The following is a 57,671-nucleotide window of genomic DNA, read 5'->3' as shown; positions in this document are numbered from 1 at the left end:
CTGTATATGACCTTCTACGTGGTGTGGCTGTGCGTGATGATGGTGATGATGAGCTTCTCCGTGGTGTCCGGCAGCGTGCGCGGCGATGATGAGACCGTATTTACCACGGCCAAGGCGTCGGTTGCGGTGATCAACCGTGATACCAGCGACTCGGGCCGTGCGCTGTCCGAATCGCTGCGACGGTATTTCGCCGCGTCGGACACGGTGATCGAATTGGATGACCAGCCTGTTGTCTTGCAGAACGCCGTGGCCACCGATCATGTCGACCTCATCGCGATCGTGCCCAAGGGGTACGCCGCCGAATTCGGCAGGGCGTGCAGGCAAGGAGGTGCCGTGCCGAAGCTGAATACGGTGACAAGCTATTCGTCCAGTCTTGGCACCATGGCCCAGATGGAGATCGACGCCTTTCTCGACAACGTGCGCATCTCCGCCGCATCCGCAGTATCCGGTGACGGCGGCGGCAAGACCGATGACGATGGCGGTATGGTGGCCGCTGCCGCCGGACAGGTGGCCAAGGACAAGCGGAATGCCGTGGAATCCGGCAGCTGGGATGTACGGGTGATGGGCGGCGATGCGAGCGATGACGCCGCGTCGGAGGCCACCGGCTTCGCCTTCACCATCAAGATCATCTGCTACGCGGCCTTCGTCGCCATCACGGTGCTCGTCTCCGTGGCGACGGCCTCGTTCAGCGAGGCGAACCGTCGCCGCAGGCTGGCGGTCTGCGCCACACCGCAATTCGGCATCGGCCTGCAGCAGGTTCTGGTATGCGTCACCTTCTCGGCGGCGGTATGGGCGTTGTACATGCTGGTGTCGGTCGGCCTGATGGCGTTCTGCGGTGCGGATCTTGACGCCATACCCTTGGGCGGCTATGCCATGGCGGCGGCATCGGCGTTTGCGGTGATTCTGGTGGCGGCCTGCTTCGGCTATCTGCTGTCGGCGGCGGGTCTGAGTGAGATCGCGGTCAACGGTGCCGCGAACGTGATGGGTTTGATCATCATGTTCACCTCCGGCATGGCGTTCTCCCCGTCGATCATGCCGCGGTCCCTGATCGTGATCGGCAAGCTGCTGCCGGGATGGTGGTATTGCGTGTCCGTCGACAATGCGCTTGGCGTCGGCACCGCGCAACGTGTCGATGCGGCGGCCTGGGCGCAGTGCGTCGGTCTGGTCATGCTGTTCGGTGCCGCGTTCGTCTGCCTGGGATTGGCCCTGCGTCGCATACGCATGAGTGAGAAGGGGTAGCTGCCGGCAAAGGGCGGCTTATCGGCCGGGTACGAGAAGAGGCGGTCTCCTTGAGGGAGGCCGCCTCTTCTCTTATAGGCAGGGGCTGTATCAGTCCTTGTTCTGCTCGGCCGGAGCGCTCAGAAAGTGCTCTTCGCTGGGCAGAACCGCGTTGAGAATCACGGCGACCACGAAGGCCACGGCGATGCAGTTCGACGCGAAGATCGACTTGAACAGGTCGGGGAAGTTCACGAAGATGTCGCTCACTTGGGTGAAGCCGATGCCGATGGTCAGGGACAGCGCCGCGATGGTGATGTTGCGCTGGGTGTAGCCGGCCTCGGAGATCATCTGGAAGCCGGAGAGGATGATGTTGCCGAACATCATGATGGTGCAGCCGCCGAGCACCGCCTGCGGCAGGGAGTTGAACACCTCGGCGATGGCCGGCACGAAGCTGGCGACGATCAGGATGAGGCCGCCGGAGAGGATCACCTTGCGGTTGACCACCTTGGTCATGGCGACCAGGCCGATGTTCTGCGCGAAGCTGGTCAGCGGCAGGCATCCGAACAGGCCGGAGACCGAGGAGATCAGGCCGTCGCCCGCAATGGCGCCGGCGGTCTCGCGCTCGGTGGGCTGGCGGTTCAGACCGACCTTCGCCAGTGCCGCGGTATCGCCCAGCACCTCGACGGACGACACCACATACAGCAGCGCCAGGGAGATGATGGAGCCGGGGTCGAACACCGGCTTGAACGGCATGAACTGCGGCAGGGAAAGAATGGCCAGATGCTGGAAGCCGGAGAAGTCGACCTTCCCCATGCAGATGGCGACCACATAGCCGACCACCAGGCCGAACAGCACGGACAGCTGCTTGGCGGTGCCCTTCATCAGCAGTTGGAACGCCAGGCAGGCTACCAGGGAGATCAGGCCGAGCGTCAGATTCTGCCAGGAACCGAAATCCTTGGCGCCATCACCGCCGCCGAAGCTGGTGGCGCCGACGGTGAGCAGGGAGAAGCCGATGGAAGTGACGACGATCGCGGAGACGATGGGCGGCACGAAACGACGCCAGTACTTGGCGGTCAGGCCGAGCACAAGCTCCAGCAGACCACCCACGATCACCGCGCCGACGACGGCGCCATACCCCTTGGAGGAGCAGATGGCGCACGCGGCGGCCACATAGGTGAAGGAGATGCCGGTGACCATGGGCAGTCGGGAGCCGATGCGCCATGCGCCGTACAGCTGCAGGCAGGTGCCCAGACCGGCGACCAGCAGGCCGGCCTGGATCACCGCGGCGGACTGGTCGGAATTCATCTTCGCCGCGGACGTGACGATGAAGATCGGGGCGAGATTCGCCACGAACATCGCCATCACATGCTGCAGGCCGAACGGAATGCCTCTCCAGAACGATACCGGGGCATCCAAGGAGGTCAGCGCCTCCATGGAAATGCCGCTTTTTTCTTTCTTCTCAGCCAATGTTTCCCTCTCTTTTTTCGACTATGGCTTGCGAAAATCCTGTATTTGAATTGCGGCGTGTGCCGCATGTTCTCTCAGTGGCGGAAGGTGATCTCGCCGGTGGCGGGGTCCATGGCGTCCACGATGGCGAGCGAGTCGACATCGTAGCCTTCGGCACGCAGCGCGTCGCCGCCGCCCTGGAAGCCCTTCTCCACGGCGATGCCGATGCCGGTGACGGTCGCGCCGGCGTCCTCGCACAGGTTGATCAGACCGTGCAGTGCCTTGCCGTTCGCCAGGAAGTCGTCGATGAGCAGCACATGGTCGCCGGCATTCAGGTACTTCTTCGCCACGATGACGGGGAACTCCTTCTGTTTGGTGAAGGAGTAGACGGTGGTCACGTACTGGTCGCCGTCAAGGTTGATGGACTGGGCCTTCTTGGCGAACACGACCGGCACATCGCCGAAATGCCGTGCGGCGACGCAGGCGATGCCGATGCCCGAAGCCTCGATGGTCAGGATCTTGTCGATCTTCTTGCCCGCGAAATGCTGCGCCCAGGCCGCTCCCATGTGATCGAACAGACGAACGTCGCACTGATGGTTGAGGAACGCGTCCACCTTCAGCACGTTGCCTTCCTTGACCGTTCCCTCGCTCTGGATGCGTTCTTCGAGTTCCTGCATTGATGCCTCGTTTCTGATCCGTCGTGATCTGTGTATGATCCCGGTAGTGTGTACGCGCCGAAAGACGCCCAATATTTGCCAAAGCTTACGCTTCTGGAATGACCAATCGCGCGGCCATGACCGCGTGGTGTGCTAGTAAGGGTATGCGCATAGGACCAATCGAGCGGATGGGGAGAATTCAGCAGTGGAACAGGAACCGGAACTGATCGCGCGTACCGCCGACGAACTCGTGGGCGATCTGAACAAGCAGCAGGCCGAAGCGGTGCAGTACCGCGGTGCCGCGCTGCTCATCGGCGCAGGCGCGGGATCGGGCAAGACCCGGGTGCTGACGCGCAGGATCGCATGGATCCTGAGCCAGTTCGGCGCATGGCCGAGCCAGATCCTCGCCATCACCTTCACCAATAAGGCGGCCGCCGAGATGCGCGAGCGTCTTACCGCGCTGATCGGCCCGGTCGCACAGCGCATGTGGGTGTCCACGTTCCACTCCGCCTGCGTGCGCATCCTGCGCCGCGACGGCAAGGCCCTCGGTCTGAAGTCCGGATTCTCCATCTACGATTCCGCCGACTCCGAACGTCTGGTCAAGATCATCGCCACCGAATTCAATGTGGATATCAAGCGCTACACGCCGCGTTCCATCCTCGGCCGCATCTCCGACTACAAGAACCAGCTCATCGGCTGGAGAACGCAGCTTGCCGCCTATGCCCCGGATTTCAAGCCGGGAAGCAGAGGGTACAGAATCTCCAATTTCGATAACGTCGAGGAACTGTATGCCATCATCTATGCCGAATACGAGCATCGTCTCGCCATGGCGAACGCCGTCGATTTCGACGATCTGATCGTACGCACCGTGGAGCTGCTGCGCGACCACCCCGACGTGGCCGAGTACTACCGACACAAGTTCCGTTACATTCTGGTCGACGAATACCAGGACACCAATCATGCGCAGTATGTGCTGATCCGCGAGCTTGCGGGCGTGGACGCGGGGGAGTCGCCGGCGCCCACGGCGATGGCGGCCGGGCGTCAAGGGCCGGCCTGGATCACCGTGGTGGGCGATTCCGACCAGTCCATCTACGCGTTCCGTGGTGCGGACATCCGCAACATCCAGGATTTCGAAGAGGATTTCCCCGACGCAAAGACCATTCTGCTCGAACAGAACTACCGCTCCACACAGACCATCCTCGATGCCGCGAACGCGGTGATCTCCCACAACGAGGGACGCAAGCCGAAGAAGCTGTGGACCGCCGTGGGCAAGGGCGAGCCGATCGTCGGCTATGCCGCCGACAACGCGCAGCAGGAGGCGGTGTGGGTCGCATCCGAGATCGCCCGTCTGCATGCCGAGGAGAACATTCCGTATTCGGATATGGCCATCATGTACCGCGCCAACGCGCAATCACGTTCGCTGGAAGAGGCGCTGATCAACGCCGGACTGCCGTACCAGCTCATCGGCGGCACCAAGTTCTACGAGCGCAAGGAGATCAAGGACGCGCTTGCCTACCTGCAGGCCATCCTCAATCCGGCCGACGATGTGAACCTGCGGCGTATTCTGAACGTGCCCAAGCGCGGCCTGGGTGCCAGGGCCGAAAGCATCGTGCTGGACTATGCCCGTGAGCGCGGGACCAGCTTCTTCGACGCGCTCATGCATATGGAGCAGATCGAGGGCATGCCCACCCGCACGGCGAAGGGATTGAAGGCGTTCCGTGATCTGATGGCGTCGATGTCGGCCTTCGCCAGGGCCAATATCACCAAGCCGAGCGAGATCGTGGCCGAAGTGCTGTCCAAATCCGGGTTGTTGGAGGAACTGCAGAAGTCCGTCGACCCGCAGGACCAGTCCCGTGTGGAGAATCTGTCGCAGCTGCAATCCACCGCTGCCGAATACGAGCAGAACACGCCCGACGCCACCCTGGGCGGTTTCCTTGAAACCACCGCGCTGGTGGCGGATTCCGATCAGCTCCCCGACGAGAACGAGGACTCCGGCAAGGTCACCATGATGACCCTGCATACGGCCAAGGGCCTGGAATACCCGGTGGTGTTCCTCACCGGCCTTGAACAGGGCACGTTCCCGCATTCGCGTTCCCTGGAGGACACTTCGGAGCTTGCCGAGGAACGCCGTCTGGCCTACGTGGGCATCACGCGCGCCAAGCGCCGTCTGTACGTCACGCGTGCCGCGGTCAGGGCGCAATGGGGTCAGGCTAACGATATGTTGCCAAGCCAGTTCCTTGACGAGATCCCCGATGAGCTCATCGACTGGAAGCGCCGAGAAACCGGTTCGGAACGCATGCGCACCGGTTGGGGGAGCGAAAGCGACGAGTTCGGCGGCTGGGAGGATGACGATTTCTCCTCCGGCCCGACGTTCGGCGGTTCCCCATACGGCTCTTCGTACGGTTCTCGTTCCGGCTCGAACTCCGGCAGGTGGGGTTCCGCGGCCTCGCGTTCCGGTTCGTCGTCATACGGTTCCTCGTCCCGCTACGGCGCGCATTCCGGCGGCACCCGCGGCGGCAAGGTCAGCACGCGTCACGTCACCCCGAAGAACGGCGGAGCGAGCGGCGCAAAGAGCGTCGCTGTCTCGTCATTGCAGAAGGACAACGGGCTGAACATCGCCGATTTCACCATCGGCGACCTCGTCACCCACGACCAGTACGGGCTCGGCAAGGTCGTGGACACCCAGGACAGGGGACGCAACTCCGTGATCACCATCGATTTCGGCACCGAGGGCACCAAGCGTCTCATGCTTCGCGTCGCACCGATCGAGAAACTGTAGCCGTCTGTCGTCAGCCGTACGGCCCGCTCTTCTCAAGACCCACCCCGGCGGCCTCGCCCGGGAAACGCTGAACCGCCGGCATGTTGCCCTAGGCCTTTAGAATCATGCTGTTCGATTGAGTGGAGAAAGAGGAATGGGCTGCACATGTACGTTGACCCGAAACGAAACGCCGATGCCGGCAATCTGCGTTGGATACTGCCATACTGCAAGCCGGACCTGCCGCGCATCATCGGCTCGATCATATTGTTCTGCGTCAACGATGCGATGGCGCTCATCATCCCGCTGCTGTCCGGCGTCATCGTGGACCGCGTCATCATGCAGGGGCACGTCGACGAGCTGACACGCCTGTGCGTGATGATGATCGTGTTCACCATCGTGCGCGTCGGCTCGCGCTACGGCTACCAGATGTGGATGGAACGATTCGGCCAGAACTCCATCTACCGGCTCGTCAGCGACGAATACGAGAAGCTGCACGAACTCGACTTCACCTACTTCAACCACACCCGTACCGGCGACATCATGAGCCGCATGACCTCCGACACCGACGCCATCCGCCATGCGCTGAGCTGGGTGAGCTACCAGATGCTCGACTGCGTGGTCATGTTCGTCGGCGCGCTCATCATGATGTTCACCATCGATTGGCGGCTCGCCCTCGCCCTCGCCTGCGTCACGCCGTTCATCTTCATCCTCACGCACGGGCTCTCCACCCATGCCCGGCCGCTGTTCCTCGCCATCCGCAACTCGCTCGCCGCGCTGAACTCCATGGTCGAGGAGAACATCGAAGGCAACCGTGTGGTCAAGGCGTTCGTGCGCGAGCCATACGAGACGCGGAAGTTCGACGAGCGCAACGACGACTACATGCAGCGCAATATGGACCAGGCCTACAACAGCCGCAAGTACATGCCATGGCTCGACGGGCTGGGATTCTCCCTGCAGCTCATCACGCTCGGCCTCGGCGGGTTCCTGGTGATCAAGGGATACATGAGCCTTGGCGATCTGGTGGCCTTCAACTCGTACCTGTGGATGATCGACGGACCGGTGCGCCAGTCCGGCTGGCTCATCAACGACTGGCAGCGTTTCAACGCCTCCTGCGTCAAGATCCGCAAGCTGCTCACCGCGCAGTCGCGCATCCGGGAAAAGCCGGGCGTGCAGGGCGAAGGCAGGCGCGTCCGCGGCGACATCGAACTGCGTCATGTCGGCTTCGCCTTCCCCGACGACCCGTCCACGCCGATCCTGAAGGATATCAATGTGCACGTTCCGGCGGGATCGAAGCTCGGCATCCTGGGGGAGACCGGCTCCGGCAAGTCCACACTCGTCAGTCTCATCTCCCGCTTCTACGATCCGACCGAAGGCAGCGTGCTTATCGACGGCATCGACGCGCGTGACTGGCCGCTGGCCACGCTGCGTTCCCAGGTGTGCATCGTGGCCCAGGACACCTTCCTGTTCTCCGACACCATCGGCGGCAACATCGGTTTCGGTGCGGGCGAACAGCACGGGTACGACGAGCATTACGTGCGCCGCATGGCCTCCATCGCGGGTGCCGACGATTTCATCAGCGGCATGCCCGATGGATACGACACCATCGTCGGGGAACGCGGCGTCGGCTTGTCCGGCGGGCAGAAGCAGCGTCTGAGTCTCGCCCGCGCGTTGGCCGACGACCCGTCGATCCTCATCATGGACGACACCACCAGCGCCGTCGATATGGAGACCGAGGCGGAGATCCAGCGGCATCTGAGCGAGCTCGACGAGCAGAAGACGATCGTCACGATCGCCCACCGCATCTCGTCGGTCAAGGACGCTGACCTCATCCTCGTGCTTGAGCATGGCCGCATCGTGGAACGAGGCACGCATGACGAGCTTGTGGCGGCGCATGGCAGATATTGGGAGATCTACCGCAGGCAGCTTGGCCTGCAGGCCGGCGGATCGCACGGCTTCGAGACCAGCGGTCACGGTGAACGGACGGAGGAATAGGCAATGGCGCAACGCAACACATCCCGCCAGGACGAGGAGCTTGAGGAGCGGATCAACCTCCACGACATCCTTCGCATCGGCGTGTATCTCAAACCGTACAAGGCCAAGGTCGTGCGCATCCTGTGCGTGGTCGTGACGATGAGCTGCATCGCCGTGGTGGTGCCGTATCTGACCAAGATCATGATCGACAACGCCATACCGCACAAGGATCTCGGGCTGTTGGGCAGACTCGCCGGACTGATGGCCGTGCTGATCGTCATCTACGAGCTCGGCCTTCGCTATCGAACGGTAGCCATCACGCAGGTCGGCCAGCTTATGCTCAAGGACATGCGCCGCGACATCTTCACGCATATCCAGACCCTGCCGTTCAGCTACTTCGATTCGCGCCCGCACGGCAAGATCCTCATCCGCGTGGTCAACTACGTCAACACCTTGTCCGACACGTTGAGCTCCGGTCTGATCAACGTGATTTCCGACGTGTTCACCTTCCTCATCACATTGGTGGTGATGTTCGTCATTGACTGGCGTCTCGCCCTGTTCAGCCTTGCCTTGTTCCCGCTGCTCGTCGCGTGGGTGCTGGTGCTGCAGCATTTCCAGCGTCGCGCCTATCAGGTGCTCTCCAATAAGCAGAGCAATCTCAACGCATACATCCATGAGTCGATCGCCGGCGTGAAGACCACGCAGACCTTCGCGCAGGAGGCGGCGCAGTTCAGAAGTTTCCAGGAACAGCAGGGGCAGGTGCGCGACGCCTGGATGCGCGCCGTGCACATCCAGACCCTCATGTGGCCGGGCATCCAGACCATTTCCGTCATGACCATCGCCCTGATCTACTATGTGGGCGTCACCGGATTCGGCGCGGTGAACGTGACCACCGGTGTGCTCATCGCCTTCGTCGGGTATGCGAACAATTTCTGGAACCCGGTCATCAGCATCGGCAATTTCTACAACCAGCTCATCACCTGCTCGGCGTATCTCGAACGCATCTTCGAGACGCTTGACGTCAAGCCGGAGATCGAGAACGCACCGAATGCCGTCGACCTGCCCGCGATCGAGGGTCGCGTCGACTTCAACGACGTCGTGTTCCGCTACGAGCCGGACGGCCGCAATATCCTCAATCTGGTCGACCTGCATGTCAGGCCCGGCGAGACGGTTGCCCTGGTCGGTCCGACCGGTGCCGGCAAGACCACGATCGTCAGCCTGCTGTCGCGCTTCTACGATGTGACGGAGGGTTCCGTCACCATCGACGGGCATGATGTGCGCGACGTGACGCTCGAAAGCCTGCGACGCCAGATGGGCGTGATGCTGCAGGATACGTTCATCTTCTCGGGCAACGTGCGCGAGAACATCCGCTACGGCAGACTCGACGCCACCGACGAGGAGATCGAGGCCGCCGCCAAGGCCGTGCACGCGCACGAGTTCATCATGGACCTGCCCGACGGCTATGACACCGTGGTGGAGGAGCGGGGCGCCACGCTTTCCGCCGGTCAGCGTCAGCTCATCGCCTTCGCGCGCGTGCTGCTCGCCGATCCGCGCATCCTGATCCTCGACGAGGCTACCTCCAACATCGACACTCGCACCGAGCAGGCGTTGCAGGCCGGCCTGAACCACCTGCTCAAGGGGCGTACGAGCTTCATCATCGCGCATCGCCTGTCCACCATCGAGAATGCGGACGAGATCTGCTACATCGATCACGGGCAGATCGTCGAACAGGGTAATCACGCCGACCTGCTCGCCCGGAAGGGCGCGTACTACCGGCTGTACGAGTCGCAATACGCCATGATCAAGCCCGAGTGATGTAGGACCCGGTCGACTCCTGCCCTTCGACACGATACCGTCGCATGTTCCGATTGCCGTCCGTGTTCGGCCACGGTGGGAGGCGACTGGCAGGGCTGCCGATGAATGGCATCCGCATTCGGCCATGCTGGCGGCCATTCGGCGTGGCCATTTCAGGGCGTCCCCCATTTCCGGCCATGCTGAGCCGTCATCGGCATGGCCTTGTTCGTCGATCACCCGGGCATCGCCACGCTGGCTGATGACCAGTGCGGCGGTTCGCGTACGTCATCCGTGTCTGGGCGCGCTGAGACACCGCAGTCGTAGCCGGACACGGTTTCCGGAAGCGGCCATGCCGGTCGTTATCCCGCGGCTGTTTTGCAGACGACGGGGCTCATACCGCGCGGGAAGTCAAAAGTCAAGTCTTGTTTTTCGTGAATACGTTGCACATAATGGGGCGTTGTTGTGCCCGAGCCGTTCCGAGGTTCGGCAACCGATCAGAGAGAGTGCCATGAAGAAAACGATATTCGCCTCGGTCCCGTCCGTACTATTCGGTGCATTGATCGCCATCGCGCCGCAGACCTTCGCCCATGCATGTTCCGGCCATACCCCGTTCGGTGCATGCCATTACTCCCAGCAGATCGCCACCGGTATCGGCATTGTCATCGCCGTGCTCGGCATTATTTCCTTCTTCGTAGCGCGCCAGGTTCGTGTCGGCATCAATATCGCCGTGGCCGTCAACTCGCTGCTGCTGCTCGCCGTGCCGACCGTGCTCATCGGAGTCTGCAAGGGGCAGATGATGCATTGCCGTATGGTCATGCTTCCCACGCTCATCGTACTCGGCGTTCTCGCCCTGGTCTGCGCTATTGCCGCCGCGTGGGCCGAGTCGCGTGCGAAGACGGCGTGAGCATGGAATCGCATATCACGCTTCGTTCGCTGCCGCGGGAGAACCTGAAGGGCAAGCCGCTGCGTACCGCTGCGTTGACGATTGTGGTAACGCTCCTTAGCCTTGCCTTGTTCGCGGGGTCGATGCTGAGCATGAACCTTGATAACGGCATGCGCAGCATGGAGCGGCGTCTGGGAGCCGATCTCATGGTCGTGCCGCAGAACAGCGCCAGCCAGGCGGAGGCGTTGCTGACCAGCGGCTCGCCCGGCACGTTCTATTTCACCCGCGATGTCGCCTCCGCGATTTCCAAGGCGGACGGCGTCGCGCAATCCACCGAGCAGGTGTACATCTCGTCGCTGGCGGCCTCGTGCTGCTCGTCGAAGCTGCAGATCATCGGCTATGACCCAGCCACCGATTTCGTCATCCAGCCGTGGCTGTCGTCCCAGTTCGACGGTGACGTAAAGGACGGGCAGATCGTGGCGGGTGCCGGCGTGAACGTGTCCGCGGACGGCACCATCGAATTGTATGGACGCGACTGGCCCGTGGTAGCCCAGCTGGCCAGCACCGGAACCAGTCTCGATAACTCCGTGTTCGTCAACCGCGCGACGGTGCCGCAGATGGTCGAGGCCTCCGCACAGGTGTCGCATCGTGTCATGCCGGCCGAATATGCGCGCAAGGCCGTCTCCGCGGTGCTCATCAAGGTCGCCGACGGATACGATCCGCATATGGTGGCCAGGTCGATCACCAGGCTCGATTCCTCATACGGCAAGCTCGGTTTCGTCTATCCGGGAGGCATCACGGCCTCCACCAAGGTCTCGCTCGGCTCATTGGTGGGATATACGGCGATCGTCGTCGCGGTGCTGTGGGTCATGGGCGTCATCGTGCTGCTTGCGGTGTTCTTCTCGTCCGTCAACGAGCGCAAGCGTGAATTCGCGTCGCTGCGCATCATGGGCGCGACCCGGGGTATGCTGCGTGGGGTGATCGTCAGAGAGGCTCTGATCGTCTCGCTGGCCGGAAGCGTGATCGGCGTGGCGTTGGCGTCTCTGATCGTCTTCCCGTTCAGCACATTGATCGGCAGGCAGCTGCAGCTGCCGTATCTGCAGGCGGGTCCGCTGGTCGTCATCGGCATGATCGCGCTTGCGGTGGCGTGCTCGGTGGCCATCTGCGTGGCGGCGTCCATGCTGGCCATGCGCAGGCTCGCCAGGCCGGAGGCGTACATGACTCTTCGGGAAGGGCAGTGATATGGAACATGAGTCCGATTTCAGAGACCATCTGCTGGTCGTGAGCGATCTGACCAAACGGTTCCGCCGCCGCGGCAAGGAATTCGATGCCGTCAGCCATGTCGATCTTGACCTGGACGAAGGTGATTTCGTCGCCATCGTCGGTCGGTCCGGCAACGGCAAGAGCACGCTGATCACCATGATTGCCGGGCTGACACGCCCGACCTGCGGCACGGTGCGCGTGCAGGGGCGCGTCGTCGGCGAGATGACCGACATGGAGCTGTCAAGACTGCGCAACCGCACCATCGGATTCGTCATGCAAAGCCAGACGCTGCTGTCCAACCTCACCGTGCTCGACAATGTGGTGTTGCCGGCCGTATTGTTCGCCGAACGCCATTCGCAGCGACCCGCCGACCAGTCCGACCGGATCGGTCGGCCCGATGCCGACGGTATCGTCCCCGATCCGTTGAACGAGAAGGCCATGCAGCTGCTTGAGCGCCTTGGCGTCGCCGATCTTGCGGGCAGCTACCCGCGCGAGCTGTCCGGCGGCGAGATGCGGCGCGTCTCGATCGCGCGCGCACTGATGAACGATCCGCGTCTGCTGATCGCCGATGAGCCCACCGGCGACCTCGATCAGGAGAGCACGGATATCGTCATGACGTTGCTGCGGCAGCTGGCCGATGCGGGAACCGCCATTCTCATGGTCACCCATGATCCGGAGGCGCTGGGCTATGCCGACTACGCGCTTCGCATGGACGCCGGCGTGCTGTCCCGCCCCTGAGTGTATGCTGGTCGATTGGTGTCTGCCGAAAGCGGATGCCATCTGGAGTCTTAGCCCATCAACGGGTCGACGGTTCCTTTCGGAGCCGCTCGTGTTCGCACGACGAAGCGTTGGAGAGGCCTGGCTCAACGTCATGCTTTCGATCGAAGGCGATGACGTTCCGTTCAAATAACGACAGAAGGATTAATTACCATGACGAACGTTCAGCGTTCTCGCCGTCAGGTGCGTCTTTCCCGCGCCCTCGGCATTGCTCTGACCCCGAAGGCTCAGCGCATTTTCGAAAAGCGTCCGTACGCTCCCGGTGAGCACGGCCGCACCCGTCGCCGCACCGAGTCCGATTACGCGGTGCGTCTGCGCGAAAAGCAGCGTCTGCGCGCACAGTACGGTCTGTCCGAGAAGCAGCTCCGTGCAGTGTACGAGAAGGGCACCAAGACTTCCGGCCAGACCGGTAATGCCATGCTTCAGGATCTCGAGGTCCGCCTCGACAACCTGGTGCTGCGTGCTGGTTTCGCCCGTACCACCGCTCAGGCCCGCCAGTTCGTGGTGCACCGTCACATCCTCGTTGACGGCAACATCGTGAACCGCCCGTCCTACCGCGTCAAGCCCGGCCAGACCATCCAGGTCAAGGCCAAGAGCCAGACCATGGAGCCGTTCCAGGCTGCCGCCGAAGGTGTCCACCGCGACGTTCTGCCGCCGGTCCCGGGCTACCTCGACGTGAACCTGGCCTCCCTGAAGGCGACCCTGACCCGCAAGCCGGAAGCCGAAGAGGTGCCGGTGCAGGTCAACATCCAGTACGTGGTCGAATTCTACGCCCGCTGATCCGGGCCCACTTCTGTATTCAGTACAGTCAAGGACATACCGCTCGAACCCCGCGTCATACGACGCGGGGTTTCCGCGTTCTCAAGGGGTTTTCCGCGTTTTCCGCCGTGCCGCCGCGCATCGAGACGGACGGCATATGGGTAGCATGGAGGTATGATCCTTCATTTGCATCTGGTCCGCCACGGGCAGACATTCTTCAACCGATACAACAAGCTGCAGGGCTGGTCGAATTCGCCGCTGACCGAATCCGGTCTGGCCGACGCCGCCAAGGCGGGGGAGCGCCTTAAGGGCATGACCTTCGCCGCAGCCTACTGCTCCGACACCACGCGCGCCCAAATGACCGCCGAACGCATCCTCGACATCAACGAGCAGGCCGGCAACCCCCGTCCGACTCTGGTGTGCGACATGCATTTCCGCGAGCAGTTCTACGGATACTTCGAAGGCACCGACATGAGCCAGGCATGGTATGCGGCCGGTGGCCCGCACGGCGTGAAAAGCTACAACGAGATCGTGAGCAGGTACGGGCTTGCGGCCACACGCGATTGGCTGAAGGACGCCGATCCATTCCACGACGCCGAGTCCGACGCGGAATACTGGCAGCGCGTCGAGGGTGCATTCGCGCTGATCGCTTCCAACACCGATCTGAACGACGGCGACGACGTGCTGCAGATCAGCCACGGCAATACACTGCTCAGCCTTGGTCATCGCTTCGGCGGCCCCGATCTGGACCTGAGCGAACGGCCGGCAAACGGCTCCATCACCGACATCGATTTCGATACGACCAAGCCCTTCGATCAGGCGCTGACCATCGTCTCGTACGGCAAATAGCCGTCGAGATGGCATCCGCACAGGGCGGAAGATCGGCGCGCCTGACATCACGGTGTGAGGCGCGTCTTCGCCAAAGCGACACGTAGTGCTACTCTTGAGCGGGTAACTGATTAATAGGAGGCGCTCTATGGGTGTTGGAGAGATCGCAGGGCTCATTGCCGCGATTGCATTCGCCGTGCTGGCCGGGTTCATGATCTACCCGTTGATTCGTCTGGGCAAGCTGTTCGATCAGATTGCCGTCACGGTCAAGGAATCCGGCGATCATGCCATTCCAGCGCTCGATGAGGGCGTCACGACCGTACGCCAGATCAACAAGTCGCTGGAGGACGTCAACAAGATCTCCGCCGCGGCTTCGACCACCGCCACCAACGTGAGCGCCCTGGCCGATCTGTACGGCTCGTTCCTCGGCAAGCCGGTCATCAAGGCCGCATCCGCCGTCTACGCCGCGAAGTCCACCGTCCAGTCGTTCCTCAACAAGCAGGGCAAGTCCGAAGCCAAGGGGGAGTGATGTTCAAACGACTGTTCTGGATGTCCGCCGGATTCTGCGCCGGCGTGTTCACCGTGATGAAGGCGCAGGCCTATGTGAAGGCCAATACGCCTGCTCCGGCACGCCAGTTCCTGCTCGGGCCCGATATCGATAACGTCGGCCTGCGCACGGCACAGGCCATGCTCCGTGAATTCAACGAAACGCGCAAGGCCCGCGAGAGCGAGCTCAACAAGAAGTACGCCGATCGGCGGCACTGAGCGGTCGGCCGCATAACCATACGTCCATCCCAATTCACCAAGAGGGTGCACTGTGCCCTCGCACCAACCACAAGGAGTCCATTCGCCAATGCGAACCTCAGAAATAGCGAAGCGCTATCTCGACTATTTTGCCGCGCATGACCATCTGGTCGTTCCCTCGGCATCGCTGATCTCACCGAACCCGACCACCCTGTTCACCATTGCAGGCATGGTCCCGTTCATTCCGTACCTGATGGGCGAGCAGACCGCCCCGCATCCGCGTATGGCCTCCAATCAGAAGTGCGTGCGCACCCTGGATATCGACGAGGTCGGCAAGACCACCCGTCATGGCACGTTCTTCCAGATGCTGGGCAACTTCTCCTTCGGCGACTACTTCAAGGAAGAAGCCATCCATTATGCGTACGAACTGCTGACCACCCCGCAGGACAAGGGCGGCTACGGCTTCGACCCGGAGAAGCTGTGGATGACCACCTTCACCGACGACGAGGAAGCGCGTTCCCTGTGGAAGAACGAGGGCGTGGACCCCGAGCATATCCAGATCATGGGCATGGAAGACAACTTCTGGACCACCGGCGGCCCCGGCCCCGGCGGCCCCTGCTCCGAGATCTACGTGGATCGCGGCCCCGAATTCGGTGTCGAAGGCGGCCCGATCGCCGACGAGAACCGTTACATCGAGATCTGGGATCTCGTGTTCGAGAACTACGAGGTCGACAACGTCAAGTCCAAGACCGACCTGCATATCGTGGGTGAGCTTGAGAACAAGAACATCGATACCGGTGCCGGTCTGGAACGTCTTGCATACCTGATGCAGGGCAAGAACAACATCTACGAGACCGACGAGGTCTACCCGGTCATCGAGGCCGCCGAGCGTCTGTCCGGCCACAAGTACGGCGAGAACGAGGCCTTCGACGTCAAGTTCCGTGTCGTGGCCGACCACGTGCGCTCCGCTTTGATGATCATGTCTGACGGCGTGCGTCCGAGCAACACCGGCCGCGGCTACGTGCTGCGCCGCCTGCTGCGCCGTACCGTCAAGGCCATGCGCGCCCTGGGCGTCCAGGAAGCCGTCATGCCCACCCTGTTCCCGACTTCCAAGGCGGCCATGGAGGCCTCCTACCCGGAGCTCAACAAGACCTTCCACGACGTGAGCGAAGCCGCGTACGGCGAAGAGGACGCGTTCCTGCGCACCCTTGAGGCCGGTACCGAGATCTTCGACATGGCCGTGAGCAAGGCCAAGGAATCCGGCAAGGACACCGTCTCCGGCGCCGACGCCTTCAAGCTGCACGACACCTACGGCTTCCCGATCGAGCTCACGCTCGAAATGGCCGAGGAACAGGGCGTGAAGGTCGACGAGAACAAGTTCCGCGAGCTCATGGCCGAGCAGAAGAGCCGTGCGCGTGCCGACGCCCTGAAGAAGCGTCATAACGTGGATCTGTCCGTGTACGACGACTTCAAGAAGACCCTCGCCAAGCCGATCGACTTCCTCGGCTACACCGACTTCTCCGCCCGCGCCACTGTGCTGGGCATCATGCAGGAGGGCAAGGGCTCCGTGCCGGCCGTCACCGGCCCGGCGAACATCGAGGTCATCCTCGACCGCACCCCGTTCTATGCGGAGGCCGGCGGCCAGCTCGCCGATCAGGGCCAGATCCTGTCCGACGACGGCGCGGTGCTTGAGGTCGACGATGTGCAGAAGCCGATCAAGGACCTCATCGTCCATCAGTGCCGCCTGACCGAAGGCACCCTGGTGGTGGGCACCCAGGTGAACGCCAACATCGACCTGAACCGTCGTGGCGCCATCGCACGCTCCCACACTGCCACGCACATGGTGCACAAGGCGCTGCGCGAGGAGCTCGGCCCGCAGGCCACCCAGCGTGGTTCCGAGGACGCCCCGAACCGTCTGCGTTTCGACTTCCAGTGGTCCAGCGCCCCGAGCAAGGACGTGATGAACACCGTCGAGGCCCGCGTCAACGAGAAGCTGCGCGAGAACCTTGCCGTCACCACCCAGGAGATGAAGTTCGACGACGCCATCGCGCTTGGGGCCATGCACCTGTTCGGTGAGAAGTACGGCGACATCGTGCGCGTCGTCTCCATCGGCGAGGACGGCTGGAGCCGTGAGCTGTGCGGTGGTACCCATATCGACCATGTCGGCAAGATCGGCGCCATCAACATCATGTCCGAGGCATCCGTCGGTTCCGGCGTCCGCCGTGTGGACGCGGTCGTCGGTGCCGGCGCCTACGAGTTCAACGCCCGCGAGCATGCGCTGGTCTCCCAGCTGAGCGACAAGCTCAATGCCCGTCCCGACGAGCTTGCCGAGCGCGTGAACACCCTGCTCGCCAAGCTGAAGGAATCCGATCGCCGTCTGGCCGCCATGTACGAGGGCCAGCTGTCCGCCGCTGTGCCGCAGCTGGTGAAGGACGCCAACGAATCCGCCGCCTCCGTGAAGGTCGCGGCCAAGAACGTCGGCCACTTCGGTTCCTTCGACGCACTGCGCAAGACCGTGATGGACGTTCGCTCCCGCCTTGGCGAGGATGCGCCTGTGGTGGTGGCTCTGGCCGGTGTCAGCGCCGAGGACAAGCCCATGGTCGCGGTCGCCACCAATGCCGCGGCACGTGATCTGGGCATCAAGGCCGGCGACCTGGTTCGTGGCGCCTCCAAGATGCTCGGCGGCGGTGGCGGCGGCAAGCCGGACTTCGCCCAGGGCGGCGGCGCCGATGCCTCGAAGATCGACGCGGCGCTCGAAGCGCTCAAGGCCCAGGCAGTGAAGGGCTGAACCCACAGGCATGACCTGGTTGGGAATTGATCTGGGTGATGCTCGGGTCGGACTTGCATTGTCCGACCCCGAGCTCACCTTTGCACATCCGATTGGTAACATCCAAGCCTATGGCGACTCGTTTCGCGCCATAGATGACGTGATCTATACCATCGAAGACGAAAACGTGGACCATGTGGTCATTGGCCTGCCGCTGCTGCTCAGCGGCGAAGAAGGAAAAAGCGCCAAGAAGGCCCGTAGGTGGGCCAATAATCTCGCCAAGCGGATCGGTTTGTATATGGAGTCCGGCGAGACCACTCTGGAACGGGTGCCCGAGATAGAATTGATGGACGAACGGCTGACAACGGTAAGCGCGCATCGTCAGCTCAGTCAGGCGAATATTGCACAACGAGGGCACAGACCCGTAGTCGATCAGCAGTCCGCTGTCGTGATATTGCAGTCCGCGTTGGATAGAGGAAATAGCAGGGAGAAGTAATGGCCGATTCTTTCAACGATTACTTCGAAGAGAATACGCAATGGGTGGAAGGCAATTCGGCGGCTCCCGTCGTCGAACCGCCGAAACCGCCGAAATCGCGCAGGGAGATGCGCAAGCGTCGTAAGAAGAAGCAGCGCAAGCGTTGGCTGATCGCCATCGCCGTCATCGTCGTACTTGGTCTGGTGGGTTCCGCCGCGTATTTCGGAGTGCGACGCATCAATGCGGTCCGTGCGCAGAACGAGATGAACGAACGGCTTTCCGAGGATTACGAAGGTCCGGGAAGCGGCAAGGTGTCCTTCACCATCGAATCCGGTGAGGACGCGCTTGCCATCGGCAGGCGTCTGGTCAAGGCAGGGGTTGTCAAATCCGCCGAATCGTTCGCCAATGTGGTGAGCGCGAACAGTGTCAACCTGTATCCGGGCACGTTCGAGTTGAAGAAGCACATGAGCAACGCCGATGCGATGAAGATCCTCTCCGACACCAGTCAGGCGAAGGGATTCTTCGACGTGCGCGCCGGCGAACGCGTCAGCGATGTCATCAAGGGCGCGGCCGAGATGAGCGGCATCGCCGAATCCGAATTCACCTCCATCGTGGACGGCGACGATTCGGGCATCCTGCCGTCCGAGGCGGACGGCCACTTCGAAGGTTGGCTTGAGCCCGGGCAGTACGACATCAAGTCGAAGTCCTCCGCCAAGGAGATCCTGAAGATGATGGTCGACCGCCGTATCAAGAAGCTGGACGACCTGGGCGTGCCCACCGGCAGCGAACGCGAGAAGATCCTCAACATGGCTTCCATCGCCGAGGCCGAGGTCAACCGGAAGGACGATTACGGCAAGGTCATTCGCGTGATCCTGAATCGTCTCGACAAGGGCATGACGCTCGGCATGGACTCCACCGTGGCCTACGGCAACAACGTCAAGTCCTCGCAGATCACGCAGAAGATGCTGGATGACAGCTCCAATAAGTTCAACACGCGTATCCACAAGGGGCTCCCACCCACGCCGATCTCGAACCCCGGGGACGCGGCCATCCAGGCTGCCCTCGATCCGCCGCAGGGCGACTGGCTGTATTTCGTCACCACCGATCTGGCCTCGGGCGAGACCGAGTTCACGGACAACGCCGACGATTTCGACAAGCTGGTGCAGAAGTACAAGGCGAACAACAAGAACGCCAACTAGTACCGGCAATAGAAAACGGTGCCGACCCTCAACAGGGGGCCGGCGCCGTTTTCGCAATATGCCGAACGATCACATGCCGTACAACGTGGTCGCGGCCACCGCGCAGATCGCGGCCACGACGATTACCGGAACGAACGGCACATCGCCGCGATAGGGCGTGCCGCGCTGCGGGTCGAAGCGCTTCCAGCAGGCCGTGAACGCCAGGCCAAACGCCAGCATGAGCAGCCACCAGACGATGATTGCCGGCAATGCGCACATGCCTACGGCCAAACCGATTGGAAACATCGCCGTGATCTCGTTGCGTCCCAATCCGCCCGATCGCACCAGTGCGAGCAGCGCCATCACGCCGGTGCACAGCAGCGCGAACAGTATGGATTGCAACACGGTGAAGAAGGAATTGCCCAGTGCGGCCACGACGATATTGGAAACGAGTTGCGCCACGGAGCCGATCAACGCCCATAGGACGGGAACACGGCGGTGTCGCGCGTCCTCGACGCTGATTGCGAGCCCACATAGCAAACTCGGCAGGTAGAACAGGTATGCCATGCCTTAACATTAACCCAGTTATTTGCGAGTGAAAGGGAAACGTATGTTGCGTTGGCAGACGGCAGGCGAATCGCATGGCGAGGCATTGGTGGCGATGATCGAGGGTCTGCCCTCCGGCGTCCGCGTCGTGAGCGACGACGTGGTAGGCGCCTTGGCGCGTCGCCGACTCGGCTATGGCCGCGGTGCGCGTATGAAGTTCGAGCAGGACAAGGTGCGTCTGCTGACGGGTGTGCGTCATGGGCGCACGCTCGGCACGCCGATTGCCGTGGAGATCGCCAACACCGAATGGCCCAAGTGGACCGAGGTCATGAGCGCCGACCCGCTCGACCACGAGCTTGCCCGCGAGGGCCGCAATGCGCCGTTGAGCCGCCCCCGTCCGGGGCATGCCGATCTGACCGGCATGCGCAAGTACGCGTTCGATGACGCCCGCCCGGTGCTGGAACGTTCCTCTGCCCGCGAAACGGCATCCCGCGTGGCGCTCGGCGCCATCGCCGCGGACTTCCTTGAGCAGGCGTTCGGTATCCGCACCGTTTCCCATGTGCTGTCCATCGGCGGCGCGGGCGTGGAGGATCAGGCCACCGCCAAGCGCCCGACCCCCGATGATCTTGAGGCGCTGGACGCCTCTCCGGTGCGTACGCTCGACAAAGATGCCGAGGCGCGCATGATTGCCCGCATCGACGAGGCCAAGGCGAATGCCGATACGCTCGGCGGTGTGATCGAGGTCATCGCCTATGGCGTGCCCGCAGGCATCGGCACCTATGTGGAATCCGATCGTCGTCTGGATGCGGCGCTGGCCAGCGCCGTCATGGGTGTGCAGGCCATCAAGGGCGTGGAGATCGGCGACGGCTTCCTGGAGGCGATGCGACCGGGCTCCGAGGCACATGACGAGATGGTCATGAAGGATGGCCACATCGTGCGTGTGAGCAATCGCGCCGGTGGTATCGAGGGCGGCATGTCGAACGGGCAGCCGATCGTCGTGCGTGCCGCGATGAAGCCGATTCCGTCCATTCCCAAGGCGCTGCGCACGGTGGATGTGCTCACCGGCGAGGCCGCGCAGGCCATCAACCAGCGTTCCGACTCCACCGCGGTCCCCGCGGCGGCCGTGGTCGCCGAGGCCATGGTACGTCTGACCATCGCGCAGTATGCGCTTGAGAAGTTCGGCGGCGACAGCATCGAGGAGACGCGCCGCAATTGCGAGTCCTACCTCGCTTCCTGGCCGGAGCACATGCGGTGAGCGGCGTACGGACCATGCCGGTCGCCGTCATCATCGGCATGATGGGTGCAGGAAAGACCCGTGTGGGCAAGGAGGTCGCCCACATCATGGATCTGCCGTTCGCCGATGCCGACGTGGAGATCGAGCACGAGGTGGGCATGGGCATCCCCGAGTTCTTCGAACGTAGGGGAGAGCAGGCGTTCCGCAAGGTGGAGGCCGATCTCATCGCCGATATGCTTGAGGATTTCGATGGCATCTTCTCGCTGGGCGGCGGTGCCCCCATGACCCCGTCCACGCAGCGTGCCCTTGCCGACTACATCGCCAGGGGCGGTCGCGTGGTGTATCTGGACGCCGATCCGGCCGAAGCCATGGAACGGGCCAACCGCGGCGGCGGCAGGCCCATGCTGAACGGGGATGCCGACGCCCGTTGGAAGAAGCTGTACAAGGAACGCGACCCGGTGTTCCGCAAGGTCGCTAACGTACGCGTGCATACACGCGGTCAGACGCCGCAGATGGCGGCGAGGAAGGTGATGGATATGATTCGTGAGCGTATCGTGCACGTTACCGGCACGGGGATCGAGCCATATGACGTGTGCATCGGCGAGGGTACGATGAATCATCTTCCCGACGTGCTTGGCGAGGGCGTCGTGCGTGTGGCCCTGATCCATACCCAGCCGGTGCAGCGGCACAGCGACCACGCGCGCACCCTGCTGCGTCAGGCCGGGTACACGGTATCCGACATCGTGGTGCCGGACGCCGAGGCAGGCAAGACCGTGGACGTCGCCAACGGTGTATGGCGCAGGCTGGGCGACGAGGGATTCACCCGTTCCGATGCGATCGTCGGTCTTGGCGGGGGAGCGGCCACCGATCTTGCCGGCTTCATCGCTGCCACGTGGATGCGTGGCATCCGGTACGTGAACTGCCCGACGTCGCTGCTGGCCATGGTCGACGCGTCCACCGGCGGCAAGACCGGTATCAACACCGAGGCGGGCAAGAACCTGGTCGGTTCGTTCTACACCCCTGCCGGTGTGCTTGCGGATATGCGCACGCTTGCCACGCTGCCGAACGACATCTTCATCGAGGGTTTGGGCGAAGTGGCGAAGTCGGGCTTCATCATGGATCCGGAGATTCTGCGGATCCTCGAGGATCATGCCAGCGAATTGCGTTCGTTCGACGGCGCGATGTTCCTGGACTCCGGGCTTAAGGATGTGGTGGCTGAACTCATCGAGCATACCGTGGGAGTGAAAGCCTACCATGTGTCCGCCGATCTCAAGGAAGCCGGTCTGCGTGAGTTTCTGAACTATGGCCATACGCTCGGCCATGCCATCGAGAAGCTGGAGCATTTCCGCTGGCGTCATGGCAATGCGGTTGCCGTCGGTTGCGTGTATGCGGCCGAACTGTCGCATCTGCTCGGCTATATCGATCAGGATCTGGTCGATTACCACCGTTCGCTGCTCGGCTCGCTCGGATTGCCGACGTCGTGGAACAACGGCAGCTGGAGCGATGTGCTGGCGCTGATGCACCGAGACAAGAAGGCGCGTGGCAACAAGCTGCGTTTCGTGGTGCTCGAATCGGTGGGGCACCCCATCCATCTCGAGGATCCGCCGGCGGACGCTGTCGAAGAGGCGTTCCGACGCATCCAGCAGTAGGGTATACATCGCAAGAACGAACACAGAAGGAAGCGATATGACGAAAGTAGTGGTGGTCAACGGGCCGAATCTGGGTCGTTTGGGTGTACGCCAGCCCGACGTGTACGGCAAGCAGGATCTTGATACTCTGCGCAGGCTGTGCACCGAATGGGGCGAGGCTCTTGGCCTTGAGGTTGAAGTCCGTCAGAGCGACGACGAAGCCGAGATGATCCGCTGGATGCATCAGGCTGCGGACGAAAAGACTCCGATCGTGATGAATCCCGCCGCCTTCACCCATTATTCCTATGGGCTTGCCGATGCCGCCCATATGGTGATCGATGAGGGTCTGCCGCTGATGGAGGTGCATATCTCCAATCCATCCGCGCGCGACGAATTCCGCAAGCGTTCCGTGATCTCGCCGGTTGCCACCGGTACCATTACCGGCATGGGATTCTATGGGTACAAGCTTGCGCTTGAGGCCGTTGCGCATCTGATTGCCGGATGACGCGCGATGACAGGCGTCTGAACCGCAGCATTCCGCTGCTTGTGTTCCGATAGGGCGGGTGCCGTCGAATGACGGCACCCGCCCTTGCTGTCGCAAACGTTCGACACGCAGTGCTGGTTATGCTTTGTAGGTTCTGTGAAATACGATAGAACCTGATTGATAACGTATGCATCATCGATAATGAGAGATGCGGCCAAGGGCGGTCAGAATCCGTAATGGCGGCAATGCTTGCGTTATCAATCAACCTGTCGCATGGTGCGACAGGGGATACTCTCGATGACGAGGAAAGGGAAGCATGATCGCTCAACGGTCGTTCAGACGAATGCTGGCGGCAAGTGTTGTCGCCGCGATGTCGTGTGCGTCGCTGATCGCGGTTCCTGGCGTCGCTCAGGCCGAGGAAACCACATCCTCCGGCAAGAAGGACGTTCAGGTGATCGCGTTCCAGCAGACATGGAACACCATCGCCAAGGAATGCACCAATACCTATGGTCCGGAAGGCGTCGCCTATGTGGAGGTCTCGCCTCCGCAGGAATCCATCCAGGGCACGCAGTGGTGGACCAGCTACCAGCCCGTGAGCTACAAGCTCGACTCCAAGCTGGGCACGGAAGCCGAATTCAAGAACATGGTCAAGCAGTGCTCCGCGGCAGGCGTGGGCATCATCGCCGATGTGGTGCTCAACCAGACCACCGGCTTCGACGTGGCCGCGGGGGACCAGAAGGGCGTGGCCGGCAGTGACTACAACGGTTCCACCGAAACCTACCCAGGCTTTGCCACCAAGCAGTATCCGGAAGGCATCACCGCCTCCGATTTCCATAGCTGCAAGCAGAACATCTCCGATTACACCAATCAGAAGGAAGTTCAGGAGTGCCGCCTGAGATCCATGTGGGACTTCGATTCCGAAAGCGAGAAGGTACAGGACATCCAGTCCGACTATCTCGTCTCGCTGTGGAACGCCGGCGTGCGTGCCTTCCGCATGGATGCCGTCAAGCACATCCACACCGATTCCATGAAGGCGATCAAGGAGAAGTTCGCCAAGAAGATCGGCAAGAACGCCAGCGACATCTACTGGATTCAGGAAGTCATCGGCAACTCCTCCGAAGCCGCGGGCATCCAGCCGAGCAACTACGTGCAGAACGGCACCGTGACAGAATTCGGCTTCAAGTCCGAAATGAACCAGACCTTCAAGGATAAGATCGCCAACCTCAAGGGCCTGAGCGACCGCCTGAGCAAGGATCTGTCGTCCGAGGACGCCAACGTGTTCGTCACCAACTGGGACACCGCCCGCAACGAGGGCGCGCTGACCTACAAGGATGGTGCCAAGTACCAGCTGGCCAACGCCTTCATGCTGGCCTATGACTACGGCACCCCGCGTCTGCTCTCCGACTACAAGTGGGATGTCAACGACGATGGCGCGCCCAACGCCACCGCGACTTCCGTGCCCGATGTGGATATGGACAAGGCCTGCGCCACCAACGATTCCGATTGGAACTGCGAGCAGCGTTGGACCTCCACCCGCGGTATGATCGCCTTCCGCAACTACGTCAACGGCACCAAGGTCACCGATTGGCAGGATGACGGCGGCGACAACATCGCCTTCTCCCGTGGGGACAAGGGTTTCATCGCCATCAACAACGGCAAGAAGGACAAGGACGCCTCGTACACAACGTCTCTGGCCGACGGCGAATACTGCAACGTGTACGCCACCATGGACTGCTCCAAGACCGTGACCGTCAAGGGCGGCAAGGTCGAGACCACCGTTCCGGCACACTCCGCCATCGCCCTGTATGCCGGTGCCACCAAGGCCGATCATCCGGCCGCATCCACGGCCACCGACCCGTCCGATCCGGACGTGAATCAGGAGGATGACGAGGTCCTGCCCGACGACAAGAGCATCACCATCTACTACAAGCCCAACGATTCCAGCTGGAAGACCCCAAAGGTCCACTACGGCCTCGGCGACGACTGGAATCAGCCGGAAGCCGACATGACGCTCGATGCGCAGGGCTACTACACCGCCACCATCGGCACCAAGGGCAAGAAGATCGACTTCGTGTTCCATGATGCCGGCACCGACCAGTGGGAGAACCCGAAGGGCGGCGGCAACTACCATGCCAATGCCGGTATCACGCACGTGGGTGTCGCCGACCAGTCCGCGACCGTGGGCAACCCCGAATCCATTGGTGGCCAGACTCGACTCGTCGTGCACTACAAGCCCTCCAGCGCCTCGGACAACCGTGGCGTGTACGTGTGGGGCAAGGACACCGGCGGTACGGACATCAACGCCGAGAACCATGCCTTCACCGGCACCGATTGCTGGGGCAAGGTCGCCACGCTGACCTTCGACGGCAAGTTCGAGAACTTCGGCTTCATCATCACCAGCAGCGATTGGAACAAGTACGGCGGTGACCGCAGCGCCACAGTGAACGCCGACGGCACCGCGGAAGTGTGGATCGACGGCACCAAGTACCCGGATCAGGGCGAATCGACCACCGTTGAAACGCTCGATGCCGCACCGGCCGACTACAAGTGCACGGCCGCCACCGTCAAGGTGAAGGTCCACTACAACCGTGACGACGGCCTGTACTTCAACTCCGAGGACACCTCGACCACCGTCCCGCAGTGGGATATCTGGACCTGGTCCTCCAACTGGAACGGCGGGGCCGCCGCCTTCACCTCCCATGACGATTGGGGCGAAGTAGCGGAATACTCCTTCACCAACTACGCCTACTACAACAACGAGGGTGCCTCCGACATCGGCATGCTGCGTCGTTACGGCAAGGATGCGTGGAAAGCCAAGGATCCGGACGACGGCGATCACAAGATCCCGTCGAGTGCCCTGGCATTCGACGGCGCCGATGGCAATGCCACCGCCACCGCCGAAGTGTGGATGCTCAACGGCGATGCGACGGTGTACACCGCACGTCCGGCCCTCGGCGCTTCCATGAAGTCCGCCGAGATCTCCAACACCAACCAGCTGACGGCCAAGCTCTCCAAGAAGGTCTCCGCCGACGACATCAAGGACGACGTGACTGTCAAGGATGCCGATGGCAAGACCGTGGCCGTCAAGAGCGTCAAGGCCGATGGCGCCAAGGTGATCATCACCACCGACAAGGATCTCGACGTGCGCGGCAAGTACACCGTCGAGGTCAAGGGCTTCGGCTCGCAGGACGCCGTCGCAGGCTCCGTGGTCCGCACCGACGCCTTCGACAAGAAGTACGCCTACAGCGGCGACGATCTCGGCGCCACCTACACGGCGGCGAAGACCGGCTTCAAGCTGTGGGCTCCGACCGCCACCGACGTCAAGCTCATCACCTACAAGTCCGACGATCCGAACGCCGACGTCGATCGCACCATCGACATGACGAGCGGTGACAAGGGCGTGTGGAGCGCCACGGTGAAGAAGCTCGCCTCCGGCACCGCCTACTCCTACAGGCTCACCTTCGCCGACGGCACGGTGAACACCTCGGCCGACCCGTACGCCACCGCGGCCGTCGCCAACGGCGAACGCTCCGTGGTGCTGTCCAAGAAGGACATGGGCAACGCGGGTAAGCGCATGGGCGCTTTCTCCAAGACCACCGATGCGTCCATCGCCGAGATGAACATCCGCGACTTCTCGATCAGCCCGAACTCCGGCGTCTCCGCCGACAAGCAGGGCAAGTACCTGGGCGTGGTCGAATCCGGCACGAAGACCGCCAAGGGCGCGACATCCGGCCTCGACTACCTCAAGAAGCTGGGCGTCACCCACGTGCAGATCATGCCGATGTACGACTACGGTTCCGTCAACGAGACCGGCGATCTGAACTACAACGCCCAGGGCGCGCAGAACTGGGGCTACGACCCGGAGAACTACAACGTGCCGGAAGGCTCGTACTCCTCCGATCCGAGCAACCCGAGCTCCCGCGTCACCGAGATGAAGCAGATGGTCAAGGGTCTGCACCAGAACAACATCCGCGTCATCATGGATGTGGTGTACAACCACGTCTACAATGCCGCGAACCATTCGTTCAACAAGACGGTCCCGGGCTACTACTTCCGCTATGACGACAACGGCTCGCTGGTCAACAACTCGGGTTGCGGCAACGACACCGCCTCCGAGCGTGCGATGATGCGCAAGTACATCGTCGACTCGGTGACCTACTGGGCGAAGAACTACAGCATCGACGGCTTCCGATTCGACCTCATGGGCCTGATCGACACCAAGACGATGCAGGAGGTCCGTGCGGCCCTCGACAAGATCGACCCGTCCATCATCGTGCTCGGCGAAGGCTGGGACATGAACACCACGATGGACAAGAGCGAGATGACCATCCAGCCGAACGCCTACCAGGTCGCTTCGGACGGTACGAACAACGGCATCGCGTTCTTCAACGATTCGATCCGTGACGGCCTGAAGGGCTCCGTGTTCTCCGACACCGACACCGGTTTCGTCTCCGGCAAGGCCGATCAGGAGAGCCTCATCGCCCACAACGTGCTCGGTTGCCAGTACGATGCCGACGCCAGCACCACCTGCTGGAACGGCAACGCGCAGGATCATTACGCGGATGCCGGCCAGGTGGTGAACTACGCCGAGATCCACGACAACATGACTCTGTACGACAAGCTCAAGGCATCCGTGCCTACGGATGACGAGGCCACCACCGAGGCCCGCGCCAAGCTTGCCGACTCCGTGGTCTACTTGTCCGAAGGCATTCCGGCCATCCAGCTCGGTCAGGAGTTCCTGCGTACCAAGGGCGGCAACAGCGACAGCTACAATGCCGGCGACGAGGTGAACGCCATCGACTGGGATCGCACCACGCAGTACGCAGGCTCCGTCGACTACGTCAAGGGCCTGATCAAGCTGCGCAACAGGATCGCCGCCCTCCGCCAGACCAGCTACGACGACATCAACGCCAGCGTGACCATGCTCAAGTCCGCGGACGGCGTCGTGGCCTACCAGGCGAAGGATTCCAGCGGCACCTACGTGGTGATCTTCAACGCCAACGGCAAGGCCGCCTCCATCAACGGCGTCGCCGCCGGCAAGTACGAGGTGCTTGCCGCGGACGGCACCGTCTACGGCGATGACGACGTCAAGAGCGTCACCGTCCGCAAGGGTTCCGCATACACCGCTGGTGCGCTGTCCGCCACCGTGCTCAAGGTCGCTTCCGCCGATGACGTCGTCCCTGTGATCAGCGGCGTGACCGAATCGACGACCATCACCGTCGGCTCCAAGTTCGACCCGATGGCCGGCGTCTCCGCTACCGATGACATCGACGGCGACCTGACCGACAAGATCCAGGTCAAGGGCGCTGTGAACATCAACAAGGTGGGCGATTACCAGCTGGTCTACTCCGTGACTAACTCCCGCGGCAAGACCACGACCTTCACCCGCACCGTGCACGTGCAGAAGCAGGCCGTCGTCCCGTCCGCCGACAAGACCGCTGCGGGCGATGCGAAGAGCGCAGCCTCCGCCACGGCGGCTACCGGCGCATCCGTACTGGTGTTCGCGCTTGTGGCATTGGCCGCGGCTGCGGCCGCAATGCTGTTCCTTCGCGGAAAGGAGGAACGCAACTGAGCGCATTAATCCATAAGCAACTCCGATAAACGCGCCGATGGCCGGCCCTACACAGGGCCGGCCATCGTGTATTCTGGCGCTTTCATCGGCGTCATGCATCGCGTTTCATGCGGCACGCCATTGAAGGGGAATCGCATAACACGCCGCGTCAACTGTGAATGATAAGCTGGAGTTCCATGGTTAGAAGAACACATGGCAATCCTCAAGAGCACGTCACCAAGCATATCTTCGTCACCGGTGGCGTCGTCTCATCCCTCGGCAAAGGCCTGACCGCCTCCTCCCTCGGTCGTCTGCTGCGCTCCCGTGGCATCAAGGTCCTCCAGCAGAAGCTCGACCCCTACATCAACGTCGATCCCGGCACGATGAACCCGTTCCAGCATGGCGAGGTCTACGTCACCGAAGACGGTGCCGAAACCGATCTCGACATCGGCCACTACGAGCGTTTCCTCGATGTCTACCTGAGCCAGAAGGCCAACGTCACCACCGGCCAGATCTATCAGGAAGTGCTGCGCAAGGAACGCGCCGGCGAATACCTCGGCCAGTGCGTGCAGGTCATCCCGCACATCACCAACGAGATCAAGTCCCGTATGCGCGCCCAGGCGTCCGATGACGTCGATGTGATCATCACCGAAATCGGTGGCACCGTCGGCGACATCGAATCCCAGCCGTTCCTGGAGGCCGCACGCGAGGTGCGCCGCGATCTGGGTGCCGAGAACTGCATGTTCGTGCATGTCTCCCTGGTGCCGTACATCGCCGCCGCCCACGAGCTCAAGACCAAGCCGACCCAGCATTCCGTCATGATGCTGCGTCAGCTCGGCATCTCCCCGGACGCCCTGGTCCTGCGTTCCGACCGCCCGCTGAACCAGTCCATCAAGGACAAGATCTCCCTGATGTGCGACGTGGATTCCGAAGGCGTGGTCAACTGCGTGGATGCCCCGAGCATCTACGATGTGCCGAAGATCCTGTTCAACGAGGGCCTCGACGCCTACGTGGTCCGCGAGCTCGGCCTGCCGTTCCATGACGTCGATTGGGACGAATGGGAGGATCTGCTGGAGCGCGTGCACCACCCGAAGCACGAGGTGAACATCGCCATCGTCGGCAAGTACATCGATCTGCCGGACGCCTACCTGTCCGTCACCGAGGCCATCAAGGCAGGCGGCTTCGCCAACTACGCCAAGGTGAACGTCAAGTGGGTCGCCGCCGACAAGTGCGAGACCGAGGAAGGCGCGGCCGCCGCGCTCGACCAGGTCGACGGCATCGTCGTGCCCGGCGGCTTCGGCATCCGTGGCATCGATGGCAAGATTGGCGCCCTGAAGTTCGCCCGCGAGAACAAGCTGCCGGCCCTCGGCCTGTGCCTGGGCCTGCAGTCCATGGTGATCGAGTACGCACGCGACGTGCTCGGCCTGGAGGACGCCAACTCCACCGAATTCGAACCCGATTGCGACACCCCGGTCATCGCGACCATGGAGGAGCAGAAGGACATCGTCGCCGGCAAGGGCGATATGGGCCACACCATGCGACTGGGCAGCTACCCGGCCGAACTGGAGGAGGGCTCCCTGGTGGCCGAGCTGTACGGCACCACGCATGTCACCGAGCGCCATCGTCACCGTTATGAGGTGAACGTCGCCTACAAGGACCAGCTGCGTGAAGGCGGCCTGCGCATCTCCGGCCAGAGCCCGGACGGCGAGCTCACCGAGTTCGTCGAGCTGCCGCGCGAGGTGCATCCGTTCTACGTGGCCACCCAGGCTCACCCGGAGTTCAAGTCCCGTCCGACCAAGCCGCATCCGCTGTTCGCGGGTCTGGTGAAGGCCGCGCTGGATCACCAGCAGGCACGCTGAACGATCGCCGATCGTTAGGCGAACCGAGTAACTGAGACGATATGTGTTGCAGCCCACACCATAATCTGGTGTGGGCTGTAGCGTTTTCACGCCAGTTCTGTTAGGTTCTAGTAGGACATTGTGTGAATGACGGAGGCAAACAGGTGAGCGAATCACAAGCACCAAACGCCGCGGCTGACGTGGAGATGAGCCAATACGTGGCCGATCGCACCCGCGTCAACGAGGATAAGATCAAGCAGGATGACGAGATCATCAGCCAATTCGGCGACTACACCTACGGATGGCACGACACCGATGCCGCAGGCGAGGCCGCGAAGAAGGGCATCGACGAGAACGTCGTGCGCGCCATCAGCGCGGACAAGGGCGAACCGGAATGGATGCTCGAAAAGCGACTGCAGGGCTACAGGGACTTCATCTCCAAGCCGATGCCGCAGTGGGGCGTGGATCTGAAGGACTTCGACGCCGACGACTTCAAGTACTATGTCAAACCGATCGACAAGCAGGCCACCACGTGGGAGGAGCTGCCGGACGAGATCCGCTCCACCTACGACAAGCTCGGCATCCCCGAGGCCGAGAAGAAGCGTCTGGTCTCCGGCGTCGCCGCGCAGTACGAGTCCGAGGTGATCTACAACTCGATCCAGGAGGACCTGAAGAAGCAGGGCGTGATCTTCGTGGACACCGACACCGCGGTGCGCGAATATCCCGAGATCGTGAAGAAGTACTTCGGCAAGTGCATCCCCAGCGACGACAACAAGTTCTCCGCGCTGAACACCGCCGCATGGTCCGGCGGCTCCTTCGTCTACGTGCCGAAGGGCGTGCACGTGGATATTCCGCTGCAGGCGTATTTCCGCATCAACACCCCGAACATGGGTCAGTTCGAACGCACGCTGATCATCGCCGACGAGGGATCCTACGTGCATTACGTCGAAGGCTGCACAGCCCCGATCTATTCCACCGACTCCCTGCACTCCGGTGTGGTCGAGATCTTCGTGGAGCCCCATGCACGTGTGCGCTACACCACCGTGCAGAACTGGTCGAACAACGTGTACAACCTGGTCACCCAGCGTGCGTATGTGCGTGAGGGCGGCACCATGGAATGGGTCGACGGCAACATCGGCTCCAAGGCGACCATGAAATACCCGGCCTGCATCTTGGCCGAGCCGTACGCCAAGGCCAGCACCATGTCGCTCGGCTTCGCCGGCAAGGGCCAATACCAGGACACCGGCGCGAAGATGATCCATCTCGCCCCGCATACCAGCTCCACCATCGTCGCCAAGTCGATCTCCCGCGGCGGCGGACGTTCCGCCTATCGCGGCCTGGTGAAGATCGTCAAGGGCGCCGAGGGCTCCTCGAACTCCACCGTGTGCGACGCGCTGCTGGTGGACGAGTTCAGCCGTTCCGACACCTACCCGCATGTCGACGTGCGTGAGGACGACGTGTCCATGGCGCACGAGGCCACGGTCTCCAAGGTGTCCGAGGACCAGCTGTTCTATTTGATGAGCCGAGGCCTGACCGAGGACGAGGCCATGGGCATGATCGTGCGTGGCTTCGTCGAGCCCATCAGCCGTGAGCTGCCGATGGAATACGCGCTTGAACTGAACAGACTTGTGGAACTGCAGATGGAAGGATCGGTGGGCTGATCACCATGACCGAAGCCAAGGAAATCACTATCCCTACGGCGGATCCGAACGATCCGTATGCCAACCCGGCGGCAATGCCGTCCTCGGCGGACCGCAACCCGCGATCCTTCGACGTCGACGCGTTCCCCATGCCCGCCCGCAAGCAGGATGACTGGCGCTACACTCCCATCGAGCGTATCGACGAGTTCTTCACGGTGTTCACGCCGTCCGGCGAAACCAGGATCGAAGTCGGCATGATCGACGGCTCGCCCCTTCCCAGCGGCGTCAAGCTGACCCAGACCAAGCTCGGTGAGGGACTGTCCGGCACGGTGTCCAAGCCGTCCGACCGAGCCGCGGCGGTGGAGTGGAACTCCGGCGCGACGGCCACCGTCATCGAGCTGTCCGGCGAGATCAAGCAGCCGGTACTGGTCAAGGTGCATGGTGCCGGCATGGACCTCGATGCGTTCCATCTGGTCATCGCCGCCGCCGACAACGCGCATGCCGATGTCGTGGTCGAGCACGACGGCGACGCGCGTCTCGCCGAAGGCGTGGAAATCACCACCGGCAGGCATTCGCAGGTGTCCACCACCTTCGTCCAGGAATGGGGCGCAGGCTCCAAGCATGTGGGCAACCATCGCATCCATGTCGGCGAGGGCGCTTCGCTCCGCCACTGTGTGGTGACGCTCGGCGGCGATGTCGTGCGCATCCGCATGGATCAGGACTTCGGCGGCGAGCAGGGCGATCTCAACATGCTCGGCATCTACTTCGTCGATCCCGGCGAGCACATCGAGCATCGCACGATGGTGGTGCACAACCAGCCCGACTGCAAGAGCCGTGTGGTCTACAAGGGTGCGCTCGACGGCAAGGGAGCGCACTCCACATGGGTTGGCAACGCGCTGATCGAGCCGACCGCCCCCGGCACCGACTCCTACGAGCTCAATCGCAACCTGGTGCTCACCCCGGGCGCCATCGCCGACTCCGAGCCGAACCTCGAAATCGAGAACGGCAACATCATCGGCGCGGGCCACGCGTCCTCCGTCGGCCGTTTCAACGACGAGGAACTGTTCTACCTCGAATCGCGCGGCGTCAGCGAAACCGAGGCACGCAAGCTTGTCGTGCGCGGCTTCTTCAACGAACTCGTCGAGGAAATCGGCATTCCCGCAATCTGCGAGCATCTCATGGACGTCATCGACAAGCGACTGGCACGCGGCGAAAGCGATGCCATGGCGCAGGTGCTCGAAGAACAGTGAACGTAAAGGACATAAAGGATAGGAACCATGTCAACGCTTGAAATCAAGGATCTGTACGCGCACGTCGAAACCAAGGAAGGCATCAAGCCGATCCTCAAGGGCGTGAACCTCACCGTCAACTCCGACGAGACCCATGCCATCATGGGGCCCAACGGCTCCGGCAAGTCCACGCTGGCCTACACGCTGGCAGGCCACCCCAAGTACGTGGTCGACGGCGGCGAAGTGCTGCTCGACGGCCAGGATATCCTGAAGATGACCCCGGACGAACGTGCCAAGGCCGGTCTCTTCCTCGCCATGCAGTACCCGGTGGAGGTGCCGGGCGTCTCCATGACGAACTTCCTGCGCACCGCCAAGACCGAGATCGACGGCAAGGCGCCGTCCATCCGCACATGGGCCAGGGAGCTTTCCGAAGCCATGAAGCGACTCAAGATGGACCCGAAGTTCGCCACCCGTTCCGTGAACGAGGGCTTCTCCGGCGGCGAGAAGAAGCGCGCCGAAGTGCTTCAGCTGGAGCTGCTCAAGCCGAAGTTCGCCATTCTCGACGAAACCGACTCCGGCCTTGACGTCGACGCGCTGCGCATCGTCTCCGAGGGCGTGAACCGTGCCAAGGAAGCCAACAAGTTCGGCATCCTCATGGTCACGCACTATACCCGCATCCTCAAGTACATCAAGCCGGATATCGTCCATGTGTTCGCCGACGGCCACTTCGTGAAGACCGGTGGCCCAGAGCTTGCCGACGAGCTGGAGGAGAACGGCTACGATCAGTACCTGCCGGAAGGTGCCGATTCCGAAAGCGCATTGGCCTGAAAACGGAAAACAGGCGGCGAAGGCCGGCAAACGGTGCTTCGCCGCCGTCGTATATCGGTGTACATGCCGTATAAGGGGGTTTACATGGTTGATTTTGCCGCTATTCGAAAGGAATTCCCGATTCTGGATCAGCAGGTCCACGGTCATCCGCTGGTGTATCTGGATTCGGCTGCGACCTCGCAGAAGCCGCAGTGCGTGATCGACGCGGAAAGCGAATTCTACAGGACCATCAACGCCGGCGTGCATCGCGGGGCCCATGAGCTGGCCGCCCGCAGCACCATGGCGTTCGAGGACGCGCGCGCGAAGGTCACCAGGCTCGTCGGCGCCAATGCCGAGGAAGGCCAGGAGGAGATCGTCGTGACCGCCGGTGCCACGGCCGGCCTGAATCTGCTTGCCACGGCATTCGGCAATGCCTCTCTCGGACGCGGGGGAGCGGCGGCGAAACGATTCGCGCTTAAAGCCGGCGACGAGATCGTGGTCTCGAAGGCCGAACATCATTCCGTGCTGCTGCCGTTCCAGGAGCTTGCCGCACGAACCGGCGCGACGTTCAAGTGGCTGAATCTGACCGAGGACGGTCGCGTACGCACCGACAATCTCGACGAGGTCATCACCGAACGCACGAAGGTCGTCGCCGTGACGCATGTGGGCAACGTGACCGGTGCCATCACCGACATCGCGCCCATCATCAAGCGCACGCATGAGGTGGGCGGCATCTTCGTGCTCGATGCCTGCCAGTCCGTGCCGCATCTGAAGATCGACTTCCATGCGCTGGACGTCGACTTCGCCGCATGGAGCGCGCATAAGATGTACGGTCCGACCGGCGTCGGCTTCCTGTACGGCAAGCGCGAGATGCTTGAGGCGCTTCCGCCCGCAAGCTTCGGCGGATCGATGGTGGAGCTGGCCTGGATGGATCAGCCTGCGCAGTACATGCTTCCCCCTGCACGTTTCGAGGCCGGAACCCAGCCCGTCGCCCAAGTCGTCGCCGCAGGCGTGGCCGCGGAATGGATGATGAACATCGGCATGGACCAGCTTGAGGCGCACGAGCGCACGCTTGCCGGCGAATTGCTGAAGATGGGCGATATCGATGGCGTGCGTATCCTAGGACCGCGCGAGAACGTCGACCGTATCGGCACCGTCGCCTTCGACATCGAGGGCGTCCACCCGCATGACGTCGGCCAGTTCATCGACGCGCAGGGCATCGCCATCCGCGTCGGCCACCACTGCGCGCAGCCGGTGCACCGCCACTTCGGCCTGTATGCCTCGAACCGTGCATCCTGCGGCGTGTACAACAATGTCGAGGATGTCCACGCTCTGCTTGAGGCGTTGGGCAAGGTGCGTCCGTTCTTCGGCGCGTGACGTATATTCGGGGCTTGCGAGGGAAGGAACAGCATGAATGATTTCGGTATGAGCGGCGACGACTTCGAGCAGATGTACCAGGAGGTGATCCTCGAAGCGTCGAAGCATCCGCACGGCAAGGAGCATTTCGCCGCCGACCTGGCACAGGAGGATTCCGGGGCCAAGTCCGGTGAAACAGTGGTCCGCGCCTCACATGAATACTGCACGCCGGGCGAATCGCACCAGTTCAATCCCACGTGCGGTGACGAGGCGACCATTCATGTCGAGATCTCCGATAGCGAGCCTCATGCCATCGAACGGCTGGTGTGGGATGGTCATGGCTGTTCCATCTCGCAGGCGAGTCTGTCGATTATGGTCGATCTGGTCGAAGGCAAGACCGTCGATGATGCCATGGAACTCGAGCAGCTGTTCCATCGTCTTATGGAATCCCGCGGCAAGGGACTGGACAATGAGGATGACGAGGAACGCCTGGAGGACGCCATTGTGTTCCAGGGCGCTTCGAAATATCCGATGCGCATCAAATGCGCGCTGCTTGGATGGGAAGGTCTTAAGGATGCCGTTGCCAGGGCGCTTGCCGCGAACAAGTCGTGACAAGCTGCGTGTCGCAGCGTAGAGTGTTCAACAGTTATAGCAACGATTATGGAGTAGATGATGAGCGATACTTTGGTACCCGAGCCTCAGGCTTCCATTTTCGACGCCGTAAAGGGCGTGGTCAAGGATGAGGATGCTGCACGTCGTATGATGATGAATCCCGCTTTGGCTAAAACCATCGGCAATGATGGAGCGGCTTCGGGTCAGTCGTCGCAGGCGCATAGCGGCTGCGGCTGTGGAGGGCAGCAGGCTGATGGCTGCTGCCAGGATGACGATGGGAACGCCATCCCCCTGAAGTTTGTGGACGACATCGGTCGCGCGACCGCTGCGGATGTTCGTGAGGCGCTGCATCAGGTCATCGATCCGGAACTGGGCATCGACGTCATCGATCTTGGTCTGGTATACGGTATTGAAATCGATGAGCTGGGTCGTGCCATTATCACCATGACGCTGACCACGCCGGCATGCCCATTAACCGATCTGATCGAGGACGAATGCGCTTCGACATTGGCCGGACTGGTCGAGGAGTTCCGTATCGATTGGACATGGCAGCCGCGCTGGACGATGGACAAGATCACCCCCGAAGGGCGCGACCAGTTGGCGGCGCTCGGATTCAACTTCGACAATCTTCCCAAATACTGAGCTGTCTTCCGCACGGTCTTTCCATATCGTATTCCGTCCTGCAGCGCGATTCCCGCCGATGCAGGACGGTTTTTGTATGTGGCTGTTTTCCATCCGGCGGGCATACCCATGCGGCGCATATACGTTTGAGGCCCCTGTATCCGAATAATCGGGATACAGGGGCCTCAAACGTAAGGGGAGAACTGACGCTTAGTCGTCCACCACGGTGCCCTTCGGCACCACGGTGATGCCCTCGGGCGTGACGGTGAAGCCGCGGGCCAGATCATGCTCCGTGTCGATGCCGACGGTGGAGTTCTCGGTCAGCACGACGTTCTTGTCGAGAATTGCCTTGTAGACGCGCGCACGGCGATTGATCACGACGCCGTCGAACAGGATGGAATCGACCACCTGCGACCAGGAGTGGATGTGCACGTTCGGGGACAGCACGGAATGGTGCACTTCGCCGCCGGAGACGATGACGCCGGGGGAGACGATGGAATCCGTGGCGTGGCCGAGGCGGTCGCGGCCGGCATGGACGAACTTCGCGGGTGGCAGCGTGCCGGAGTTCGTGTAGATCGGCCATGCCTGGTTGTACAGGTTGAACTCGGGCACATAGGCGATCAGATCCATGTGCGCATCGTAGAACTGCTTCAGCGTGCCCACGTCACGCCAATAGGCGTGGTCGGTATCCGTCGCGCCCGGAATCACGTTCGAGTTGAAGTCGTAGACGCCGGCCTCGCCGCGGGAGGCGAAGTACGGGGCGATGTCGCCGCCCATGTCGTGCTTGGTGTCGGCGCTCTTCGCATCCTTGGCCAGCGCGTCGAACAGCGCGTCGGTATTGGCCACATAGTTGCCCATGGATGCCAGGAACGTGTTCGGGTCATCCGGCAGACCGGCGCAGGTGTCGGGCTTCTCCAGGAAGGACTTGATCTGGTTCGGATGCTCCGGGTCGACGTCGATGACGCCGAACTGGTTCGACTGCTCGATCGGCTGACGGATGCCTGCCACGGTGAACTCTGCACCCGATTCGATGTGCTGTTCGACCATCTGCCCGAAGTCCATGCGATAGACATGGTCGGCACCGACGATCACCACGATGTCCGGCTGCACGTCCTCGATGATGTTGATGGTCTGGTAGATGGCGTCGGCAGAGCCCAGATACCAGTGCTTGCCGAGCCGCTGCTGTGCCGGCACAGGGGAGACGTAGTTGCCGAGCAGCGAGGAGAACCGCCACATCTGGGAGATATGACGATCCAGCGAATGCGACTTGTACTGGGTGAGGACCACGATGTGGCGGTAATCGGAATTCACCAGATTCGACAGGGGGAAGTCGATAAGACGGTATACGCCGCCGAACGGCACCGCAGGCTTGGCGCGATCGCGGGTCAACGGCATCAGACGGGTACCCTCACCACCTGCCAAAACGATGGATAGAATCTTCTGCTTGTTCTTTGCCATGGTGCGTGGCTCCTCTCATATCAATCATGACGATTGGTGACGTCGAGCAGGCAACGTCGTTAGCAGTCAGCTTCCTCGCTGACCTCTACCGTCCATAATTGCACAAAAAAAACAATATGCAAGCAACCTGGCTTGCATGTCAGGCATATTTGGCGGAAATTCATTAATTAGTCATTAAGACGGCGAGTTGCGTAAAAAGCGACGGCGCTCGACGCGGCCACATTCAGGCTGTCCACATCATGCGACATCGGGATCTTCACCGTCAGATCGGCGCGGGCGATGGTGTGACGGCTCAGTCCGTCGCCTTCCGTGCCGAAGATGAGCGCGAGCTTGTCGATATGCTGCGAATCGGCCGCATCGCTGTTCAGACGGCGCGTCAACTCGTCAAGGCTGATCGAATCGTCCTCAAGGGCCATGGCCACCGTGGTGAATCCAAGCGAGTGCAGCTCCTCAAGGCCTTTGAACGGCCAGTAATGCTTCCCCTCACCGTCGATGCGGGTCCACGGCACCTGAAACACGGTTCCCATCGACACGCGGGCCGCACGTCTGTACAGCGGATCGCCGCAGGAGGGGGTGACGAGCACGGCGTCGACGTCCAAAGCCGCGGCGGAGCGCATCAGCGCGCCCACATTGGTCGGGTCGACGATATTCTCCATCACCGCGATGCGATGCGCGCCCTCGCACACCTGCTCGACGGAAGGCAGCGGCCAGCGGCGCATCGCGCTGAGCGCGCCACGATGCAGGCGGTAGCCGGTCAGTCTTTTCAATTGCTCCGGCGACGCCACATATACGGGAACGTCCGTCCCCCATTGCGCATCGATGCGCGCGAACATATCGGCCATGCCTTCCAGCCAGGGCTTTTCGACCAGCAGCGACAACGGCTCGCGCCCTGCGGCCAGCGCACGGTCGATGACCTTGGGGGATTCGGCGATGAACAGACCCTTGGCGGGCTCCAGCCGGTTGCGCAATTGGATTTCGGTGAGATTCACATAGGCGCTGACGCGTTCGTCGTCAATGGAATCAAGTTCGATGAAGCGCATATGCGAAAACTCCTTGAGATACAACAAAACCCCTTGTTTCCAAGGGGTTTTACTTGTGCCCGAGACGGGACTTGAACCCGTACGGTTGTAATAAAATAACCACTAGCACCTCAAGCTAGCGCGTCTACCATTCCGCCACCCGGGCAGGTCGCTGTTTGGCAACGAGTGCTACTTTAGCACTGGATCGCTCGGATGCAACATCAGCGTGTCGCGAGCGTGTCGGTACGGGCAAAACCAGTTGATAGCCTAGAGAACATGACGAATGCTGTATTCCTGTTTGACCCTGACAACGATGACGTGCCGGTGAACTCCGACGAATCAAGCATCGGCTGGAAGCTGACACTGCCCGCGCAGGTCAGGCGCCATGCCGTGCAGTCCATGCGCCTGAAGGCCGGCGACGAATTCCAACTGACCGATGGCAGGGGACTGCGACTCGGCGTCGCCCTTGTCGACGCGGACAACGGCATCGCCGAGGTGCGCGATTTCGTCAGGGAGGCCCAACCCGTCACCCGGCTGGCTCTGGTGCAGGCGCTGGCGAAGAACGGGCATGACGAGCAGGCCATCGACACCGCCACGCAGATCGGCGTCGATACCGTGGTGCCGTGGCAGGCCGATCGGTCCATCGCCAAATGGAAAAACGGAAGAACCGACCGCAAATGGCTGTCCACGCTGCAGGCGGCGACGGAACAGTCGCGCCGCGCATGGGTTCCGGAACTGGAGGAATGCGTCTCCAGCAAGCAGATTATCTCCATGATCCTGCGCGCCAACGTGCATGGCGATCTGGTCGTCGTGCTGCATCAGGACGCCACCGACACCTGGTCGTCCATAGAGGAACAGACCGAAAAGCTCGCCGACACCTGTCTGAAGGACGGCAAGCCGCGCACGGTATATGTGGTGGTGGGTCCGGAAGGCGGCATCAGCGAAGACGAGGTCGCGCGGTTCGTGGAAGCGGGAGCCAGAAGCGTGGTACTGGGAAGGAATATCCTCCGGGCCTCGACCGCCGGACCGGTCGCGCTGTCGCTGCTCAGCAGATCGCTGGGACGTTTCGCGTGAGCGATATTTCACACGCGTCGTGGCGGCGCAATAGCATGAAACCGAATAGAACCGCGTGAAGGAGCAAACGATGAGCGAAGCCGAAGACTGCCTGTTCTGCAAGATCGTTGCCGGGCAGATCCCGAGCACCAAGGTGTATGAGGACGACACCACCTACGCATTCAAGGACATCAATCCGCAGGCGAAGATCCATGTGCTGATCGTGCCGAAGAAGCACGTCGCAAACGTGAGCGAACTCGCCAAGTCCGATCCCGCACAGCTCGCCCATATGGTCGAAGTCGCCCAGGGCATTGCGGACAAGGAATTCCACGGCGAATACCGTCTGGTGTTCAACACCGGACGTGACGCCGGGCAGACCGTGTTCCATGCGCATGCCCATGTGCTGACCGGCGAAGTGCTTGACGAGTAGACGGAAGGAACCCGTGGCGACGACAACTCGCACCATAACCATTCCCGCCGAGCTTGACCCGGTGTCCGTGCTTGGCCCTGTCGACGAGGTCATTCGCGAGATCGAACACGCATACCCCGACCTGGAATTCACCGTGCGGGGCAACCGCATCATCATCGCCTCGCGCTCCAAGAAGACCGAATCGGACGCGTCGAAGGCGGAGCATCTTATCGAAACGATCATGGATGCGGCGCATACCATACCGATGGACGCGCAGACCGTACGGCGCATGATGGATCAGGACGTGCTTGACAACCGTGTGCGCGTCACCCATCCGGGGCATGGCAAGACTGTGGAGAACCTCAAGCGCATCGAGCATATCGAGCATGCCGAGGCTCGCTCCGGTACCCAGCGGCGCAAGCCGTCCGTTGCCGGGGTCATCACCTATGCCTCCGGCAACCCGGTCCGCGCGAAAACCGCCGGCCAGGCGGCCTATGTCGCGGCGATAGAGACCCATACCATCACGTTCGGCATAGGACCGGCCGGTACGGGCAAGACGTATCTGGCCGTGGCCAAGGCAGTCCGTGCGTTCCAGGACAAACAGGTCAGGCGTATTATCCTCACCCGTCCTGCGGTCGAAGCGGGGGAGAGCCTGGGATTTCTGCCAGGTACGCTCAACGAGAAGGTGGATCCGTACCTGCGCCCGCTGTACGACGCATTATCCGATATGCTGGGTGCCGACCAGCTCAAACGGTACATGGACGACGGCACCATCGAGGTCGCGCCTCTCGCCTACATGCGCGGGCGCACGCTCAATGACGCGTTCGTGATTCTCGACGAGGCGCAGAACACCACGGAGGAACAGATGAAGATGTTCCTCACCAGACTCGGATTCAACACCAAGATGGTGATTACCGGCGATATCACGCAGGTCGATCTTGCGGTTCCTCGGTCTGGACTGGCCACCATCGAGCATATCCTCGGCGGCATCGAGGATATCGCCTTCGTGCACATGAAGGCGGAGGATGTGGTGCGCCACCGTCTGGTCGGGCGTATCGTGGCCGCATACAACCGGCATGAAGGGCTGGACGGGGACCATAGACGGATGTCCCGCACGGCGACGAACAACAAGCACAAGAGGGATGCAGACGGCGATGAGCGTTGACGTTTCCAATGAGACCGTATGGTCGATCGATCTGAAGGTGTTCTCCGATCTGGGGCTGTGGGTCATGGATCAGATGCGGGTCAGCACGCAGTCCGATCTGACGATCCTGTTCGTGGACCCGGATCCCATCGCCCAGATGCACATGCATTGGATGAATCTCGAAGGGCCGACCGATGTGATGAGCTTCCCCATGGACGAGCTGCGCCCGGGGAACGGCGACGAGGTCATGGAAGGGGTGCTCGGCGACATCGTGATCTGCCCGTGGGTCGCTGCCCAGCAGGCTGCTGCGGCGGGCCATGGCGTACTGCAGGAGATGCTGCTGCTGACGATTCACGGCATTCTGCATCTGCTGGGATACGATCATGTGAATGCCGAGCAGGAGCGGCAGATGTTCGGTCTGCAGCGGCAACTGCTGCTGACGTTCATCGCGGTGAGGCAGAATCTCGGAGCACCCGTCACCCTACCGGCGGGAAGCACAGACGAACTGGCCGCATGGGACGCCGAGCACGGTTCCGGCCGCGAACTGACACGTTGACCGAATCGTATGCACCGGATATGCGCCAGGTAAAGGGAACGTGTCCGAAGAGGGGAAAAACGGCATGGATAGTCAGATGACGGTAATCGTAATCAGCGTGGTACTGGTGGTGGTCGTGGCCCTGCTGGTATGGCTTTCGCTGTCCATGGCTGCGGCCGAAGGGGCCGTGGGGCGTGTGACGCGGGCCAATCTCAACAACCGCGTCTTCGAGGTGCAGACCGATTCGGACACCAACCAGTTCACCGCGTCCAAGAAGATCAAGCGCATCCATCAGGTGCAGCGGTTCATCGCCAACCGCTATGCCACCGCGGGGTCCTGCGCGTTCTTCCGCATCATGTGCAATGTGCTTTCGGGCGTGCTCATCGCGGTCGTCGCGGGCATATGGGGCGCGGCATGGTGGGTGGAACTGCTGGCCGGTGTCGTATTCGCCTTCGCAATCGCCGTGGTGAGCATCCTCGTCCGTCCACGCGAGACCGGCGTCAACAAGCCGACCGACATCATGATCAAACATGCTCGACTGGTGGGATTCGCCGTAGCCGTCACGCCCTTCGCCCGTGCGGGGGAGAGCAAGGATGGCCGCCGGCGCCGCGAACTCGAACTATCCGATGACGAGGAGCTGGAGAAGATCCAGCTTGAACAGGGGCGTGCGGCGATCGACCGCATGGTCGAATCGAACGAGTTCGATCCCGAGGTCTCGGAGATGATGCGCAATGTGCTCATGCTTTCGGAGACACTGACCCGTGAGATCATGGTGCCGCGCACCGATATGATCACCATCGAACGCGATGCCACATTGGAGGACATGCTCAAGCTGTGCTCGCGTTCCGGCTTCTCCCGCGTGCCGGTCATCGGCGAGGACGTGGACGATCTGGTAGGCGTCGCCTATCTGAAGGACGCGGTGCGTGCCACGGCATTCAATCCGGCCGCGGTAAGCCGCGATGTGGCCTCCATCGTGCGCGACCCCATGCTGGTCCCCGAATCCAAGCCCGTGGACGACCTGTTCCATCAGATGCAGCGTTCCAGGCAGCATGTCGCCATCGTCGTGGACGAATACGGCGGCATCGCCGGCATGGTCACCATCGAGGACACCATCGAACAGATTGTGGGCGAACTGGAGGACGAGCACGACCGCACCCAGCATGCCGAGCCGAAGAAGATCGGCGAACGCAAGTGGAGTCTTCCCGCCCGTACCCCCATCGCGGATCTTGAAGAGCTATATGAGATTGACATCGATGAGGATGATGTCGATACGGTCTACGGTCTGCTGACGAAGCTGCTGGGCCGGGTACCCATCGTCGGCGCGTCCGCCGTGACGCGTGGCATCAGGCTCACCGCCGTCGACTCCGCAGGGCGTCGCAAGAAGGTATCGACCATCGAAGTCGAGCCCGATGGCGTCGAGGGGCGCGAGGAAGATGACAACACACAAGGCAATGCCGACAATGACGGGAACAACGAACAACATGATCGCAAGGAGTGACATGACCGATACACCAGCCGGTACCAAACTGGCATCCGAACCCTACCGTTCCGGTTTCGTAGCAGTGGTTGGACGACCGAATGTGGGGAAATCCACGTTGGTGAACGCATTGATCGGCACCCAGATCGCCATCGCCTCGTCCAGGCCGGAAACCACGCGTAAGGCGATTCGCGGCGTGCTCACCACCGACAATGCGCAGCTGGTGCTGGTGGATACCCCCGGCATCCACAGGCCGCGCACCTTGCTGGGCCAGCGTCTGAACGACATCGTCGACGAATCGCTGTCCGACGTCGACGTCGTCGCGTTCCTGCTGCCCGGCGATCAGGAGATCGGCCCCGGCGACAAGCGCATCCTGTCCCGTCTTCGTACGAATTTCGCCACCAAGCGCGAGGACGGCACGTTCAAATGGCGTGTGCCGCTGATCGCCATCGTGACCAAGATCGATGAGCTGTCGCGTGAACAGTTGATAGCCAAACTCATTGAGATCAACGAATTCGCCGATTTTGCGGACATCGTTCCCGTCAGCGCGCTGAAGCACGACAATCTCGATGAAGTGCGGTCGGTGCTGATCGATCACACGCCGGAAGGCCCGCAGATGTACCCGGCCGAGCAGCTGAGCGAGGAACGCCCCGAGGAGACCATCGCCGAGCTCATCCGAGGCGCGTTCCTCGAACAGCTGAACGACGAGCTTCCCCATTCCCTGGCGGTGGTGGTGGACTCCATCGATTATCCGGAAGACAACGAGACCGGAGAGCAGTATGACGGCAAGGCGCAGGTCAACGTCTCCATCTATGTGGAGCGCGATTCGCAGAAGCCGATCATCATCGGCAAGGGCGCTTCGAACCTCACTGCGGTCAAAAAGCGTCTGCGCACCGCAGTGAACCGCATCGTGGGTTGCAAGGCCAGGCTTGACCTGCATGTCAAGGTGGCCAAGGGATGGCAGTCGGATCCTAAACAGCTTGAACGCCTGGGATTCTGATTGCCTTTACAAGGTCGTTCAAGCTGTCTAGGATCCGCTTCGCGGCAAGCCGCTCACCGAGCCTACCGCCAGTCCACCGGACTGCCGGTTTCACGGCTCGGCCAAACAGCTTGAACGCCTGGGATTCTGATTGCCTTTACAAGGCCGTCGGAGTTAGCTGAGCCCTAAGCTTGATATGGTTGTGCCCCTGTCACGGGCTTCTGAACCGCACCCCGATTGTTGGACTGAAGAAATTCAGATTCGATGATCGGAGGTGCGGTTCTTTCGTATGCGTGAGGATCGAAGGAGACGTTACGACGACGGGTTCCGGCGCGAGGCGCTGGAACTCATCAAGGCCGGAGCCGGCAAGGACACGCTCGCCAGACGGCTTGCCATACCGGTGTATACCGCGAGAAACTGGATCAGGCTGTACAGGTCCAACGGCGAGGAGGCGGTCATGGGAAGCGGCGGCAGCAGACGCTACGACTGGGAGACGAAGGTCGCCGCGGCGCGCGACCACGTCGAGAACGGCATGACCAAGACGGAGGTCATGGCCATGCACGGGATCGCGAGCATCGCGTCCCTGGAGCGATGGTGCCGCGAATACCGGGCCGGAGGCCCGGAGGCGCTCAGGCCGAAACCCAAGGGCAGGCCGAAAGGCGCGAGATCCAGACCGAAGCCCGAACCGACGCGCGAGCAGGAGCTCGCCGAACAGGTCGCCTATCTGAAGGCGAAGGTCGCGTACCTGGAAAAACTCCGGGCCCTGCGGGCGTCCAAGTCACGCGGCGCGAGCGAAGCGCCGTCGTCCGACTGCTCGCAGGGCGGGGACACCGGCTCGACCACCTCCTCGAGATAGCCGGGCTGCCGCGATCCACGTACTACCACCACCTGTCGCGCCCGGCGCACGTGTCAAGGCCGGACGTGGAGCCGATGGTACGGGAGATATGGGAGCGCATCCCGAACGGGTGCGGCCACCGGCAGGTGCGCATGTGCCTGGTCCACGAGTTCGGCACGCGCATATCCGCCAAGACCGTGCTCAGGGTCATGCGCCGCATGGGGCTGAGATGCGCCATCCGCTCCAGGAACCCGTGGAGGAGGTACAGCTCGTACAGGGGCGATACGGGCGGCCACGTGCACAACCTGCTCAGACGCGACTTCACGGCCGACAGGCCGTTCGCCAAGCTCGGCACCGACGTCACCGAGTTCAAGGTGGCGGGCGGCAAGGCGTACCTCGCGCCCGTGTACGACATGGCCAGCAAGGAGATCGTGGCCTGGGACGTGAGCCGGCGTCCCGACCTGGACCAGCAGAAGCGCCTGCTCGCCATGCTCGCGGAGCGCCTGCCGGCCGGCGCGGAACCCATACTGCACTCGGACATGGGATGGCAGTACCAGCACCGATGGTGGCGGGACGAGCTCGAACGCCTCGGCATCCGCCAGTCCATGAGCCGCAAGGGCAACTGCCTGGACAACGCCGCCACCGAGCAGGTGTTCGGCCATCTGAAGGACGAGTTCTACCGAGGCCGCGGGTTCGACTCGTACGAGCAGTTCAAACGCGAGCTGGACGCCTACATCATCCATTGGAACACCAGGCGGCGCCAGATACGACTCGAGGGACGCACCCCGGAGGAGTTCCGGGGCATGTCCCTCGCGGTCTAGGGATGTATCCTAATTAACAACGTCCAACAAACGGGGCGCAGTTCACTTTCCGTGGCAGGGGCACAACCATATCCGGACGGAACGGGAAAAGCGCTACAATCCCGCTTCCGCCATGGAGATGTATCCAGGATCGATCAGCGTGGCCTTGAGATTGCCGGCGCTGACGGCGATCAGCTCCTCATGGATGGTAGGTGTTTTGACGCCATCGATGCTTTGCTCGGTGATATAGGACAATCCGCTGAAACCCTTGTTGCGATTCAGTCGCACGCATGTTCTGGCGATATCCGTCGACAGCTCGTCGCGGTTCTCCAAGCCGGTCATCCACTGCTTGCCGTTGACCACCTGCGGAATGGTGTCGGCATAGCTGCCGTAACCGGTGATGACCGGCCAACGCGAGTCATGACTGCTCTGAGCGGAGGACGATGCACCGGAGTGCGATTCCTCACGCTGCGATTGCGGATCGTTGGTCGGCGACTTGGCGGGGTCCGGAACCGATTTGCGCAGAAGATCCTTATGCCCGGCGATATTGCCCACGATGCCCGGAATGGTGATGGAGGGATTGATGTCGGCGGACGACCCCGTGTACCCCATGTCGTCGAGCTTGTCGACCACGCTGGATGCCACCGCGTCGTTCATCGCGATGATGCCGTCGATGCGGGTGCGGGCGGAGGCTCCGTCCTTCTTGATCGTGGGTATACGCTCCGCGATGGTATTGGCAGCCCCGTCCTTCTCGTTGAGATCGAACGCCACACTCTGCCAATCGTCGTCGGTGGAGTCCTTGCTGAGGGACCCGGAGGGGCTGTAGACCTTGCCCTGTTCGTAGTAGGGCTTCAGTATCTTCCACACGCCCTTGAATGCCTCTTTGGCGAAGTCGTCGTTGATTTCGGCATCATCCGATGTGGCGCTGTCGCTATCGTCGGCGTACGCGTAGGGGAGCAGCACTTCGATGGATTTGGGATTGTCCTTGCTGACCTTCCCTAGATCGAGCTTGCTGACCAGCATATTCGCCTGGAGCTCGCCGATCTGTTCCGGCGTGGAGCATTGGACGAATGCGTCGGGGGTGAACCCGCTGACGGTGTTCGATACCAGTACGACATGCATCCCCGCCTTCCGGGCCAATTGCAGTGCCGAACGCATCCGGCTCTCCGCTTCGCGCTGCTCGCTGTCCTGCGCTCCCTTGACGACGGGTTGCGTGACATAATCGCCATATTGACGCGACGAGGCGTTGGTCTGCGATGCCGGGGCGACGATGAGCGTGCTGTGCTGTGCGGTCTGGGAGCCCTTTTTCAGATTCGTGACATGCTTTACCACCCAGTCCTGCAGCTGTTGGCTTTGCTTGTCAAGATCGGCGGAGATGACGGTGGAGATGTTCTGTTTCTCCACGCCCTGCTTCTTCAGATCGCCGGTGATTTGGGGGATGAGTTTCGCCCATTTGTTCAGCGGCGTTCGTTGCGACATGGTGATGCCGTCCGCCGGTGCGAACATCGTTACGGATCCGGCGTCGGCGGTCGTATTGGCGGTGGTCGCGGCGGTGGATGTCGTCTGCGATGAGGAGCAGGCACCCAGCATCATCAGCAACGCGGCGCCGGACAATGCCGCGGCCGCTCGTGCCAGAACAGGCGTATGAACCATGGATTTCCAATCTTCCAGAAACAATGGGCCGTGCCTGATTGTAGTGGATGAAGCTGGATTTTGCCGTATATCAACCGTAAACCATGCCGGTTCGTGAGCCTGCTCGTTCAGGCAGGAGGGTATGGGCGTCCGATGGCGGAAGCGGCAGACGGGATACAACTAGGGGGCTCTGTTCCCTGATATGGCAAGGAACAGAGCCCCCTAAGCTAGCGACAGTTAGCTATAATGGTCGCCGTAAGGATTACTCGGCCAAGGCCTTGGCAAGGTTGGTGTCAAGCGCATCCATGAAGCCTTCGGTGTCGAGCCAAGGCTGATCCGGACCGATAAGCATGGCGAGGTCCTTGGTCATCTGGCCACCTTCGACGGTCGCGATGATGACCTTTTCCAACGTTTCGGCGAAGTGCCTGACCTCGGGGGTGTTGTCGAGGTCGGCGCGGTGCTTGAGGCCGCCCGTCCAGGCGAAGATCGAGGCGATTGGGTTGGTGGAGGTCTTCTCACCCTTCTGCCAACGGCGATAATGGCGCGTCACCGTGCCATGCGCCGCCTCGGCCTCGACGGTCTGCCCGTCGGGGGTCATCAGCACGGAGGTCATCAGACCGAGCGATCCGAAGCCCTGCGCCACGGAATCGGACTGCACATCGCCGTCGTAGTTCTTGCAGGCCCAGATGTATCCGCCGTGCCACTTCAGGGAACTGGCCACCATGTCGTCGATCAGTCGATGCTCGTAAGTGAGTCCGGCCGCCTCGAACTTGTCCTTGTATTCGGTCTCGAACACTTCGGCGAAGATGTCCTTGAACTGTCCGTCGTATGCCTTGAGAATCGTGTTCTTGGTGGACAGGTACACCGGGTAGCCGCGCATCAGGCCGTAGTTGAAGCAGGCGCGCGCGAAGCCGCGGATCGAATCGTTGACGTTGTACTGCACTTGGGCGACGCCGCCGTCGGGGCCGTAGTTGTACACGACGTGCTGGATGGGCTCGCCGCCGTCTTCCGGGGTGAACGTGACGGTGAGCTGGCCGGCGCCGGGGACCTTGAAGTCCGTGGCCTTGTACTGGTCGCCGAACGCATGGCGGGCCACGACGATGGGCTTCGTCCAGCCGGGGACCAGGCGGGGCACGTTGCTCATGACGATCGGCTCGCGGAAGATGGTGCCACCGAGGATGTTGCGGATGGTGCCGTTGGGGGACTTCCACATCTTCTTCAGGCCGAATTCCTTGACGCGTGCCTCGTCGGGGGTGATGGTGGCGCACTTGACTCCGACATGCTCCCGCTTGATTGCCTCGGCGGCGTCGATGGTGACCTGATCGTCGGTGGCGTCGCGGTTCTCGATGCCCAAGTCGTAGTAGTCGAGGTTCACATCCAGATAGGGGAGGATCAGTCGGTCCTTGATGTCCTTCCAAATGACACGGGTCATTTCATCGCCATCGAGCTCGACGATCGTGCCTTCTACCTTAATTTTGGCCATAGTGCCTCCTGTTTGACTGACGGGTTGCCCCAAGTCTTAGCGCATCAATGTAACATGGAGCGGCTTGATTCGACTATGTGAGACATCCCGGTTCGCTGTCACATCCGCGCACTACGCTGTGGAACCATGTCTCAGGAAATTGAAATCGGTTTGGGTAAGAAGGCCCGCGTGGCCTATTCGCTGGATGATGTCGCCATCATTCCCTCCCGCAGGACGCGCGATCCGCAGGATGTGTCGACGAGCTGGCAGATCGACGCCTATGAATTCGACGTGCCGGTGATCGGCGCTCCGATGGATTCGGTCACCAGCCCCGCCACCGCCATCGCCATGGGCAAGATGGGCGCGTTGGGCGTGCTGGATCTGGAAGGTCTGTGGACCCGTTACGACGATCCGACCCCGCTGCTTGACGAGATCGCGCAGCTCCCGGCGCAAACCGCGACCAAGCGCATCCAGGAGATCTATGCCGAGCCGATCAAGGCCGAGCTCATCACCAAGCGTCTGCATGAGATTCGCGAGGCCGGTGTGACCGTGGCCGGCGCGTTGTCCCCGCAGCTGACCCAGGAGTTCTATTCCACCGTGGTCGACGCCGGTGTCGACCTGTTCGTGATCCGCGGAACCGTCGTCTCCGCCGAGCACGTCTCCACTACGCATGAGGCCCTGAACCTCAAGCAGTTCATCTACGATCTGGACGTTCCGGTGATCGTCGGCGGCGTGGCCAACTACACCGCGGCATTGCATATGATGCGTACCGGTGCCGCCGGCGTGCTTGTCGGCTTCGGCGGCGGCGCCGTCTCCGCGACGCGCACGACCCTCGGCGTGCAGGCTCCGATGGCCACCGCCATCGCCGATGTGGCAGAGGCCCGCCGCGATTACATGGACGAGTCCGGCGGCCGTTATGTACAGGTCATCGCCGATGGCGGCATGGGCGATTCCGGAAGCTTCGTCAAGGCTCTCGCCATGGGTGCCGACGCCGTGATGCTGGGCGCTCCGCTGGCTCGCGCCACCGAGGCTCCGGGCAAGGGCATGCATTGGGGCAGTGAGGCGCGCCACCAGACGCTGCCGCGTGGTTTCCGCACCAATGTCGGCACCGTCGCTCCGCTCGAGCAGATTCTGTTCGGACCGAGCCATATGGCCGACGGCACCACCAACTTCATCGGAGCGCTGCGTCGCACCATGGCCTCCACCGGCTATGTGGACGTCAAGAACTTCCAGCGTTGCAACGTGGTTGTCACACCGCACGACATGCTGTAAACCGTCGAATTTTTACGTGTTTTCATCGAAAAGGACATCAAACGCGTTAAAAACGACATGAATGCATTGCCGCAAGCCCCGGGTCGTTGACTCGGGGCTTTTTCTATGCTTTGCTAAGGAGCGTGCCGTAAAGAAACGGCACGACTCAACGAAGAATAAGGAAAAAGAGGTGACTTCATTGGACGACGAGTTTGCCCAAACCTTCACACCCATAAACAGGGCTGACAAACAGCCCGCCTCGTACGACGGATTCATCAGAGTGGAGCTATCCCGTGAACCCGTGCCGTACCATGTCGTCAAGGTCTTTTCGGAGCATCTTGACGAGAATCACTGCCATGCGATGGCCGTTGCCGCATGCCGCATGGGCATCCTGACCCTGGACGTTATCCGGGGCAAGCTGTCCGCGAACGGTTTGCGCAGGGCCGCGAGCGCCAAGGTCATCGAACGACTGCAGCGCCTGGCCTTCATCATCGAGCATCGCATGAACAGGGATGATGAGTACAAGGCGAAGTTGAAGTATCCGCCGGTCATGCCGCTTTGGCTGTCAGGCGCGTTCATCAGCTCGACTTGTCTGGAAATATGCATGCAGCTTTCCATCGGGCACGAGCTGTATCTGGCGAATCTTCGATTCGAGCAGGTCGGCTGCCGGTGGGTATGCACATTCGCCGACATCGGCTGATCCGATGAGGTCGTGTTCCCGTTAACGGCATTGCATGCCGTTTGTACAGAGGGGGAAGAGGAATCTCCTGCGCTTCGTACGGGAACGTGATGCTGCCGGGCGATCGGGAAACCGATTGCCCGGTTTCCTGTATTCGCGTCCTGTAGGCGAAAGGCGCATGTCACTGGGCGGTCGGCGCATCTCATGCGGTTCGCTCCGTCAATCGGTTGAGACGGGCATGGCCGGGCGTATGGTGGAAAACATGTTGCGACAGTATATTTCAGACCCTGCGTATGAGACACAGGACAGTGACACGATTTTCTCCCTGCTGCGCGATCGTGCACAGAACGCTCCGGATGAGGAGATCGCCGAATGGCAGGACAAGGATGGGCGGGAATGGCATTCCGCCACTGCCGGAGAGATGCTTGCGCGTGTGCGTGAAGTGGCCAAGGGGCTTATGGCCTTGGGTGCGCGTCCGGGCGTGATGATCGCCGTCTATTCCGCCACCTGCTATGAATGGGGCATCGTGGATTTCGCGTGCGCCGCCATCGGCGCCATCAGTGTTCCGATCTACGAGACCGATTCCGCCTTGCAGGCCGAATCCATTCTTACGGACACCCAGCCGCTGATCGCCTTCGCCGGCGACAACGCCCATGCGATGACGCTGGAACAGGTCCGCAAGTCCGTAAGCAGCCTGGGGTATGTGTTCAATTTCCAGGAGAACGGTCTGGACGCCGTGGTCGACTTCGGCGTCAACATCACGGACGCCGAGCTGGATAAGGCCATCGCCCGTGTGAAGGCCGACGACATGGCCACCATCGTGTACACCTCCGGTTCCACCGGCAAGCCGAAGGGGGCCATGCTGTCCAACCGTAATTTCACGCATATCGTGAAGAACGGTTACATCATCCTCGACGAGATGCTGTATCAGCCGAATCGCCTGTTGCTGTTCCTGCCGTTGGCCCATTGCTTTGCCCGTTATATCCAGTACGTATGCATCGGCGGTCATGGCGTCGTCGGCTACATCCCCAGCGCCAAGCATCTGCTTTCCGATCTGCGCTCCTTCAAGCCCACGTATCTGCTGGGTGTGCCGCGTGTGTTCGAAAAGGTCTACAACGCCGCCTCCCAGAAGGCCGGCAACGGCATCGCCGGCCGCGTCTTCGCCAAGGCATACCGTCATTTCGCCGATTGGTCCAGGGACGAGCAGGCCGGCAAGCCGCATTCGCCCATCGCGCGCATGCGCCATGCGTTCTACATGCAGACCGTGGGCAAGTCGGTCCGCTCCGCCCTTGGCCCGAACCTCGCATGGCTCGCCTGCGGCGGCGCGCCGATCAACCCCGACCTGGCCCATTTCTTCAACGGTATGGACGGCATCACGTTCATCCAGGGGTACGGCATGACCGAAACCGCCGCCCCCATGCTCGTCAACTGGCAGGATGACAACGAGGTCGGCTCGGTCGGCAAGCCCGGACCGGGCATGGGCGTTCGCGTGACCGATGACGACGAGATCGAGCTGTTCGGCCCCAATGTGTTCATTGGGTACTACAAGCAGCCCGAACTCACCGCGCAGACCAAGTCCGAGGACGGGTGGATCTCCACCGGCGATCTCGGCACCATCGATGACCGTGGATTCGTGCGCATTACCGGGCGTAAGAAGGACATCATCATCACCGCCGGCGGCAAGAACGTCAGCCCGGCGCCGATGGAGGAGACCATCTCCGCCTGCCCGATCGTCGATCATGCGGTGGTCATCGGAGACAACAGGCCGTTCATCTCCGCCCTGATCGAGATCGAACCGGACATGACCCGTTCGTGGCTCGAGGCGCAGGGGCTCGACGTCGATATGCCCATCGAGCAGATCGCGCAGAACGACGCGGTCCGCGCCTTCATCCAGCAGTACGTCGATCAGGCCAACGCAACCGTGTCGAGGGCCGAATCCGTGCGTAAGTTCGCCATCCTGACCGAGCAGTTCAGCCAGGAGGCCGGTACGCTTACGCCAAGTCTGAAGGTCGTTCGCGCCAAGGTGATCAGTCGGTACGCCGATGTGATCAACGGTGAGCTGTATGTGCCGAAGGGCGCGTCCAAGCCCCTGCCTGGAACGGTCCGTCTGCTCGATCAGGCCACCGAATCCGTCAAGCAGGTTTCGGAAAGCGTGAGCCCCAAAGTGCGCCAGGCCTATGAGCAGGCCAAGGTGAACGTGTCGGATTCGATTGCTAGCGTGTCCGAGAAGATCCGCAAGCAGGAAGACGGCCAAGAGGAAACCAATGAGGCCGAAAACACCATCACGAGTGAGGAGAAGTAAGTCGTGGCCATTCGCGAAATCAGAGTAGTCCCCGATCCGGTGCTGCGCACCCCGTGCGACGAGATCAAGGAGATCACGCCGGCGGTGCGTCGACTGGTCGAGGATCTGGTGCAGACCGTCGATGACCCGGGTCGTGCCGGATTGTCCGCAAACCAGATCGGCGTGAACCTGAGGGCGTTCTCGTACAACATCGACGGCAAGATCGGCTACATCCTGAATCCGGTCATCGAGGAGAAGTCCGGCGAGCAGTACGGCGACGAAGGATGCCTGTCCGTTCCCGGACTGTGGTACAAGACCCGCCGCGCCGATTATGCCCGCGTACGCGGCATCGATCTGGACGGCAAGCAGGTTGTTCTGGAGGGGCATGGTCTGTTCGGACGCATGCTGCAGCACGAATGCGATCATCTCGACGGCCATGTCTACCTTGACAGGCTTGAGAAGGAAGAGCGCAGGGAGGCGATGCGCTACATGCGCAACCACCACTGACACCATACTGCCCCGTCATTTGGCGGGGCGGCATGGTATTGTTGCCGATTGTGCGTCAACCGGTGCCGACCACAGTCGCTGGCGGTCGGAACCAAACCGATATTGTCAACCGGCGCACGACAAATTCGCGTCATGCTCGCGACGGCCCGTGTCGGTCGGCTTCGATTCCCAAGAGGGGAGAGGAAGCTGCACGCGGGTGCGCATGGCCAGGCAAGAACCGACAAGAAAGAGGTAGTAATACCATGGCTCAGATTACTATGAGCGAAATGCTGAAGGCAGGCCTGCACTTCGGTCACCAGACCCGTCGTTGGAACCCGAAGATGAAGCAGTTCATCCTCACCCAGCGTAACGGCATCCACATCATCAACCTGTTCAAGTCCCTCGACATGATTGATGTCGCCTATGACTTCATCAAGTCCACCGTTGCCCACAACGGCACCGTGCTCTTCGTCGGCACCAAGAAGCAGGCTCAGGAAGCCGTGTCCGCCCAGGCCACCCGCGTGAACATGCCGTACGTTTCCGAGCGCTGGCTCGGCGGTATGCTGACCAACTTCCAGACCGTGTCCAAGCGTGTCGCCCGCCTGAAGGAACTCGAAGAGATCGACTTCACCGATGTCCATGGCTCCGGCCTGACCAAGAAGGAACTGCTGCTGCTCGAGCGCGAGAAGGACAAGCTGAACAAGCAGCTGGGCGGTATCCGCAACATGGGCCGTACCCCGTCCGCCATGTTCGTGGTCGACATCAACAAGGAAGCCCTGGCCGTTGAGGAAGCCCACAAGCTGGGCATCCCGGTCGTCGCCATCGTCGACACCAACACCGATCCGGAAGCCGTCGAGTACCCGATCCCGGCCAACGATGACGCCATCCGCGGCATCGAGCTGCTGACCAGCCTGATGGCCGACGCAGTCGCCGAGGGCCTGATCGAGCGTTCCGGCAAGGCCACCAAGGCCGAAGGCGAAGCCGCCGAGCAGCCGATGGCCGCTTGGGAGAAGGAGCTCCTGGAGAACCAGGCTCCCGAGGCCAAGGCCGACGAAGCCGCTAAGGCTGAGTGATTCGGCATCGTCGGGGGACGCGCCGTCAATGTCGTGTCCCCCGACGAACGCTTTTTTCAACAACTACTGTTTAATCTGTCGAACAAGTTCCATATATAGGGAGAACGAATACTATGGCAGCAATTACCGCCGCTTTGATCAAGCAGGTGCGTGAAGACACCGGTGCCGGCATGATGGACGTCAAGAAGGCCCTCACCGAGGCTGAAGGCGACGTCGCCCGCGCCAAGGAAATCATCCGCGCCAAGGGCATCGCCGCAGCAGGCAAGCGCGAAGGCCGCGCCGCTCAGGAAGGCACCATCGCCTCCAAGGTCATCGAGACCGCGAACGGTGAGACCGGCTACGCCGTCGAGCTGAACTCCGAGACCGACTTCGTGGCCAAGACCCCGAAGTTCGTCGAGTTCGCCGACACCGTGCTGGGCTACGCCGTGGCCGCCGAAGCCGATTCCGCCGATGAACTGCTGGCTGCGAAGGCCGACGAGGGCACCGTGAAGGAAGCCGTCGAAGAGGCCGCCGCCCTGTTCGGCGAGCATGTCAAGGTCGGTCAGTTCGCCAAGATCTCCGGCGAGCACGTCGAGATCTACGCCCACAAGAAGTCCGCCGAGATGCCGCCGAGCATCGTCGCGATGATCGCCACCGACAAGGCCGGCGCAGCCGTCGCTCACGAAGCCGCTCTGCAGATCTCCGCAATGGGTGCCCAGTGGCTCACCCGCGAGGACGTTCCGGCCGATGTGCTGGAGTCCGAGACCCGCGTGGCCACCGAGAAGACCACCGAAGAGCTCAAGAGCAAGGGCAAGCCGGAAGCCGTGATCGAGAAGATCGCTCCGAAGATCGTCGAAGGCCGCCTGAACGCCTTCTACAAGGAGACTGTGCTGCTGGAGCAGGCCTACGTCAAGGATCCGTCCAAGACCGTTGGCGACCTGTTCAAGGAAGTCGGCGGCACCGCCACCGCTTTCGCCCGTGTCGAGGTCGGCAAGGGCGCTGAGGCCTGATAGCCTATCCATCCGCCCGGCTTGATTCGGGCGGGGATTTTAAGGCGGCTCGCATACGTGCGGGCCGCCTTTTTGCTGTACTGTGCAGTTCGCCCCATCGCATGTTCTTCGGATATTGCCGACGAGTCGATCTGCTTTCCGCGCGTTAGAACCGCAGCCGGTCGGTGTTACTCGATATGCTGAAAGACGGTAGTTTTGCGGTTCGCGTATCAGTTGCGCGGATCGACGGCGACAATGAAGGAAGATAATTTATGACTGGCGAAAATGCAGGCGATAAGCCGCGCAGAGTTCTGCTCAAGCTCTCCGGCGAGGCATTCGGCGGTGGCAAGGTCGGCATCGACACCCATGTGGTGCGTCGCATCGCTTCGGAAATCGTTCCGGCCGTGGACAAAGGCGTACAGGTCGCAATCGTGGTCGGCGGCGGCAACTTCTTCCGCGGCGCGGAGCTGCAGCAGGCGGGCATCGACCGTTCCCGCGGCGATTACATGGGCATGCTCGGCACTGTGATGAACTGCCTGGCACTGCAGGACTTCCTTGAGCAGGAGGGCCAGGCCACTCGCGTCCAGACCGCCATCACCATGGGGCAGGTCGCCGAGCCGTATATTCCGCTCAAGGCCATTCGTCACCTGGAGAAGGGCCGTGTAGTGATCTTCGGCGCCGGTGCCGGCATGCCGTACTTCTCCACCGACACGGTATCCATCCAGCGCTCGTTGGAAATCCACTGCGACGAGGTGCTCATGGGCAAGAACGGCGTCGACGGCGTGTACACCGCCGACCCCCGCAAGGACGAGAACGCCAAGCGCTTCGAGACGCTGAGCTACAACCGCGCGCTGGTCGACAATCTTGCGGTCATGGATGCGTCCGCGCTGTCCATGGCGCGCGACAACCGGAAGCGGATCCGCGTATTCGGACTCGAAGGCGCCGGAAACGTGACCCGTGCCCTGGTCGGCGAAGACATCGGCACGCTGGTCTCCACCGCGGAATCGCGTGTGGCAGACTGACCACGTACAATCAATTCCAAACACCAACGTAATCAAGGAGCAATA

The 57,671-nt window shown here is 61.8% G+C and carries 46 protein-coding genes, 1 tRNA gene and 2 pseudogenes (1 of these 49 running past the window's edge); 41 read left to right on the top strand and 8 right to left on the bottom strand.

What is annotated here, in order from left to right:
- Nucleotides 1–1,239 carry the 3' portion of an ABC transporter permease gene (locus tag G1C98_RS04810; RefSeq protein ID WP_169079768.1) on the top strand. The gene continues 45 nt to the left of window position 1, outside the view, so only the last 1,239 of its 1,284 coding nucleotides appear in the window; the start codon falls outside the window, past its left edge; it ends in the stop codon at nt 1,237–1,239.
- A 90-nt stretch (nt 1,240–1,329) separates the two neighbouring features.
- Here G1C98_RS04810 and G1C98_RS04805 read toward each other — a convergent pair whose 3' ends face one another.
- The gene (locus tag G1C98_RS04805) at nt 1,330–2,652 is read right to left on the bottom strand and encodes a nucleobase:cation symporter-2 family protein (protein WP_417852297.1); all 1,323 of its coding nucleotides are present in this window, start codon (nt 2,650–2,652) and stop codon (nt 1,330–1,332) included.
- 107 nt (nt 2,653–2,759) lie between these two features.
- On the bottom strand, nt 2,760–3,341 hold the full coding sequence (locus G1C98_RS04800; RefSeq protein WP_169079764.1) for a xanthine phosphoribosyltransferase: 582 nt from the start codon (nt 3,339–3,341) through the stop codon (nt 2,760–2,762).
- Between the two features lie 184 nt (nt 3,342–3,525).
- Between G1C98_RS04800 and G1C98_RS04795 the strand changes: the two genes are divergently transcribed.
- From G1C98_RS04795 to mltG, 13 genes are all read left to right on the top strand, one after another.
- Entirely contained in the window at nt 3,526–6,099 is a 2,574-nt protein-coding gene (locus G1C98_RS04795) for an ATP-dependent helicase (protein WP_169079761.1), read from the top strand.
- A 144-nt stretch (nt 6,100–6,243) separates the two neighbouring features.
- Nucleotides 6,244–8,070 (top strand): ABC transporter ATP-binding protein, encoded by a 1,827-nt coding sequence (locus tag G1C98_RS04790; protein ID WP_169079759.1) that lies wholly within the window; start codon nt 6,244–6,246, stop codon nt 8,068–8,070.
- Nucleotides 8,071–8,073: 3 nt separating this feature from the next.
- A complete protein-coding gene (locus G1C98_RS04785; protein ID WP_169079757.1) occupies nt 8,074–9,864 on the top strand; it encodes an ABC transporter ATP-binding protein in 1,791 nt (596 codons plus the stop codon).
- 487 nt (nt 9,865–10,351) lie between these two features.
- On the top strand, nt 10,352–10,747 hold the full coding sequence (locus tag G1C98_RS04780; protein ID WP_169079755.1) for a DUF4418 family protein: 396 nt from the start codon (nt 10,352–10,354) through the stop codon (nt 10,745–10,747).
- Nucleotides 10,748–10,749: 2 nt separating this feature from the next.
- Nucleotides 10,750–11,967 carry an ABC transporter permease gene (locus tag G1C98_RS04775; protein ID WP_169079753.1) on the top strand — a complete coding sequence of 406 codons (1,218 nt, stop codon included), beginning with the start codon at nt 10,750–10,752 and terminating at the stop codon, nt 11,965–11,967.
- A gap of 1 nt (nt 11,968) precedes the next feature.
- Nucleotides 11,969–12,727 carry an ABC transporter ATP-binding protein gene (locus G1C98_RS04770; protein ID WP_169079751.1) on the top strand — a complete coding sequence of 253 codons (759 nt, stop codon included), beginning with the start codon at nt 11,969–11,971 and terminating at the stop codon, nt 12,725–12,727.
- Nucleotides 12,728–12,919: 192 nt separating this feature from the next.
- Nucleotides 12,920–13,546 (top strand): 30S ribosomal protein S4, encoded by a 627-nt coding sequence (gene rpsD / locus G1C98_RS04765; RefSeq protein ID WP_033523519.1) that lies wholly within the window; start codon nt 12,920–12,922, stop codon nt 13,544–13,546.
- A gap of 153 nt (nt 13,547–13,699) precedes the next feature.
- Nucleotides 13,700–14,374, top strand: coding sequence for a histidine phosphatase family protein (locus G1C98_RS04760; protein ID WP_169079749.1), 675 nt, complete (start codon nt 13,700–13,702; stop codon nt 14,372–14,374).
- Between the two features lie 127 nt (nt 14,375–14,501).
- Nucleotides 14,502–14,882, top strand: coding sequence for a DUF948 domain-containing protein (locus tag G1C98_RS04755; protein WP_169079747.1), 381 nt, complete (start codon nt 14,502–14,504; stop codon nt 14,880–14,882).
- On the top strand, nt 14,882–15,118 hold the full coding sequence (locus G1C98_RS04750) for a hypothetical protein (RefSeq protein ID WP_169079745.1): 237 nt from the start codon (nt 14,882–14,884) through the stop codon (nt 15,116–15,118). The genes G1C98_RS04755 and G1C98_RS04750 overlap by 1 nt, the downstream gene beginning before the upstream one ends.
- Nucleotides 15,119–15,206: 88 nt before the next feature.
- Nucleotides 15,207–17,885: an alanine--tRNA ligase gene (alaS, locus tag G1C98_RS04745; RefSeq protein ID WP_169079743.1), complete on the top strand. Its 2,679-nt coding sequence runs from the start codon at nt 15,207–15,209 to the stop codon at nt 17,883–17,885.
- A 10-nt stretch (nt 17,886–17,895) separates the two neighbouring features.
- Complete coding sequence (gene ruvX / locus G1C98_RS04740) at nt 17,896–18,360, top strand: Holliday junction resolvase RuvX (protein ID WP_169079741.1); 465 nt, start codon at nt 17,896–17,898, stop codon at nt 18,358–18,360.
- The gene (gene mltG / locus G1C98_RS04735; protein WP_169079739.1) at nt 18,360–19,538 is read left to right on the top strand and encodes an endolytic transglycosylase MltG; all 1,179 of its coding nucleotides are present in this window, start codon (nt 18,360–18,362) and stop codon (nt 19,536–19,538) included. The genes ruvX and mltG overlap by 1 nt, the downstream gene beginning before the upstream one ends.
- 69 nt (nt 19,539–19,607) lie before the next feature.
- On the opposite strand, the gene G1C98_RS04730 is transcribed toward mltG, so the two are convergent.
- Nucleotides 19,608–20,084 carry a peptidase A24 gene (locus tag G1C98_RS04730; protein WP_169079737.1) on the bottom strand — a complete coding sequence of 159 codons (477 nt, stop codon included), beginning with the start codon at nt 20,082–20,084 and terminating at the stop codon, nt 19,608–19,610.
- Between the two features lie 43 nt (nt 20,085–20,127).
- On the opposite strand from G1C98_RS04730, the gene aroC reads away from it, so the two are divergent.
- From aroC to G1C98_RS09510, 12 genes and pseudogenes are all read left to right on the top strand, one after another.
- Nucleotides 20,128–21,318, top strand: coding sequence for a chorismate synthase (gene aroC, locus G1C98_RS04725; protein WP_169079735.1), 1,191 nt, complete (start codon nt 20,128–20,130; stop codon nt 21,316–21,318).
- Between the two features lie 14 nt (nt 21,319–21,332).
- Nucleotides 21,333–22,946, top strand: coding sequence for a bifunctional shikimate kinase/3-dehydroquinate synthase (locus tag G1C98_RS04720; RefSeq protein ID WP_169080156.1), 1,614 nt, complete (start codon nt 21,333–21,335; stop codon nt 22,944–22,946).
- A gap of 37 nt (nt 22,947–22,983) precedes the next feature.
- Nucleotides 22,984–23,430 carry a type II 3-dehydroquinate dehydratase gene (locus G1C98_RS04715; protein WP_003826484.1) on the top strand — a complete coding sequence of 149 codons (447 nt, stop codon included), beginning with the start codon at nt 22,984–22,986 and terminating at the stop codon, nt 23,428–23,430.
- Between the two features lie 295 nt (nt 23,431–23,725).
- A complete protein-coding gene (gene pulA / locus G1C98_RS04710; RefSeq protein ID WP_169079733.1) occupies nt 23,726–28,981 on the top strand; it encodes a type I pullulanase in 5,256 nt (1,751 codons plus the stop codon).
- Nucleotides 28,982–29,157: 176 nt separating this feature from the next.
- On the top strand, nt 29,158–30,819 hold the full coding sequence (locus G1C98_RS04705) for a CTP synthase (protein ID WP_169079731.1): 1,662 nt from the start codon (nt 29,158–29,160) through the stop codon (nt 30,817–30,819).
- A 185-nt stretch (nt 30,820–31,004) separates the two neighbouring features.
- On the top strand, nt 31,005–32,459 hold the full coding sequence (gene sufB / locus G1C98_RS04700) for a Fe-S cluster assembly protein SufB (protein ID WP_205831908.1): 1,455 nt from the start codon (nt 31,005–31,007) through the stop codon (nt 32,457–32,459).
- A 5-nt stretch (nt 32,460–32,464) separates the two neighbouring features.
- Complete coding sequence (gene sufD, locus G1C98_RS04695) at nt 32,465–33,688, top strand: Fe-S cluster assembly protein SufD (RefSeq protein WP_169079727.1); 1,224 nt, start codon at nt 32,465–32,467, stop codon at nt 33,686–33,688.
- 27 nt (nt 33,689–33,715) lie between these two features.
- Nucleotides 33,716–34,495 (top strand): Fe-S cluster assembly ATPase SufC, encoded by a 780-nt coding sequence (sufC, locus tag G1C98_RS04690; protein ID WP_169079725.1) that lies wholly within the window; start codon nt 33,716–33,718, stop codon nt 34,493–34,495.
- Nucleotides 34,496–34,579: 84 nt separating this feature from the next.
- Nucleotides 34,580–35,851, top strand: a complete 1,272-nt coding sequence (locus tag G1C98_RS04685) for a SufS family cysteine desulfurase (RefSeq protein WP_169079723.1) — start codon at nt 34,580–34,582, stop codon at nt 35,849–35,851.
- 33 nt (nt 35,852–35,884) lie between these two features.
- Complete coding sequence (gene sufU / locus G1C98_RS04680) at nt 35,885–36,442, top strand: Fe-S cluster assembly sulfur transfer protein SufU (protein WP_169079721.1); 558 nt, start codon at nt 35,885–35,887, stop codon at nt 36,440–36,442.
- Nucleotides 36,443–36,499: 57 nt separating this feature from the next.
- Nucleotides 36,500–36,623 (top strand): annotated as a pseudogene (locus G1C98_RS09515) (metal-sulfur cluster assembly factor); the annotation flags it as partial.
- A 98-nt stretch (nt 36,624–36,721) separates the two neighbouring features.
- Nucleotides 36,722–37,084, top strand: a pseudogene (locus G1C98_RS09510) (metal-sulfur cluster assembly factor); the annotation flags it as partial.
- 189 nt (nt 37,085–37,273) lie between these two features.
- Here G1C98_RS09510 and glgC read toward each other — a convergent pair.
- The 3 genes from glgC to G1C98_RS04660 form a co-directional block, all read right to left on the bottom strand.
- On the bottom strand, nt 37,274–38,521 hold the full coding sequence (gene glgC, locus G1C98_RS04670) for a glucose-1-phosphate adenylyltransferase (protein WP_169079719.1): 1,248 nt from the start codon (nt 38,519–38,521) through the stop codon (nt 37,274–37,276).
- 167 nt (nt 38,522–38,688) lie between these two features.
- The gene (locus G1C98_RS04665; protein WP_169079717.1) at nt 38,689–39,561 is read right to left on the bottom strand and encodes a TrmH family RNA methyltransferase; all 873 of its coding nucleotides are present in this window, start codon (nt 39,559–39,561) and stop codon (nt 38,689–38,691) included.
- A gap of 56 nt (nt 39,562–39,617) precedes the next feature.
- A tRNA-Leu gene (locus tag G1C98_RS04660) sits at nt 39,618–39,706 on the bottom strand.
- Between the two features lie 110 nt (nt 39,707–39,816).
- Between G1C98_RS04660 and G1C98_RS04655 the strand changes: the two genes are divergently transcribed.
- From G1C98_RS04655 to G1C98_RS04620, 8 genes are all read left to right on the top strand, one after another.
- Nucleotides 39,817–40,614 (top strand): 16S rRNA (uracil(1498)-N(3))-methyltransferase, encoded by a 798-nt coding sequence (locus G1C98_RS04655; RefSeq protein WP_169079715.1) that lies wholly within the window; start codon nt 39,817–39,819, stop codon nt 40,612–40,614.
- 70 nt (nt 40,615–40,684) lie between these two features.
- Nucleotides 40,685–41,023 (top strand): histidine triad nucleotide-binding protein, encoded by a 339-nt coding sequence (locus G1C98_RS04650; RefSeq protein WP_169079713.1) that lies wholly within the window; start codon nt 40,685–40,687, stop codon nt 41,021–41,023.
- A 13-nt stretch (nt 41,024–41,036) separates the two neighbouring features.
- A complete protein-coding gene (locus tag G1C98_RS04645; protein WP_169079711.1) occupies nt 41,037–42,167 on the top strand; it encodes a PhoH family protein in 1,131 nt (376 codons plus the stop codon).
- The gene (gene ybeY, locus G1C98_RS04640; RefSeq protein ID WP_169079709.1) at nt 42,157–42,702 is read left to right on the top strand and encodes an rRNA maturation RNase YbeY; all 546 of its coding nucleotides are present in this window, start codon (nt 42,157–42,159) and stop codon (nt 42,700–42,702) included. Before G1C98_RS04645 ends, ybeY begins: the two co-directional genes overlap by 11 nt.
- A 64-nt stretch (nt 42,703–42,766) precedes the next feature.
- Nucleotides 42,767–44,179: a hemolysin family protein gene (locus G1C98_RS04635; RefSeq protein WP_169079707.1), complete on the top strand. Its 1,413-nt coding sequence runs from the start codon at nt 42,767–42,769 to the stop codon at nt 44,177–44,179.
- The gene (gene era, locus G1C98_RS04630; protein WP_417852293.1) at nt 44,163–45,158 is read left to right on the top strand and encodes a GTPase Era; all 996 of its coding nucleotides are present in this window, start codon (nt 44,163–44,165) and stop codon (nt 45,156–45,158) included. The genes G1C98_RS04635 and era overlap by 17 nt, the downstream gene beginning before the upstream one ends.
- Nucleotides 45,159–45,426: 268 nt before the next feature.
- Nucleotides 45,427–45,993: a helix-turn-helix domain-containing protein gene (locus G1C98_RS04625; protein ID WP_169079703.1), complete on the top strand. Its 567-nt coding sequence runs from the start codon at nt 45,427–45,429 to the stop codon at nt 45,991–45,993.
- Complete coding sequence (locus G1C98_RS04620) at nt 45,948–46,793, top strand: IS3 family transposase (RefSeq protein ID WP_169080152.1); 846 nt, start codon at nt 45,948–45,950, stop codon at nt 46,791–46,793. The genes G1C98_RS04625 and G1C98_RS04620 overlap by 46 nt, the downstream gene beginning before the upstream one ends.
- A 93-nt stretch (nt 46,794–46,886) precedes the next feature.
- Here the strand turns inward: G1C98_RS04620 and G1C98_RS04615 are convergent, their stop codons facing one another.
- Both G1C98_RS04615 and G1C98_RS04610 read right to left on the bottom strand, forming a co-directional pair.
- Entirely contained in the window at nt 46,887–48,425 is a 1,539-nt protein-coding gene (locus tag G1C98_RS04615) for a type 1 periplasmic-binding domain-containing protein (RefSeq protein ID WP_169079701.1), read from the bottom strand.
- Nucleotides 48,426–48,666: 241 nt separating this feature from the next.
- On the bottom strand, nt 48,667–49,887 hold the full coding sequence (locus tag G1C98_RS04610; protein WP_169079699.1) for an NADP-dependent isocitrate dehydrogenase: 1,221 nt from the start codon (nt 49,885–49,887) through the stop codon (nt 48,667–48,669).
- A 126-nt stretch (nt 49,888–50,013) separates the two neighbouring features.
- Here G1C98_RS04610 and G1C98_RS04605 point away from each other — a divergent pair, with 126 nt between their 5' ends.
- The 7 genes from G1C98_RS04605 (at nt 50,014) to pyrH (ending at nt 57,626) form a co-directional block, all read left to right on the top strand.
- Nucleotides 50,014–51,138 carry a GuaB3 family IMP dehydrogenase-related protein gene (locus G1C98_RS04605; RefSeq protein WP_169079697.1) on the top strand — a complete coding sequence of 375 codons (1,125 nt, stop codon included), beginning with the start codon at nt 50,014–50,016 and terminating at the stop codon, nt 51,136–51,138.
- Nucleotides 51,139–51,199: 61 nt separating this feature from the next.
- Nucleotides 51,200–51,817 carry an Rv3235 family protein gene (locus G1C98_RS04600; RefSeq protein WP_169079696.1) on the top strand — a complete coding sequence of 206 codons (618 nt, stop codon included), beginning with the start codon at nt 51,200–51,202 and terminating at the stop codon, nt 51,815–51,817.
- A 241-nt stretch (nt 51,818–52,058) separates the two neighbouring features.
- A complete protein-coding gene (locus G1C98_RS04595; RefSeq protein ID WP_169079694.1) occupies nt 52,059–54,098 on the top strand; it encodes an AMP-dependent synthetase/ligase in 2,040 nt (679 codons plus the stop codon).
- 3 nt (nt 54,099–54,101) lie between these two features.
- The gene (gene def, locus G1C98_RS04590) at nt 54,102–54,584 is read left to right on the top strand and encodes a peptide deformylase (RefSeq protein WP_169079692.1); all 483 of its coding nucleotides are present in this window, start codon (nt 54,102–54,104) and stop codon (nt 54,582–54,584) included.
- A gap of 242 nt (nt 54,585–54,826) precedes the next feature.
- A complete protein-coding gene (gene rpsB / locus G1C98_RS04585; RefSeq protein WP_169079690.1) occupies nt 54,827–55,636 on the top strand; it encodes a 30S ribosomal protein S2 in 810 nt (269 codons plus the stop codon).
- 113 nt (nt 55,637–55,749) lie between these two features.
- Nucleotides 55,750–56,625: a translation elongation factor Ts gene (gene tsf / locus G1C98_RS04580; RefSeq protein ID WP_169079688.1), complete on the top strand. Its 876-nt coding sequence runs from the start codon at nt 55,750–55,752 to the stop codon at nt 56,623–56,625.
- A gap of 251 nt (nt 56,626–56,876) precedes the next feature.
- On the top strand, nt 56,877–57,626 hold the full coding sequence (gene pyrH, locus G1C98_RS04575) for a UMP kinase (protein WP_169079686.1): 750 nt from the start codon (nt 56,877–56,879) through the stop codon (nt 57,624–57,626).
- The last annotated feature ends 45 nt before the right edge of the window (nt 57,627–57,671 follow it).

Source organism: Bifidobacterium erythrocebi (genome assembly GCF_012932675.1).
Taxonomy (GTDB): domain Bacteria; phylum Actinomycetota; class Actinomycetes; order Actinomycetales; family Bifidobacteriaceae; genus Bifidobacterium; species Bifidobacterium erythrocebi.
This window is presented reverse-complemented; position numbering and strand designations above follow the sequence as displayed.

Excerpts from the sequence above, each read along its gene's own strand:
- G1C98_RS04805 (WP_417852297.1), bottom strand. The coding sequence starts at position 2,652 with ATGGAGGCGCTGACCTCCTTGGATGCCCCGGTATCGTTCTGGAGAGGC.
- G1C98_RS04800 (WP_169079764.1), bottom strand. The coding sequence starts at position 3,341 with ATGCAGGAACTCGAAGAACGCATCCAGAGCGAGGGAACGGTCAAGGAA.
- G1C98_RS04790 (WP_169079759.1), top strand. The coding sequence starts at position 6,244 with ATGTACGTTGACCCGAAACGAAACGCCGATGCCGGCAATCTGCGTTGG.
- G1C98_RS04785 (WP_169079757.1), top strand. The coding sequence starts at position 8,074 with ATGGCGCAACGCAACACATCCCGCCAGGACGAGGAGCTTGAGGAGCGG.
- G1C98_RS04780 (WP_169079755.1), top strand. The coding sequence starts at position 10,352 with ATGAAGAAAACGATATTCGCCTCGGTCCCGTCCGTACTATTCGGTGCA.
- G1C98_RS04775 (WP_169079753.1), top strand. The coding sequence starts at position 10,750 with ATGGAATCGCATATCACGCTTCGTTCGCTGCCGCGGGAGAACCTGAAG.
- G1C98_RS04770 (WP_169079751.1), top strand. The coding sequence starts at position 11,969 with ATGGAACATGAGTCCGATTTCAGAGACCATCTGCTGGTCGTGAGCGAT.
- rpsD (WP_033523519.1), top strand. The coding sequence starts at position 12,920 with ATGACGAACGTTCAGCGTTCTCGCCGTCAGGTGCGTCTTTCCCGCGCC.
- G1C98_RS04760 (WP_169079749.1), top strand. The coding sequence starts at position 13,700 with ATGATCCTTCATTTGCATCTGGTCCGCCACGGGCAGACATTCTTCAAC.
- G1C98_RS04755 (WP_169079747.1), top strand. The coding sequence starts at position 14,502 with ATGGGTGTTGGAGAGATCGCAGGGCTCATTGCCGCGATTGCATTCGCC.
- G1C98_RS04750 (WP_169079745.1), top strand. The coding sequence starts at position 14,882 with ATGTTCAAACGACTGTTCTGGATGTCCGCCGGATTCTGCGCCGGCGTG.
- alaS (WP_169079743.1), top strand. The coding sequence starts at position 15,207 with ATGCGAACCTCAGAAATAGCGAAGCGCTATCTCGACTATTTTGCCGCG.
- ruvX (WP_169079741.1), top strand. The coding sequence starts at position 17,896 with ATGACCTGGTTGGGAATTGATCTGGGTGATGCTCGGGTCGGACTTGCA.
- mltG (WP_169079739.1), top strand. The coding sequence starts at position 18,360 with ATGGCCGATTCTTTCAACGATTACTTCGAAGAGAATACGCAATGGGTG.
- G1C98_RS04730 (WP_169079737.1), bottom strand. The coding sequence starts at position 20,084 with ATGGCATACCTGTTCTACCTGCCGAGTTTGCTATGTGGGCTCGCAATC.
- aroC (WP_169079735.1), top strand. The coding sequence starts at position 20,128 with ATGTTGCGTTGGCAGACGGCAGGCGAATCGCATGGCGAGGCATTGGTG.
- G1C98_RS04720 (WP_169080156.1), top strand. The coding sequence starts at position 21,333 with ATGCCGGTCGCCGTCATCATCGGCATGATGGGTGCAGGAAAGACCCGT.
- G1C98_RS04715 (WP_003826484.1), top strand. The coding sequence starts at position 22,984 with ATGACGAAAGTAGTGGTGGTCAACGGGCCGAATCTGGGTCGTTTGGGT.
- pulA (WP_169079733.1), top strand. The coding sequence starts at position 23,726 with ATGATCGCTCAACGGTCGTTCAGACGAATGCTGGCGGCAAGTGTTGTC.
- G1C98_RS04705 (WP_169079731.1), top strand. The coding sequence starts at position 29,158 with ATGGTTAGAAGAACACATGGCAATCCTCAAGAGCACGTCACCAAGCAT.
- sufB (WP_205831908.1), top strand. The coding sequence starts at position 31,005 with ATGAGCCAATACGTGGCCGATCGCACCCGCGTCAACGAGGATAAGATC.
- sufD (WP_169079727.1), top strand. The coding sequence starts at position 32,465 with ATGACCGAAGCCAAGGAAATCACTATCCCTACGGCGGATCCGAACGAT.
- sufC (WP_169079725.1), top strand. The coding sequence starts at position 33,716 with ATGTCAACGCTTGAAATCAAGGATCTGTACGCGCACGTCGAAACCAAG.
- G1C98_RS04685 (WP_169079723.1), top strand. The coding sequence starts at position 34,580 with ATGGTTGATTTTGCCGCTATTCGAAAGGAATTCCCGATTCTGGATCAG.
- sufU (WP_169079721.1), top strand. The coding sequence starts at position 35,885 with ATGAATGATTTCGGTATGAGCGGCGACGACTTCGAGCAGATGTACCAG.
- glgC (WP_169079719.1), bottom strand. The coding sequence starts at position 38,521 with ATGGCAAAGAACAAGCAGAAGATTCTATCCATCGTTTTGGCAGGTGGT.
- G1C98_RS04665 (WP_169079717.1), bottom strand. The coding sequence starts at position 39,561 with ATGCGCTTCATCGAACTTGATTCCATTGACGACGAACGCGTCAGCGCC.
- G1C98_RS04655 (WP_169079715.1), top strand. The coding sequence starts at position 39,817 with ATGACGAATGCTGTATTCCTGTTTGACCCTGACAACGATGACGTGCCG.
- G1C98_RS04650 (WP_169079713.1), top strand. The coding sequence starts at position 40,685 with ATGAGCGAAGCCGAAGACTGCCTGTTCTGCAAGATCGTTGCCGGGCAG.
- ybeY (WP_169079709.1), top strand. The coding sequence starts at position 42,157 with ATGAGCGTTGACGTTTCCAATGAGACCGTATGGTCGATCGATCTGAAG.
- G1C98_RS04635 (WP_169079707.1), top strand. The coding sequence starts at position 42,767 with ATGGATAGTCAGATGACGGTAATCGTAATCAGCGTGGTACTGGTGGTG.
- era (WP_417852293.1), top strand. The coding sequence starts at position 44,163 with ATGATCGCAAGGAGTGACATGACCGATACACCAGCCGGTACCAAACTG.
- G1C98_RS04625 (WP_169079703.1), top strand. The coding sequence starts at position 45,427 with ATGCGTGAGGATCGAAGGAGACGTTACGACGACGGGTTCCGGCGCGAG.
- G1C98_RS04615 (WP_169079701.1), bottom strand. The coding sequence starts at position 48,425 with ATGGTTCATACGCCTGTTCTGGCACGAGCGGCCGCGGCATTGTCCGGC.
- G1C98_RS04610 (WP_169079699.1), bottom strand. The coding sequence starts at position 49,887 with ATGGCCAAAATTAAGGTAGAAGGCACGATCGTCGAGCTCGATGGCGAT.
- G1C98_RS04605 (WP_169079697.1), top strand. The coding sequence starts at position 50,014 with ATGTCTCAGGAAATTGAAATCGGTTTGGGTAAGAAGGCCCGCGTGGCC.
- G1C98_RS04600 (WP_169079696.1), top strand. The coding sequence starts at position 51,200 with ATGCATTGCCGCAAGCCCCGGGTCGTTGACTCGGGGCTTTTTCTATGC.
- G1C98_RS04595 (WP_169079694.1), top strand. The coding sequence starts at position 52,059 with ATGTTGCGACAGTATATTTCAGACCCTGCGTATGAGACACAGGACAGT.
- rpsB (WP_169079690.1), top strand. The coding sequence starts at position 54,827 with ATGGCTCAGATTACTATGAGCGAAATGCTGAAGGCAGGCCTGCACTTC.
- tsf (WP_169079688.1), top strand. The coding sequence starts at position 55,750 with ATGGCAGCAATTACCGCCGCTTTGATCAAGCAGGTGCGTGAAGACACC.
- pyrH (WP_169079686.1), top strand. The coding sequence starts at position 56,877 with ATGACTGGCGAAAATGCAGGCGATAAGCCGCGCAGAGTTCTGCTCAAG.